This window comes from Metabacillus indicus (assembly GCF_046603695.1).
In the GTDB taxonomy this organism is placed as follows: Bacteria; Bacillota; Bacilli; order Bacillales; family Bacillaceae; genus Bacillus_P; species Bacillus_P indicus.
Map to the genome: position 1 here is coordinate 1321018 of NZ_CP176757.1, position 56848 is coordinate 1377865.

The window sequence follows — 56848 nt, forward strand, 5'->3', positions numbered from 1 at the left end:
TGGTCCTCATCGTCAAAACCGGTACGAAAATCAGCTGCAGAATAAAGATAAGCAGCGCCTGCAGCAGCATACAAAAACTCCCTCTCCTGAAGATACGGCAAGCTTACCATAATTCTCTGCCCATTTCATGTCATATCAGACATTCTTGAAATTACCAATTTTACTGTCTCTGGTCATATCAGTTGGCAATTGTATAAAATAAAAAGAATCATACCCGTATCTTTTTACCCGTCTTCATCCGTTTATAAAGCAGAGAGGCAAAAAGGAGTGAGAGCATGCAAGGCAACAGGCTGTCAACTAATCTGGAAAAGAAGCAGGAGAATCCCGATATGAAGGAGCTGTACCTTAAGCTTCAGCAGTACTGCCGTTTTTTGACCCAGGATAAATACGACGGGGAGGATGCAGCCCAGGAAGTGATGCTGAAGGCGTACTTGACCTATGATCAGAGTGCCTTAAGCTCTGCATTGTTAAATAGGATGGCTTATCATCACTGGATAGATGTAGTCAGAAAGCGAAAGAGAGAGACTCCGTGCGAACTTCCTGAAAGGGGAGGTGCGGATCATGCGAATCAGATGATTGAACGGCAGAGCTTACTTGAGCATCTTCTGTCAAAGTGCACGCCAAAACAGGCGGTTCTCTTTTTGCTCAAAGAAGTCTTTCACTATCAGGCGAATGAACTGGCGGAGCTTCTTGGAACGACAGAAACGTCCGTCAAATCAGCTGTATTCAGAGCGAAAAAGCGTTTATCCAAGGAAAAGGGCGAAGCAGATTCGTATTGGGATGAGGTGGAGAGGGAGTGGCTGTCTGACCTGATGTACACGTCACTGCAGTTTCAGGATCCTGCACCGCTGCTGAAGGCATTGCCTGATATCCTCACCTTTGAAAGCACTGACAGCCCTGCCCTTGTGTACATTCCGTTCAGACAGCTTTCGTCTGCTTCTCTGAAAATGGCTGCATAGCCTTATGAAGGAGGAAAAAGGATGAGTACGATCCCTTACGTTATTGAAAGTTCAGGCCGCGGTGAGCGTTCCTATGATATTTATTCCCGTCTGCTGAAAGACAGAATTATTATGATTGGCGATGAAATTAATGATCACACGGCAAACGTGACAGTGGCTCAGCTGTTATTTTTGGCAGCAGAGGATCCTGAGAAGGATATATCCATTTACATTAACAGCCCAGGAGGATCGATTACTGCAGGCTTTTCCATTTTTGATACAATGCAGTATATCAAACCTGATGTCAGAACAATCTGTACAGGTATGGCCGCATCTTTCGGGGCCTTGCTGCTTTTGGCGGGGACAAAAGGAAAACGGTTTGCTCTTCCAAACAGTGAAATCATGATCCACCAGCCGCTTGGCGGGGCAAGAGGCCAGGCGGCAGAAATTGAAATTTCAGCTCGCCGCATATTAAAGCTTCGCGAGCACATCAATAAAATCATTGCTGAACGGACAGGACAGCCGATTGAAAAAGTAGCCCGCGATTCCGACCGTGATTACTATTTGAGTGCAGCGGAAGCGAAGGAATATGGCATTATTGATGAGATTATTGGGGGGAAGTAGATCAAAAACATGTCGGCTTTTAAGCTGACATGTTTTTTCTTCTTGTAATTGTCCTTCTGTTGCCTGAAAATAGAAAGTATTCTAATTTCCGGGGTGGAACATGACAATGAAACTAGTTAAAACAAATGGACGCAATTATGATTTTCTAAGCCTCGTTAAGCTGCTTGATCAGGATTTGCATGAACGGTACGGGGATCTGCAAAAGGAATACACTCCCCATAATCAGCTGGATGATATTCACGATGTGGTTTTGATTTATAAAGATGGCGTGGCAGCAGCCTGCGGAGCCTTTAAGGAATTCGACAGCAGCACGATTGAACTAAAACGGATTTTCGTTGAAAAAGCGTTTCGCGGACAGGGGCTGTCAAAGGAGATTGTGCGCCAGCTCGAACAGACGGGAGCAGAAAAAGGGTATGCTGCTGCTGTTCTTGAAACAGGCACAAAGCAGCACGAAGCTATTAATCTATATAAAAGGGCTGGATACAGCGCCATTCCAAACTATGGTCCCTATATCGGCAAATCCGCAAGTTTGTGCATGAAAAAGTCCCTGATAAATGAGGAGAATTAACATGAAATTTGTTTTGCTTTTTGGCCCGCAGGCTGTCGGAAAAATGACGGTGGGACAGCAGCTTGAAAAAATAACGGATTTGAAGCTTTTTCATAATCATATGACGATTGACCTTGTGAATCCTTATTTTGATTACGGGACAGAGAAGGGGAGAAAATTAGTAGGCGAATTCAGGAAGAGAATCTTCGAGGAAGTGGCAGGGAGTGATTTGCCCGGTTTAATTTTTACATATGTATGGGCGTTTGATCAACAGGGTGATTGGGACTATGTGGAAGAGGTCTGCGCTGTTTTTGAGTCAAAAGGTGCGGACATATACTTTGCAGAACTTGAAGCGGATACAGATGCAAGACTCCTCCGCAACAAAAGTGAACACCGCCTTGCACATAAACCAACTAAGCGCAATCTTGATTGGTCAGAAAATGATTTGCTGTCAAGCATGGAAATCTACAGACTGAACTCGGACGAGGGAGAAATAAAAAGAGCGAATTATACGAGGATTAATAATACGAATCTGGCGGCTGAAGAAACAGCTCTCCGAATTAAAAGCACGTTCAATCTATGATTTCTTAAATCTTCTTTAAAAAATCTTAAGAAAAAGTTTCCTTTAACGCCCCGTGCTGCTGGCTTATAATCAAACAGGAAGAGAGAAAACAGAATATGAGAAAGATGGGTGAGTGTCTGATGCCCCCAGCAGCACTGGTGTATGAAAAGCCTTCATTTAACGAAATCTACCAAACTTACTATACCGCGATTTACAGAATTGCTTTGAGAATGACAAGAGACCCGCACATGGCGGAGGATATTGTCCAGGAAACCTTTATTAAGGCATTCTTGAAGCTTGATACCATTTTTGAAAAAGACAAACTGAAAAACTGGCTGTCCTCGATTGCCAGAAGAACGGCGATCGATCTGTTTATCAGGAAAAAGAGAAATGAGACTTCCCTCGAAGACCTTGTTCTTGCGGATGGAAGAGAGTGCGTGGAGGATACCGCTGATTATGCGTTTTTGAAAGAAAAAGCAAAAGAAGCGCTGAATGAGCTGAAAGCAGAAGAACGAGAAATTATGATGATGAAGCTGTTTCTTGGCATGAAGGATCAGGAGATAGCCGAACAGCTTTCCCTGAAACTTCCGACTGTTAAAACGAAAATACATAGAGCGAGAAAGCAGCTGAAGACTGCTCTTGCGTCATGACAAAAGGGCTTCCTATTGGATAAGCCTTTTTTGTGTTGTATGTTGTTATTTATTTTTTTACAAAGCCTCAACATTTCTTTACAGAATCTTAACCGTAAACGACACCTGTTTTCCGCTACTCTTAAGGTAGGTTTTTAAATGGACAGGAGGAATAAAATTGAAACGTTCAAGTCTGTATTGTAAATTAGGTGCTTTGTCATTAGCAGGTGTGATGCTATCAGCGGGATTTTTGGGCAATGTTCCTGCAGAAGCCAAATGGAAAGGAGATTCTTCAGCTGACACTCGCTTTACGGACAGCCTTCAGCTTGAGAAGATTGGAAACTTCAGTACCGGAATGACAGATAAAGACGGTGGAGTCGCTGAGATTGTTAAGTACAATTCTGACAACAGAAAATTCTATGTGATTAACGGAAAGCAGCAGACGATAGATATAGTAAGCCTTGCAAAACTTGCTTCAGGGAAAAAGCAAGAGCTGATAAAAGAAAAATCTTTGGATGTGGCAGGTGCTGTAAACTCAACCACCTTTCAGTATGGAGATGTAACTAGCATTGACATCCATACGAAAAAGAACATCATTGCTGTTGCCATTCAGGAAGCGGACTACACAAAGCGGGGAAAAATTGCCGTATTGGACTATGAAGGGAATTTGCTTAAAACATTTGATGCCGGCGTTCAGCCTGATATGGTCAAAATCTCGGAAAACGGCCGCTACATCGTATCGGCTGATGAAGGCGAGCCGCGCGAAGGACTGGAAAAGGGGATTGATCCTGAGGGTTCTGTAACAATTGCAGATCTTAAATCTGGAAGTGTAAAACGGACACTATTTCATGACAAGAATGTTATTGAGGATACAGTTCATATCCGAAATCATGGAACAAAAGCAGATGCTGTATGGGATTTTGAACCTGAATACATCGCCCTTGATGAAAATGGAAGCACTGCTTATGTGACCCTGCAGGAAAACAATGCGATTGCAGCAGTTGATCTGAAGGAGGGGAAGGTCAAATCTGTTAAATCACTCGGTTATAAAGACCATTCCCTGCCTGGAAACGAGCTTGATGCAGCGCGGAATGACCAAATTGAGCTTGAACGGCTTCCGGTTCTCGGGGCGTATATGCCTGACAGCGTCGCTTATATGAAGATCAAGGGTAAGGAGTATCTTGTTACCGCAAACGAAGGAGATGCTACCGAGTGGGAAGAGTTTGAAAACATCTCTGATTTCAAGGATGTAAAAAACAGAATTTCCCTCGACTCATCGCTTTTTAAAGGAATGTCAGAAGCAAAAGCAGAAGAAACATTTCAGTATATGAAGAAATCAGGCAAGTTCGACAAGCTTGAGATACTGACAGACCGCGGGACGGATGCCGTCTATACTCTTGGAGGAAGATCTTTCTCTGTCTGGAAGGCTGACACGATGGAGCTCGTTTATGACAGCGGCAGCGACTTTGAGACCGTGACCTCAGAGCGCTATCCGGATGTCTTTAACTGGTCAAATGATGATACCGCCTTTGAAAAGCGCAGTGCGAAAAAAGGACCTGAACCTGAGGATGTAAAAATCGGAAAAATCGGGAAAGACGTGTATGCTTTTATCGGACTTGAGCGGATTGGGGGCGTTATGGCTTATAACGTCTCGAATCCTGCCTCTCCGGAGTTTGCCAATTACTTTAACACACGGGATTTTTCAGCAGCTATCGCGGGGGATGTTTCACCGGAAGGACTTGAATTCATTTCGGCAAAGAACAGCCCGACAGGCAAAGCGATGGTCTTAATTGGGAATGAAGTCAGCGGGACAGTTTCAGTGAATGAGATATGGAAAGTGAAAAATAAAAAGAATGAATAAAAACAAAAGGCTCAGGAGCGGATGCTCCTGAGCCTTTTGCCTATTTATTTTTATGCAGGAGTCTCAACTTTCTTCTTCTGCTTTTTAACAGGAACTTGTGTCATTCCCAGTTCTTTTGCTTCTTTTGATAACGATTTGATTAAGCTTATGGTCATCAGCGTCATAATGACTGAGAACGGAAGAGCAGCAATAATCATCGTGTTCTGCAGGGCCTGCAGTCCGCCGGAATAAAGAAGGACAAGGGCAATGGCAGCAAGGAAAATTCCCCAGACCACTTTGACACTGTTGCTCGGGTTTTGCGAGCCGTTTGTTGTCATCATGCCGAGCACGAATGTTCCGGAGTCAGCAGATGTGATAAAGAATGTTCCAACAAGCAGCATGGCGATGATGGAAAGAACAGTTCCCATCGGATAGTTTTCAAAGACACCGAAAAGAGATTCTTCTGTGGCAAGTGCAGAAATTTTTGCAATTCCTTCATGCTCAAGCAAAATAGCCGAACCGCCAAACGTTGAAAACCAGAGGAATCCGATTAGTGATGGAATGAGCAAGACGAACACAACGAATTCCCTGATGGTTCTTCCTTTTGAGACGCGGGCGATAAAGATGCCGACAAAAGGTGACCAAGCGATCCACCATGCCCAATAGAAAATAGTCCAGCCGTTGATCCAGCTGCGGTTTTCTTCGTCAAGGGGCGAGATGCGGAAGCTCATGTTCAGCAGGTTCTGAAGATAGGTTCCGATTGTATCTGTAAATAAATTAAGTGTAAAGAGCGTAGGGCCAAAAACAAACATTAGAATAAAAAGGGCAAATGCCAGCACCATATTGGCGTTGCTCAGAATCTTGATTCCTTTTCCAAGTCCGCTCAAGGCAGAAAGGATGAAAAGGATGGTGAAAACAGCGACAATAGCGAATTGCACCCAAATAGTAGTAGGAACACCGTATAAGAATGAAAGTCCGCCGTTTATTTGAACGGCACCAAAGCCAAGGGTAGTTGCTACTCCGATGACAGTGGCGATAACGGCAATCACATCAACGGCCTTCCCGATAGGACCATCTGCATGGCGGCCGATTAAAGGCCTCAATGTTGCGCTTATGAGTCCGCGCTCACCTTTGCGGAAGGTGAAATAAGCAAGTACGAGTGCAACGATTCCGTAAATAGCCCAGGCGTGAACGCCCCAATGGAAAAATGTAAACCGCATCGAATTGCGGATTGCCTGATCTGTGCCTGTCTCTCCTGTAGGCGAGCTGATTGCATAATGGCTGATAGGTTCAGCTGCTCCCCAGAAAACAAGGCCTATTCCCATTCCTGCACTGAACAGCATGGCAAGCCAGGTTGGACGTGAAAACTCAGGCTTATCCTCCTGTTTCCCAAGTTTAATCCGGCCAATCGGACTTACGAGCAAATATAAACATACAAACACAAACGCGGTCACGACAATCAAATAATACCATCCAAATTTATCTGTAATCATTCCTTGCAGACTTCCAGTCACGCTCTCAAGTGTTTTAGGTGCAGCGACACCCGCAAGCACAAGAAGAGAGAGAATGGCAGTCGATACGTAAAATACTGCTGAAACTTTTTTCATATTCAATTAAAAACTCCCATCTTTGATAGATTCGCAGAGGGTTTACTTCAATTGGAAAACACAAAAACATGCAAAACCAACAATTCTCTTTTTTCATTTCTATGAAGCAATAGTAACTAACCCTTAAAGATTGCGTTAAAAAAATGCATTAACCAAATCATTTTCACTTAGCTATTATTTGCTCATGAACACTAAGCTGCCTGCATTTGCAGGCAAAAATACTGGATGGATGATTGCGCCGTGCGCGCCTGTAAACATGATGTCCGCTGCAGGAAGGGGCAAAAAAGGCACTCCAACAGTATAACGCATCTTTCCGGACTTGTCTCATTGTGACTGAAAAGTGATAGAAAGCGAGATAGATTTTTTGCATGTTTTTGTGTTTTTGAAGCAGACCTCTGAGTACAATTCCCTATGTCGGAGGGCTCTAAACCTGTTTCTTTTGAAAGACTGCCCGAAAAACCTAGATGATTCTTCCAGTGAAGATAGCTATAATAAATACTAGAATTTCTTTTGAAAGGAGAGCGGGTATGAAAAAAAGCAGTGACTGGCGATTTAAAATTGCCCACAGGGAAGCGAAAATCGGACTTGTTCTTGTTATTTTTAATTTTATCTGGTGGTTTGGCTTTGCGTACGGCCTCGGTTCGGGCGATCCTGAATCCTACAAATACGTGCTCGGTTTGCCGGAGTGGTTTTTCTACAGCTGTGTGCTTGGATTTATTGTGATGCTTGTCCTTGTTGTGCTTGTTGTTCGCTTCTTTTTTAAAGAAGTGCCGTTTGATGATGCAGAAGAGGGGGATTCGAATTGAACTGGTCTGTTATTTTTCCTCTTTTGCTGTTTTTGGTTCTGATTTTTTTCATTGGATTCTGGGCAAACCGTCATGTGAAGTCCGCTGATTCGTTCCTGCAGGAATATTTTCTTGGAGGGAGACAGCTCGGGGGATTTGTTCTTGCGATGACCATGATTGCTACATACGGAAGTGCAAGCTCCTTCATTGGCGGTCCGGGTGTTGCTTACACGAAAGGCCTCGGATGGGTGCTTTTGTCAATGGCACAGCTTGCGACAGGTTATTTTGTTCTGATGGTGCTCGGCAAAAAATTCGCCATCATGGCAAGAAAATATAAAGCGATCACGCTGATCGATTTTCTGAAAGAACGGTATAAGAGTCATGCTGTTGTCATGCTTTCTGCGGTAAGCATCATCGTCTTTTTATTTTCAGCGATGGCGGCCCAATGGGTTGGAGGGGCGCGATTGATCGAATCTCTCACGGGATTGTCTTATACGTCAGCCTTATTTATTTTCGCGGTGGCCGTGCTTGTTTACGTCATCATCGGCGGTTTCAGGGCAGTTGCGCTCACAGATGCTGTCCAGGGAGTCATCATGTTTATCGGAACGCTTGTGCTTTTGATTGCCGTGATCATAGCCGGTGGAGGTATTCCTGCTATCATGGCAGATCTAGTGGCTGAAAATCCTGATTTTGTGTCCCCGTTCGGTGCTGAGCGGGACTTGACGCCGCTTTATGTGTCCTCCTTCTGGATTCTTGTCGGGGTTGGAGTAGTGGGCCTCCCGCAAATTACGGTCCGTGCGATGTCTTACAGGGATTCAAGGTCGATGCACAAGGCCATCATTATTGGGACGGGCGTCATCGGCTTCATTATGCTCGGCATGCATCTGATTGGCGTTTTTGCACGTTCCGTTCTTCCCGGAATTGAAGTAGGAGATCAGGTAATGCCGATGCTGACGCTCGAAGTGCTTCCACCGCTGCTTGCAGGTCTTGTACTGGCAGCGCCGATGGCAGCCATCATGTCAACGGTTGACTCCCTGCTGATTCTTGTGAGCTCGGCTGTTGTGAAAGATATTTACCTGAATTACATCAAGCCTGATGCGAGTGAAAAACAAGTGAAAACAGCGAGCTTCTGGGTGACGACTATTATAGGAGTATCTGTTGTGCTGTTTGCCCTGAGTCCTCCGGATTTGCTGATCTGGCTGAACCTGTTTTCTTTTGGAGGTCTGCAGTCTGTCTTTATCTGGCCTGTGATTTTCGGGTTGTACTGGACCCTTGGAAACAAATACGGAGCGCTTGCATCGATGATTTTCGGAATGGGGTCCTACATTCTGTTTGACAGGCTGTATCCGAATGCGCTCGGCATGCACACAGTCGTTCTGCCTATCCTCATTTCACTCTGTGCTTATGTCCTTGCGAGCTTGTTTACACAGCGGGCATCTGAGAATTAATCATATGGAAATTTGAAACCAATCAGCCCCATCATTCGTACCTATATGGAGGTTCAAGTACTTTCTGGGAATACATAAAGAATGGAACGGCAGTCAGAGTACCTGAACGGAATGATTTTTTCAGGGGGAAGTACATATGTCATTAGATGCAAAAGCGTATTCGTGCAACGGGAGAAGTGCATGGGAAGAAAATGCCCGTACAGAAAATGAAGGTTATCAGTGGATCATCAGCAAGTCGGATAAAGGCTTTGTCCGGTCCGGCGGTATCATCTGCGGAGTCGTCCTCAGCAATACCGTGATTGATTTCAGCCATGCGTATCTTGCCAAGAACGGTTATTCGGGCAACAAGTCCGCCTATGTCGCCGCCATTCAGAGGACGCTCTCCTGTCTCGGCTATTCGCCGGGTGCTGCTGACGGAATTTTCGGAAGTATGACTGAACGTGCCGTAAAGGCATTTCAGGCTGGAAAAGGCCTGTCATCTGACGGAATTGTCGGGAAAGATACGTATTACTGTCTGTCTATTGCGAGGTATTAAGTTTCGTCCAGCTTTGCTGTTTACATGCAGAGCTGGATTTTTTTTATATTTTTAAAAAAACATAGTTGACTTATCGGATTAATAAGTTATAAAATACAGACAATTACAAAAAAATATGATATGCTAATCGGAAAACCGAAGGCTCCATTCTCTGCTTTTTTAAACAGATATTGGGGCCTTTGTACTTATTGGAAAGGATGATGGTAGTGAGTTATCTTGTATCAATTTCCGGGAGCCCGTCTGAAGCATCAAGGTCATCAGTTGTATCTGCCTATATTAAAAGGAAAGCAGAGGAAAGAGGATTATCTGTAAGAGAGATTTCAGTGCTTGATTTTGATCCGGATGTTTTAATCCGGGGGAAATATGATGATCCGTCCATCACAGAAGCAATTTCGGTTCTTCACGGAGCCAGCGGAGTTGTCATTGTCTCGCCTGTATACAAAGCGGCCTATACAGGCGCATTAAAAACTCTATTGGATTTGCTTCCTCAGGACATCTTCAAGAATAAACCCTTATTTCCTTTAATGGTCGGCGGAAGTGCTGCGCACTTACTTGCCATTGATTACGCACTTAAACCGCTGCTAGCTGCTTTAAGTGCACAGACCATTCTTAAAGGAGTCTATGTACTTGATAAGTATGTAGATAAATCAGATGCCAATGAGCCAATAAAGGATGAAGAGGTTCAGGAGAAGGTTGACGTTCAATTTGAACAATTTGCAGAAATTGCCCAAAATCTGAGCATTCAAAAAGAATTGAAGTAAGGGGGAACACGGATGGCCAATGTAAAAGAATCACATCTTCAGCAAATTTTAACCGCCGTTAAGAAAATCGATTATGGATCTGTGCTGATTACCATTCACGGAGGGGAAATCACCCAGCTCGACAGCACCGAAAAGAATAGGTTTACGAAGCCGAAGCCTGTTAAAAGCTAAGCTGAAGTCATTCGACCGGTCATCCGGAGAAGACACGAATTCTACTTGTAGAACGTGTCTTTTTTTAATGGGAAAAATGAGAGAGGATGATGAGGTATGAGTATAACAGGACACCAGATTGAGTTTGGCTGGTTTATTCCAACGACGGGGGACGGAGCCTACATAGGAGTAAAACCGGAAAGGGAGTCAACAGCAGAATATATGATCAGTGTAGCAAAAAAAGCTGAAGAAGCAGGATTTACATTTGCTTTAATTCCTACAGGCGGCTCTTGCCTAGACGCATGGATAACGGGGTCCATGATTGCTTCGCATACAAGTATCCTAAAGCCTCTAGTAGCCATGAGACCTGGTCTGATTGAGCCTGTTCTTGCAGCGAGAATGGCAGCAACTCTTGATGTCTTATCGAAAGGACGTGCCCTGGTGAACATAGTGACAGGCGGTTCTCCTGATGATTTGCGGGCAACCGGAGATCCTCTAGCTGACCATCATGACAAAAGATATGACAGAACGCTTGAATTTTTGCAAATCGTAAAAGGACTGTGGGACCAGCAGGCTCCAGCAGAAGGAAATGAGTTTTTAGCGGCTCATGCCGCCGGCAGCGGAAAGGGACTTTTTTATAAAGGCGACTATTATGCGATAGAGCGGGGTGCAAGCCAGCCCGCACCCGTCCAAAAACCACATCCTCCCATTTACTTTGGAGGCAGTTCAGCTGCAGGTAAAAAGACGGCAGCTAAAACGGCAGACGTATATCTAATGTGGGCTGAGCCGCTTGAGTGGATTAAAGAGCAGATGGAAGAGATGAGAGACTTGCTAAAAAAAGAAAAGGAAGAAACTGGGGTTGAGCGCAGTCTGAAATTCGGTTTGCGGGCACAGGTGCTTGTAAGGGAGACTGAAGAAGAGGCATACCGTGCTGCATGGAACATTATCAGTAAAGTTGATCAACGTGCAGTTGAACAGTCTTCTGTGCGGTTCAGCCGCAGCGATGCCGTTAACCAAAAAAGACAGAATAAGCTTCGGGCTCAGTCGGCAGATCAAGATTATTTTGCAGGTCCCAATCTTTGGACCGGCTTGTCATCAGTCAGGGGAGGCGGTTCCCTGCTGCTTGTAGGCACACCGGATCAAGTATCAGACCGAATATTGGAGTACGCTGATTTAGGCATCTCATCCTTTATTTTATCTGGGTATCCAAATCTTGAAGAATCTGAAATAACAGGGAAACTGCTGCTCCCGCTTATAAAAGAAAAACGAAAGACTTCCGCACTGGGAGGTGGGCATGTATGACGCTGCTTGAGATCAGTCAGTTAAACAAACGGTTTCGTTCTGAAAAAGGTGTAACTCATGCTTTGAAAGATATTCAGCTTTCTGTTCATAACGGAGAATTTATCACAATTATCGGTCCGAGCGGGTGCGGAAAAAGCACCTTGCTCAAGATTATTGCGGGACTCGACACGGACTTAACAGGAAGTGTGCAAATTGCGGGGGAAGAGGTGCAGGGTCCAAGCATTGACAAAGGGTTCATCTTCCAGGAGCCAAGGCTGTTTCCGTGGCTGAACGTAGAAAAAAATATAGCCGCCAATCACTCCCTTTTTGAAAGGGAAACGTGGAAAAAAGTGAAAGAGCTGATTGAACTTGTCAAGCTTGCCGGTTTTGAAAAAGCTTTTCCAAAAGAACTGTCAGGGGGAATGGCTCAGAGGGCAGCTATAGCAAGAGCCCTCCTTAGAAACCCTAAAGTATTGCTCCTTGATGAACCTTTTGGTGCCCTTGATGCTTTTACACGTTCACATATGCAGGAAGTTCTTCTTGATATTTGGCAAAAAAACAGAACAACAATGCTGTTTGTCACTCACGATATAGATGAGGCTATTTATCTAGGGGGCCGCGTTGTCATTATGAATGCCAGACCCGGTTCCATTCGTAACATCGTCAGCATTGACCTTCCTCATCCAAGAAAAAAAACGAGCCGATCCTTCCAGGAATACCGGCAGCTGATCCTGAACGAATTTGAAAAAACAGATGAACTTGAGCTTGTAGACAGTGCGGGAATATAAGGAGGAGGTCAATTTGAGCCAAAAAGCATTATGGATTTTTGCACCCGGTCATAAATCACAGCAAGGGGAATCCGCCATAGATGAATTGAGAAAAAACGGGAAATCATCAGCGATCGCAAGAGGTATGCTGCTTCCCGCAGCTGTACTGGCATTGTGGGAGCTCGCGGGGTATCTTGGACTGATTTCCCCGACTCTTCTGCCGAGGCCGACCGATATTTTCCTTTCGTTTCTTGATCTTCTGACAGGAGGGAATCTTCTTTATCATTTTCAAGTGAGTCTGCTCCGTGCTATTGGAGGGTTTGTGATTGGAGGATTGCTTGGACTTCTCTTTGGACTGGTAGTTGGCTTTTCCAGTAAGGCAGAAGAAACGATTGATCCCACCATGCAGATGCTGAGGACCATTCCTACTCTTGCTGTCATTCCGCTATTCATTCTCTGGTTCGGTTTTGGTGAGGCATCAAAGCTCTTGTTAATCGCTAAAGGAGCGTTTTTCCCGCTTTACGTTAACACATTTTTAGGAATACGGAGTGTAGATGTAAAGCTGTTTGAAGTTGCTAAAGTCCTTGAATTCAGTAAATGGAAGCAAATCAAAAACCTGATCCTGCCTTCGGCCCTCCCGAATATACTCCTTGGAATAAGGCTCTCGCTTGGCGCAGCATGGCTTGCACTTGTGGCTGCAGAATTAATGGGATCAAGCGAGGGGATCGGGTATTTAATTACAGATGCAAGGCAGTTCTCGCAGACCACGGTTGTATTTGTCGGAATCATTATCTTTGCTGTATTTGGTAAAGCATCTGATTCTTTCGTGCGTCTTTTTGAAAGAAGGCTGCTGAAATGGCGAGACAGCTACAAAGGTTGAGGAGGAGACGTATGGAGAAAAAAAAGCAGATGCATCTGAATTTGTTTCTTTCGGGCATGGGACATCATGAAGCGGCATGGAGACATCCTTCAGCAGAAATTGAACGTATTCATGATATCTCCTATTACAAAGAGATTGTTCAAAAGGCTGAAGCAGCAAAGCTTGATTCTATTTTTCTCGCAGACAGATATTCTGTTTCCAAAATAGGAGCAGCCTTCGGCGAGTTTGGAGGGGGAGGCCTCGAACCTCTTACTCTCTTATCCGCCCTTTCAGCAGTTACATCAAAGATAGGCTTAATAGCCACTGTATCAACGTCTTTTAACGAACCTTATAATGTTGCGCGCAGATTTTCATCACTCGATCATATCAGCAAAGGCAGAGCCGGGTGGAATGTGATTACGTCAGGTACTGATGAAGAAGCACAAAATTTCAGCCTGCAGCAGATTCCTCCACACAGTGAAAGGTATTTAAAAGCTGAAGAATTTATGGATATTGCTCTCAAGCTGTGGGACAGCTGGGAGGAAGATGCGTTTATCGGGGATAAAGAAAACGGCAGGTACGCAGACTCATCGAAAGTACATGAAATTCATCACAAGGGAACGTATTTTTCTGTTAAAGGTCCTCTTAACAGCTCCAGGTCCCCTCAGGGACGCCCGGTCATTGTGCAGGCAGGCTCCTCCAAAACAGGAATCGGTTTTGCTGCAAAATATGCTGATGCCATTTTTACGGCGCAATCGTCTATTGAAGATGCACAAATGTTTTACAAGGCATTAAAAGCCAAAGCTCTGGAGTTTAGGCGCACAAAAGAAGAAACCATTGTTCTTCCGGGTATTTGCCCTGTGATAGGGAGAACAGAGGAAGAAGCGAAAGAAAAGCAAGCGCAGCTTCATGAACTTGCTGATCCGGAGTACGGACTGATTCAGCTGTCAAAGCGTGTGGGAGCAGATTTGACAGGGTATCCGCTTGACGGTCCGCTTCCCGAGCTTCCGGCTGTTGTTCAGGGGCATAAAAGCAGAACACAGCTCATCAGTAATTTGGCTGGAAAAGAACAGCTGACAATCAGACAGCTTCTGCAGAGGCTTGCCGGCGGAAGAGGGCATTTTACACTGGCGGGAACTGCCGTTCAGATTGCTGATGAGCTTGAAAACTGGTTTGTTTCTGAAGCAGCGGACGGATTTAACATCATGCCGCAGATAATGAGCGAAGGATTTGATGCCTTTGTCCATCAAGTCATTCCGGAACTGCAGCGCAGAGGCTTGTTCAGACACGAATATGAAAGCGGCACCTTGCGCGGACATTTAGGACTTTCAGCAGTGAAAAAAATGAAAAGACAGGGAATCAGGTAAACTCGTAACCAGGAGGGAGTTTGTATATGGAAAGAAGAAAATGGTTTAAATGGGGCACAATTGTCAGTTTACTGGTCATGATCCAGCTAATTCTGACGGGGTGCGGCAACGGCGGAAGTTCTGAAAAGGATGCAGCTGCATCAAGCGGTAATACAGTCGTCCATATAGGGGTGCAGGGAAGCACGGGAATACTTCCATACGCCCGTGAGAAAAAAACGTTTGAAAAAGCATTTAAGAAAGCAGGAGCAAAAGTTGAATGGCATGAATTTGCAAGCGGCCCCCCGCATTTTGAAGCACTCGCATCGGGAAAGCTTGATTTTGGTGCAACAGGAGGCACGCCTCTTATTGCAGGACAATCGGGCGGAATTGATTTTAAGGCTATTGCTGTCACAACAGACGGAAAAAAAGGAAACTCGATTGTCGTTCCAAAGGGAAGCACAATTAAAGAACTTAAGGATTTAAAAGGAAAGAAAATTGCTGTTGCAAAAGGAAGCAGCGCCTACAATTTTTTATATCTTGCGCTCGATCGTGCAGGATTAAAAGACACCGATATAAAAGTCGTTCAGCTGCAGCCTGATGAAGCAAGACCGGCACTCGACAACGGATCCATTGACGCGTGGTCCACATGGGAGCCGTATGTGACAACAGCAGTATTTCAAACTGGAGCTGAGATATTGGCCAGTGGAGAAGATTTAAACATTAATGCCCCGGGATTTCTGATAGCACGCTCTGGTTTTACAGAAGAACACCCGGAACTGACCGTTCTTTTCCTGAAAACATATGAAGAAGTCAGAAAGCATTTCACAGAAAATCTTGATCAAACAGCAAAAGAAATAGCTGATGCAGAAAAGGTGGATGTTGAGATCATCTCTGCTGTATTAAAAAATACAACTCAAATCTTATCACCCGCCACAGATGAATTTAAAAAAGCCCATCAGGATCAGGCAGACTTTTTATACAAGGCAGGCGGAATCAACAAAAAACTGGATACATCAGAGGTCATTGATAATCAATATGTGGAGAAGGCTTTGAAATAAGAATTGTAAGTTCTCTCCACCGCAATGTTAATCGAACTCGTTTATTTTAGGAGGAAACCGTGATGAAGAACGTATTAATTGCAGGAGGGGACAGAATAGAACCCATTATTTCAAAGCTTGGGCAGCAGGGAGTGAAAGTCATTTCTCATATGGACGGCAGAAAACCCAAAATTAAGTTGAAGGCAATTCCAAGCAATGTAGACATCGTTTTAATTCTCACAGATTATATTAACCATAATTTGTCTTCTGTCATAAAAAAGAAAGCACAGGAACAAGCGATACCTATCCTATTTTCCAAGCGGTCCTGGACATCGATTTCCACCGAAATGAAAAAAACAGGTAATGCCTAGTAAAGTCAGGTATTAAATCCGACTTAACACATAGTAATAATAAAGTATGGTGGTTATTTCCGCTGATCGGACAGCCGAAAGCTCATGCATATTATGCATGGGCTTTGTTGATGAAAGAATTCATCATCAGCAGCAAACCGCATTAACCATTTTCAGGCATCAGCCAGTAATTGACCAATCCATTAGTAACGGTGAAAGGGGTGCAAAGATGGGGCACATGATCCGCCGGGCAATTGAAAAGCGGAAGAATCATCTGATAAAAAAGCTATTAAGCTCCGGAATCTACAAAAGAAATGATTTGCATTTATTTCAATTAACTTTGTCAGAACTTGAAGAAGAGTGCAAACGTGCTGTGAAATAACTTAAACCCCTGATCGACAGTGATCAGGGGTTTATAAATGTGCCAGTTAATCTTCCAGCTTCAAAATCCTCATAGGATCAAACTCAATTTCTTTTGCTCCCTCTGGCGGAACGGCATCGAAAAGCTTATGATTCTTCTCTGCTTCAATCACCTTGAATTCAACAAGCTGAGGCAAGTCATCGTTCGATATCTTTACTCCGTCTTCATATCTGAACTCATTGATCACCCAATCCGTTTCCTGGTCAAACCAGTATTCAACCTTCGAACCGTCATTAAACGTAATTTCGTACATGTCTGCCTTTCTTCCGACATACGTGGTCTCTCCCAGTTTATTAATTTGATCAGGGCCCAGTCCTTCAAAAATATCCTGTGTCATTTGGGAGATGGAGTTATCAAGTTTTTCTGATGTGTAGACATGGTCATTTTTATAATAAGTAAGTCGTGTTGTTCCATCTGAGACTTCGTAATTTCCGTTTTCGTACTCCTGCCTGTTTTTTCGGCCTGACATATAGGAAATTGTCTTTTTTCCTTGTGGTGATACTTTGACGGTATAGATGACAGGCACAGTCTCTTTTTCTTTCTCTTTGTCACTCTCTTTGTGCTCAAGAGGTTTGTCCATCTCAAGGAATTTGTCCCCAATCAGCTCGTTCAGCGCTTTTTCGATGGCTGCTTTTACCTGAGGGGTATTCCAGGCTGCAAGGCAAAGGATGAAAAGGGATGCGCATATGAGAGCTGCACGTTTGAAATAGGTGTATGGCTTCTTTTTCTTCCTGGCTGAAATCATGACAGCTTCATCTTCCAATACGAAATCAAGAGCTTCTTCAAGCTGCAAATATTCCTCAAAAGCCTGAGAGCATCCGTCGCACTCTCCAATATGTTCAAGCAAGGCATCCTGTTCTGCTTCAGAAAGCTGGTCGAATAGGAGAATCCTGTCCCGGCACGTTTCGCAGTTCATTTAGAGCACCCCCTTACTTTTAAGTGCTTCCAATAGTTTCTTGCGTCCTCTGAATACTCTTGTTTTGACTTTTGCAAGGGTAATATTGAGCAGAGAGGCGATTTCATCATACGAGTGGCCCTGGTTTCGCAGAATCAGAATGTTTTTCGTTTCTTGATCAAGTGATTGAAAAACTTCTTTTACTTCGAGCATCATTTCTTTTGAGAGAAAAGCACGTTCAGGAGTTTCGCTGTCCATGGAGCCATGGCGTTTCAATTCTTCGCTTGCGTGCGAAACAGCATCCTGAGTGCGTTTAAGTTTCCGCAAGTGATCATAGGCTGTATTTTTAGAGAGGATGGTAATCCAGGCTTCCATGTTTTCAGGGAGTGTTCTCGTTGAATCCGAGAAATACCGGAAAATCTTGATGGAAGCATCCTGGATAATATCATCGGCCAGAGAGGGATTTTTTATGATTTTTCTGATCGTTCTCTCCATTCTGGGCCGGTGCGTTTCTATCAGCTTTTCAACATTCACGTTCTTCTTCCCACCCTTTTGCCTTACTGACATGACGTATTTCGTTTCATATTGTTTCGGTTATATGTAAAGAATGCAGGAAATTTATCAAACATCTGTCATTATAGCAGAGGAAAACGCCTTTATTGGTTCTTTTTTCTATAAAAAATTCAATTTTTAGGTTTAAGGTGATAGAAAACAGGGAAATTAAAATATTGCCCAATTTATTGGAGTTATTTGGCATGCCTTACAAAATCATTCATTTGGCGCTTTTTTCAAGATTGAAGTAAAATAAGAGAAGGAAATGAGCTAGAAGCAGGAGGAGAAACATCGTGCACAGAAACCAGAAATTCTACACCTATTTGCAGCAGCGTGCTCCGCAGTTAACAGAGGAATGGTATGAATCCATTGACCGGTCAGATACTGGAGGGGTTTATACATCCAATGATCCGGAAGTCATTAAAGCGCTTAAAGCGCAAAATCAGGAATTTCACCAGCGGTTTATTCAAGTCTTCTCAGAAGAAGATGTGGACTTTATGGAATTGTTCGAGGAGTGGATTGTACGCATTGCAAAGGACGGCGAGCATTTAAGCACACCGATTCAATTTGTGATCAAAGAGTTTATGCGTACACGAAGCCAGTATTTAAAAGAGGTCGCAGCATTTATTCGAATGTATCCAAATGAGTATACAAGCGAGAAAATAGAGGCAATAAAAGATCTGATCGTAAGAGCTCATGACAGAGTGATTTATCATTTTGTCGTTGAAACACAAAGAACGTCAGAACTGCAGCTTAAAGCCCAGCAGGAAATGATTTATGAACTGAGTTCACCCGTGATTAAATTGAAAGGTGAAACGGCACTTCTTCCTCTAGTAGGAGATATAGATACAGCACGTGCAAAAATGATACTCGAAAATACACTGAAGCAGTGCACAGAAAAAGGTGTCGCTCATTTATTCATCGATCTGTCAGGGGTAGTGATGATCGATACAATGGTTGCACACCAAATCTTCCAGCTGATTGATGCTCTGAATTTAATCGGCATTAAATCCACGCTCTCAGGCATCCGTCCGGAAATTGCCCTTACGTCGATGCAGCTTGGACTTACGTTTGAAAACGTTTCGATCAAATCAACCTTGTCAAAAGCGCTTGAAGAAGAAAATAAATAAAATGAGAGCGGACACGTCGTCCGCTCTCATTTTATTTTCTCAAGAACTGCAGCTTCAATTTTATGCAAAACCGTCGTCATTTTCCCGTCTATATCCTTTTCCGTTACACCGACTACTTTCCAGCCCTGTTTCCGTAGATAATTCCTTTTGCCGAGATCTTCTATTTTTTCTGCATCCATCAGGCAGCGGAGAGCAACTCTGTAATAGGGAAGAACCAAATCAAGCGTGTAAGGCCCGCACTTTTCTTTGACCCTGACATAGTAGCCATTGTTCCGGAGAGCTGTGTAGAGGCGCTTTTGCACCCTGTTTTCAAAGGTGATTGCCTCTTTGTTTAAATGGGGATCAGGGTTTTTGTGAAAACGGAACAGGACAATAAATAACGGCATCCATATTAAAATAAGAAAGATAAGGGTAATCTGTGTCAAACCTGTCACCTCTGTCTATACGTTCTTTTAACAGGATGTGCCCTGTATTCCGCTGTTATTCGTGGTAAAATAATGAAGATCATGCCGTTCATCATTTTAGTCTGTCAGTGTGTTTAAGCAACTCAACTCACATTAGAAAGAAGTGGAAGGATTGAAACTAAGTATACTCGATCAGTCCCCGATTTCATCCGGATCCTCAGCGGGAACAGCTCTGAGGGAATCAGCCCGTCTTGCCAGGGCAGCTGAAAAAATGGGCTATCACCGCTACTGGATAGCAGAGCATCATGACATGCCCGGTCTTGCCTGTCCTGCTCCTGAAATTATGCTGAGTTATATCGGAGCAGAAACAGAAAAAATCCGCATAGGTGCCGGTGCTGTTTTGCTCCCGCATTATAAGCCCTATAAAGTCGCAGAAACCTTTCATATGCTCTCTGTGCTTTTTCCGGGAAGGATAGATCTTGGCATCGGCAGGGCACCAGGGGGATCGGCAGAAGCAACAATGGCGTTATCAGACAATTTCCTGGAAAATGTCCGGACAATGCCGCACAAATTTAAAGAGCTGCTTCATTTTATTCACGGTGATTTTCCTGAAGAAAATTTCTATTCCAGTCTGAAAGCAGCACCGGTGCCTGCGGTCCCGCCTGAAGTGTGGCTTCTTGGGACAAGCATAAAGAGCGGAAGGCTTGCTGCGCAGACGGGAACAGCCTATGCATTTGGAGAGTTTATGAGTGACAAAGACGGGGTTGACATGCTAAAAGAATACAAAACCCGCTTTCAGCCAAAATATGAGCTGAAACAGCCGAAATCACTGCTTACTGTGAGTGCTGTATGCGCTGATTCCACTGAAAAAGCAAAAGAGCTGGCCGGGAGTCTCAGACTTTGGCGAATTCAGCAGCTGAAGGGCATCACCGGTGGCATTCCGTCGGTTGAAGAAGCAAAATCCTATACATACAGCCGGGAAGAACGTGAGATGCTGCAGAGCTCAGAAGGCAAATTAATCGCAGGCAATCCCGCAGAAGTGAAAAGGAAGCTGATTGGCATGGCGGGAAAATACGGCGTGAACGAAATCATGATTGTTACGATTACACACAGCTATGAGGACAGGCTGAGATCGTATGAACTGATTGCAAATGAAATGGGAGAGATGATGACATGAAAAAGACGGCAGTACTCATCATGGCCATGCTTTTGCTCATCCTGACAGCATGCGGAAACAAAGATCAGGAGCAAAGCGCTGACAAGCCAGTTAAAAAAGTAGATAAAAATCCAATTGTCACCATTACAATGGAAAATGACAAGCAAATCAAAGTAGAGCTGTATCCGGAAGTCGCGCCAAATACGGTTGCAAACTTTATTTCACTGATTAACGATAAGTTTTATGACGGACTGATTTTTCACCGTGTGATTCCTGAGTTTATGATTCAGGGAGGAGACCCTGACGGAAATGGAACAGGCGGTCCAGGCTATTCGATTAAAGGAGAGTTCAGTTCAAATGGCTTTGAAAACAGCCTGAAACACGAACGTGGCGTTATCTCAATGGCGCGCTCACAGCAGCCTGACAGCGGAGGTTCGCAGTTTTTTATTATGGTGGCTGACTATCCAAGCCTTGACGGCGAGTACGCCTCTTTCGGGAAAGTAACGGAAGGTATGGATGTGGTCGATGAAATTGTTTCAGTTGAAACGGAGAACGATAAGCCGCTTGAAGACCAGAAAATGAAATCTGTTACTGTTGAAACATTCGGCGAGAAATACAGCGAGCCAGAAAAAGCAAAATAAAAAGTTTACCCCCTGCCATGATGGCAGGGGGTTTTATGGCCGTATGATAAAGCTCGTGCTGCCGCACAGTCTGTTTTTTAAGATATCTACTCCCTCAGGACTGAGGACAACTTTTCCGTCGCAGCAAACAAAATTGTCCGGATCGATTTTCCCTGTAATGAAGCATTTTTTCTGGGGCTCAAATTTTCTGATCGTGATGGAATGGTGATCTGCGAATATTTCAACATGATCATAGCGTTTAATGCCTAAGTACTTTCTCCATTTTTGAGGCAACGTGACTCTGCCTTCTGAATCCATTTTTCTTAGCACGGTCTGTGTTCTCATTGTTTTCCATCCTAATATGTATTTGTACATGCCTTAAGCGCTTTCTTTCTGTTTTCTGCATGTACGGCTCTATTGAAAAGTTTATTTCATGACCATTAAACCGTGCTGAATGAAACCTTAAAATTTGCTTAAATATGTGACAAATTGCCCGGAATTCATATGAAATAAAGGGAATCGGGGCTTTCCGGCCTGAAAGGGTGATGAACATGCGTGAAAAAACTGATTTACCACCAGGTGAAATCAGTTTCAGATGGAACTATTTTCGTGATAAATGCAAGATCTTCTTCTGAAAGTCCGTAAACGGCAAGTTCAGTTCCCCAGTGACCGGAATGCAGAACTGTCTCACCGCTGCTGATCAAATTTACCGTAAACCATTTAAGGCGGCCGTTCGTTACGTGGTTCTTTATGAGAAAATCAGAAAGAGCATGTGTTTTCTTTTCGGTGAAAATACAGAGGTCCCCGTCATCGGTCATAACAGTTATTCCTTCAAATTCCTTGAGTTCATTGATTGCAGCTTTCTCATCTTTCCAGCAATGAATCTCAACCGTATCTGCCTTTGTGAGGAAATAAGATATGATTTTTTCCCAATAGGTATATGTTTCTCCGACGGGACTCTGAAAGCCTGAATCATCAGGCGAATAGGAAGGAATTGCAAGCAGTACATTTCGGTTCAAATTACATATGCTCCTTTTCAATGTTTTTACACAGAAATAAGGAAGGAATTTCTTATTTTCTCTCCTCGTATTCTTCATATCTTGCTTCATGTTTGCTTTCATTTAAGGGAATTTCATTCTGATAGTTTCGAACGAGGCCGTTGTCAATATCATTCATGGGTGTGTACTCATTGTTAGGCAGCCTGCGGTTTTTTCTAAGGAGATTAAAAAGGAAAAACCCGACGGCAGCAACGACGCAAATCAGATAAACAGTTTCCAAGCACAGCACCTCCAAATGTTTGTGAGTTAATAGTTCTTGTTAAATGTACGTGAATCCTGCATGATTTGTAACCGACTTCAAAAATAAAGAAATAATACCAATATTTTCTTGATTATCAGTTACACCTGTCATAAAATTATTACATATGAAAAAACAAATGAATGGAGACAGTTTACTTAAGGTTCTGGATGCTCTCTCCAATCCTTACCGGCTGAAAATTATAGCCGTCCTTCATAAGGACCGGCAATACGTCAGCCAGATGGCAAGGGAGCTTGGCATCAGCCGCCCGCTATTATATTTGCATCTCAAGAAGCTTGAAGAAGCGGGACTGATACAGGGAGAGCATGAAATTTCAAACGATGGGAAAGCAATGAAGTATTTTGAGCTTCTGCCCTTCAGTGTTCCGCTCGATGCCGGAATCATTGCAGAAGCATCAGAAAGCATATCTGATAAAAAGAAAGAATAATTGTGCAGAACGAAAAGGAGATATTTTATGGGGGATATTATTACTTTAGTAGGGCCATTGTTATTCTTGATCATCTTCATCATTCTTCCCTTAATTTTTATTATCCGCTATTTCAAACGGATGGAAAAAAGAGCCGAAGAGAGACTGAAACTGGAGAGAGATCATGCGGCTTTTCAGCAGGAACAAGTAAAAGTAAACGAAGAGATAAACCAAAGACTGACTTCCATTGAAAAAATGCTGAAGGAAGTGGAATGAAAAGGAGAGGAGCGCAATGGCTGAAAATAGCAGCATCTGGCAGGGGGAGCTTGTCAGACTCAGGCCTGTTCAGCCGTCTGACTGGGTGAAGTTTCACAAGGACGGGATGGATTCAGAGATAGCTAGACTCAATGATGCTGTCTATGGCCCAAGATCTGAAGCGGGAACAAGACGATGGACAGAAGCTGAGGCGGAAAAGGGCTGGAACGGGGATTCGGTTAGACTTTCAATTGAGAATACAGCGGGGGAATTTGCAGGCAGCATCAGCACGGATAAGTGCGATCCCCGAAACGGCACATTCAGCTATGGCATCAGTATATTCAGAGAGCACTGGAGAAAGGGATATGCGGGAGATGCCATCAGGATTGTGCTTCGGTATTTCTTTGAAGAACTGCGCTATCAAAAAGCAAATGCCCATGTATACAGTTATAATGAGGCTTCGATCAGCCTTCACAGAAATCTTGGCTTTCAAGAGGAAGGCAGAATGCGTAATATGATTTATACGCAAGGGAGCTATCATGACTTGCTGCTCTTTGGAATGACTGGAGAAGAATATAAAAAAAATCTCAGAGCCGCCGGGGCTCTGAGATTTTTTATTGATTTAAGAATTTTACGCATACCGGATAAGGCACATGAACATCTGACTGCAGAAGAGACAGTTTGCCTGTTTCACGGTTTCTTTCAAACAGGATCAGGCTGCTGGTTTCCTGGTTGGATGCAATCAGGAAGTTTTCAGTTGGATCCAGTGCAAAGTCACGCGGCCAGTTTCCTTCAGTGGACGTGCGTTCAACGAATGTCAGTTTACCCGTGTCGCTGTCAGTTTTGAAAACGGCGATGCTGTCATGCCCGCGGTTGCCGGCATACACGAATTGTCCGTCAGATGAAATGTGAATCGCAGAACCCTGGCTGTTTTCTGTGAAATCCTCCGGAAGAGTCGAGATATACTCAATCTCTGTGAAGCTGCCGTCTTCGTTATAGTCAAGAACAACCACTTCATTGCTGAGCTCTGTCAGCAGATAAGCAATCTTCCCGTTCGGATGGAAAGTCAGATGTCTCGGGCCGCTTCCTCTCTTTAAGTGAAGGCTGTGAACTTCATAAAGTTCACCGTCATTTAATTCATACGTATAAAGTTTGTCAGTGCCAAGATCAATGGCAGCGACGTATTTTTCGTCCGGCGTGAAGCCGGCATAGTGGGCGTGGGGAGCGTCCTGTCTTTCTTCATTAGGCCCTGAACCTTCATGCTTGCGGATGGAAAGGGCGGATGAAAGGGTTCCGCTGATCACATCCATCTCATGTGATTCAATCGTTCCGTTATGGTAATTGGCTGATACGACAAACCGGTTGCTTGAATCGACACTTACGTGGCAAGGTGATGCTCCTTCGCGAAGCTGTCTGTTAAGCTCCGTCAGTTCCCCTGTTTTCTCATTTCTTGAGTAGGCAACCAAGCCTCCTGCTTCGCCGTCTTTTCCAATCGCATAAACGAAACGGTTATCTTTGCTTAAATTCAAGTATGTAGGACTACCGATCTCAGCTGCAACGACCGGTTCACTCAATTTCTTTGCATCTGTATCCAGTGTAAAGGAATAAATCCCTTTGCTGTCTCCCTTTGTATATGTACCAATATACCCGCTGTATTTCATCTTTTATCCTCCTCTAATTGGTATGTCCTTATTTTAGCATAAATCCCGCCAAATCAAGCTATTAACCGTATACCCATATCCTTGTCTGCTGAAAACGTCTGTTTTTGTCGAAAGGGGCGGGGGCTAACGAATCAAATAGTGTAACCTCTGAGACAAACTCTTACTAAGATATAAAGTACTGCACTGCTTTTAGAAAGGAGCAATGAATTTGGATCTATTCAGCTTGAAAAATAAAACGGCAATAGTTACCGGCGGAGGAAAGGGGCTCGGCGCACAAATGGCAAGAGTGCTTGCACTTGCGGGAGCTAATGTTGTCGTATGTTCAAGGGATTTGGAGGCATGCGAAAAGGTCAGTGGCGAACTGGTTTCTCTCGGCGCCCAGTCCCTTGCGATTGCCTGTGATGTAACAAGCCAAAAGGATATCCAGAATGTCATCGACCAGACGGTAGCTCACTTTGGAACAATTGATATCTTAATCAACAACAGCGGTACGTCATGGATGGCGCCTGCGCTTGAACTCCCCGCCGATAAATGGGACAAAGTCATGAATATCAATGTCAGGGGGGTCTTCTTATTCAGCCAGGCTGCTGCAAAAGTAATGAAACGCCAGGGCTCGGGCAAGATCATTAATATCGCCTCAGTGACTGGAATGGGGGGGACTCCCGCAGAGCTTATGGATACGATTGCCTACAGCACAAGCAAAGGCGCTGTCATCAGCTTCACGAAGGACCTTGCAGTAAAACTGGCTCCTGACAATATTCAGGTTAATGCAATTGCACCCGGATTTTTCCCGACGAAAATGACAAAAACGATTTTAGAAAAAGAAAATGCGTCCATTTTAAAAGGGGTGCCTGCCCGCCGCTTTGGTGCAGAGGGCGACCTTGACGGTGTTATTCTGCTGCTCTCGGGAAAAGCATCTGATTATATTGTGGGCCAGGTTTTAGTTGTGGACGGCGGAATAACGGCACTGGTTTAACCAAGGAGCAAGGCGCGTGCTTGAGTATTCAGGTGTATCTGACCTTAGACTGCCCGGCTTTCCACTCGGTCTAATCCAGTAAAATGAAGGGAGGAACTGTATGCTTTTTGATTTTGAACTTGTCCTGCAAAGAACAGCTCCGGTTATAGAGTATTTGGGGTTTGGAGGAATTGTTTTTCAATCCGTTTTTATTGAATGCTGATCTAGGATGCCGCATGTTCATCTCTGGTGAGTGGTGCCACAAATTAGGATTCATCGCGGAGAAAAGTGGCAGTACTCTGGTGAGTGGTGCCACAAATAAGGGTTCATCGCAGAGAAAAGTGGCACCACTCCGGGTTATAACACAAAACAGAAAAAATCCGAACTGATGAAATCTCAGTTCGGATTTTAATGTATATAAGCTTCTTTTATTGTCGTCTAAATCCAAGGTCATACAAAGCTTTTCGCATGTTAAACTTTGTTTCGATATGATTAAAATCAAGGCCGAGACTCATGATGGTCTGTGCGATTTCAGGACGAAGGCCTGTGAGCACAGTATGGATGCCGCTGATCTTGAGTGCACTGACGATTTTGAAAATCTGGTCTGCCACCATAGTATCGATAATGGGAACTCCGGATACATCCAGGATGACTTCTTCAAGATTCAGGCGTGCGCCTTCTCTAAGGGAAACTTCCATGATCAGTGCGGCCCTTCTTGTGTCAACCGCTCCAACAAGAGGAATGACGGCGATTCCTTCTGCCACAGGCACCACAGGAACAGAAAGCTCTTCCAATGCTGAATAAGCCACTTCCATTAACTCATTGCTATGGTTTTCATACACACTGCCGGTCACACTGCACGCTCTGTCAATCAGCGGATCAATCATTTTGGAAACATCCAGCATGGTAATTGCATAAAAATTGTTTTTATGAAGCTCTTCTGTCAAAGTGTCCCAAACAGCCGTCCTGTATGCCCCGATCGCACGGAGGCACTGGGCCAGCGGGACGTCATAATGGATGGCTCTCTTTGCTATTTTCATGCTCCACTGGTCTACTTTTCCCTCAACTTTCACATCACACAGAGCCTGTCCCAAATAACTGATCAGTTCTTCCCGGTAGGCAATTCGCTCTTCTAATGGGAATCCCGAATTCTCCAGCTGCTTAGTATGCTTGGCATCCTGGACGTTCGGAATATTCAAAGTAATTTCACGTGCGTTTTCCTGAATCTTAAAGCCTATATAATGCAGCTCGTCTTTCATGAAAGTTCCCCTTTTAACCGATTGAATAGATTAAGTATATAGGATTGAAAGGGGAAAATACAGATGAGGGGATGGAAAAATTTAATGGAAGAATAAGGGGAGGGGTCTTTCGGGACTTTTATCCCTCCCCTTTCCTTGAAATTCTCTCAATAATTGCTCCCAGCTCGTCAGGACGGTGAAATTCAATAGGAGATACCCCTTTTTCAAATTGAATGCTGTCCGCTTCTACGAGGAGGACATATCTACCGTTGATTTTTCCTAAATGAATGTTTTCCCCGTAGTCTGCAAGGAGTCCTTTAATAGAAGTTTCCCCAAGCTTCATCTTCAGCTCGGCTTCGGGGGTATGCTCCACAATTTGCGCAGCCGCTTCAATGACCTGATGGGTATCCAGACGCTCCTGAATCTCCCGCTTCTCGCTTGCTTCCCAGATTTCCATGTCCTGTTCGAACTGCTGGCGTTCCTGGCTGTTCTCTTCATAGGTCTCAAGGACATGCTCCTGAACCATGCTCATGACTTGAGTTTTCATGATCTCAGGCATGGATTCCCCGTATTCGACAAACTTCAGAAAATCTTCAAAGTAGCGTGCATGTGACGCCTGATGAATTTTAAGCTCGCCGGGCTCTGTCATTCCTTCTTCAGGCATGTGGGGATATTGGATGGATTTCATATTTTTCGTCGTAATTGCCATCTGCACATTGCGGATCAGAGTTGATTCATCCGAAATGGAAGCCACTTTAGGTTCAAAATCACATTTTAAAATAAACACAAATGAATCCTCAAAATACTTCTCAGGTGTTGCCGACAAAACAAGGAATGCTCCGCCACGGACGGCGCTTGCATCGAGATAGGCAGAAACGAACTTTTCGCCGGCTTCTTTAAAAGCTTCCTTTGTTTCCGCTGTCAGTGCGCGGTGAAAGAGATTATAGTTCGGGTTTGAATCGAGTTCATAACCGGGTTCGACTACGAAGTGTCCGAGTTTTGTAGGGACCTGTTCGCTCCGGGGATGTTTTTCGACCTTCCGTTTTACTATTTTCTTCAGCTCGCCGTCCAGAAAGTCCTTCAGGGCGTTCTGCTCGTACTCTTCCGTCGTTAATGTTTGAAAGTGCTTGTACTGTTTATTGGCATTCTCGTCTTTTCCGTCCACCTGGATCAGATAGAATGAGAGATAATTAATCTTGAATTCCACTGGAATCACCTGCTTCTTTTTTCAGTTCTTCAAGTGTAAAAGATTGGCCATAGGGAGTCAATCGGCAGGATGGAAAATGGAGAAGCGGAAGTCTGATAGAATCTAAATGTATAGAATTTTCAAAAAAAGGTTGCCTGTTTTCAGATTACTGGATATACTTCTAGTAACTAAACGCATTTCACGCCTATGGAATTAGCCTTCCTGTGATCCGTGATGACGGTTAGCACCAGTGAACATATGACTGTCTTTTATTGCTGTTTTGTCTATGGAAGAGATTTCTTAACGTTGACAAAAGCCGGCTGCCTTTTTGCGCAGCCGGCTTTTTTATATCTACTAAAAGGGGATGAAGCAAATGATGAATTTTAACTTGTCTGAAGAACAGAACGCTGTAAGAAAAATGGTCCGTGATTTCGTTGATAAAGAGATTAACCCGTACATTGCCGAGTGGGATGCGGAAGGTCATTTTGAACCGTCTATTTTGAAAAAACTTGCAGATCTCGGACTGATGGGAATCTGCGTGCCGGAGCAATATGGAGGCAGTGCTATGGATTATAATACTCTAGCGATTGTGTGCGAGGAACTTGAACGCGGGGATACAGCTTACCGTACTGCCGTTTCCGTTCACACCGGCTTAAACAGCCTGACGCTGCTGCAATGGGGAAATGAAGAGCAGAAGCAGAAATATCTTACACCGCAGGCGAAAGGTGAAAAAGTAGGAGCGTTCGGCTTAACAGAACCGAATGCAGGGTCGGACGTTGCCGCTTTGCAGACTTCAGCTGTTTTGGAAGACGATCATTACATACTGAATGGTCAGAAGACGTGGATTTCACTGTGCGACTATGCCGATCACTTTCTTGTATTCGCTTACACAGATAAAAGCAAAAAGCACCACGGCATTTCGGCGTTTATCGTGGAGCGCACGATGCCTGGATTTTCGTCCAAAGCCATTAAAGGGAAGCTTGGCATTCGAGCAGGAAACACAGGTGAAATCTTTTTTGACAACATCCGGGTGCCGAAAGAAAACCTTCTTGGCCAGGAGGGGGACGGCTTTAAGATTGCCATGTCCGCTCTTGATAATGGACGGTTCACCGTTGCGGCCGGCGCCTGCGGACTCATTCAGGCATGTATCGAACAGAGCGTCAACTACTGCCATGAGCGGAAAACATTCGGCAAAGAGATCGGCAAACACCAGCTTGTTCAGCAGATGATCGCAAAAATGGAAGCCGGGTATCACATGTCCCGCCTGCTTGTCTTCAGGGCAGGTTGTCTTAAGAACGAGGGAAAACGAAACACAAGGGAAACTTCCCTCGCCAAGTGGCAATCCTGTGATTTCGCAAACGAAGCGGCGAACGACGCGGTACAGATCCACGGTGCGTATGGTTATTCCAATGAATACCCAGTTGAACGATTCCTGAGAAACTCTAAAGCACCTGTTATTTACGAGGGAACAAGAGAAATCCATACCGTGATGCAGGCGGAGTATGTGTTAGGGTACAGAGAAGATAAAACGCTGAGCCATATGCTGCCGAGCTGGCCGTTTGAGGAGGAAAGGGAGAAGGTTAAGAACTGAAGAAATTTCAAGTGGATGAAGCAGGCTGAAACTTTCAGCCTGCTTCTTGTTCGATTATGTGTAAATTAAACCGTTTTCTCTATAAGTATCTGAACCTCTGTTAAAATGTTCTCTACAATTTGATCGGGCTGAAGGCTGATCATGTCAGTGTGCAGCAAATCAATCAGCGGACCTGCAGCTCTGTAGTTGTTTTCAATCAGCCATTTCTGAATACGCGAATAAATGTCAATGAACGTATCTTTTCCTGCCATTCCTTTTGTAATCATCGATAAGTACATTCCTTCAGGTATTTCACTTAAAAAGGGAGAATCCTGGAGCTGTCCTGCCGGCATACCGACCTCAATATCTTTCATCAAACTCTGAAATTCCTTCTGTTTGAACAGTTGATTCACATTAATATGATGATGAATTAACAGAAGGTTTCCTGATGGAATCATCTTTTCTTTTTTCGCCAGTTCAATCAGTTCATTAAAATAATGTACATACACACTTAAATTGGCACGCTCCGTCTGCTTTCTTAAAGAAAGAATCTTCCTTGCAGGCTGCCATGCAGTCGTAATAATGGAATCAGAGGGAGAATCAGAATGGATGATTGTTAATTCCTTTTCCATATTTTCAATTCGTTGATTGATGGATGCAGCTGTTTTCTTTAATTCGTATATTTCATCCTCGATTTCATCACGCTTCTTTTTCATGACAGACAGCTGATTTGATAGGCTGTCTTCCTCAAGCATTTTGCTTATGTCCCCAATGGAAAAATTCAGCTCTCTCAAATTTTGGATGATTCTGATCTTGGCAATATCCTTAAAGGTATAGTAGCGGTAGTTTGTGATCTTGTTCAGCCCTGCTGGTTTTAACAGGCTGATTTGATCGTAATAGCGTAATGTTGAAGCAGCTGTGCCGCATAGCTTGGCAGCCTCACCGATTGTGTAGTAGTTTTTTTCATCCATTTTGACACCTCTTGTCTTCTTTTGCGCCTGAGAAAAGTATAACAAATCATCCTATTTTTAAAAAAGAGGTTGACCTTAAAGCTGCTTTAAGGCTGATAATCATGCTTATCAATCAACAAGGAGAAGATTTTAAAGTGAAGAGAACAACAGTAGTACTCGCAGCAATCCTTTTGTTCATCGCAGCAGGAGCTGCGGGATATTTATCCATTCCTTTTACAAGTTCAAAGACCAATCAATTTTATAAAGAGCTGGATCAGTCTGAGTATGTCAGCCAGAAAACATTAAACAGGTTAGCCGAAATGATGGACAAGAATGAGGCGGACTCATTGTTTATTATGGAAGGCCAGAACGTGCTTGCCGAATACGGAGAGAGTGATCAAATTTCAAATGTTGCCTCCGTCAGAAAAAGCCTCATTAGTGCTCTTTTTGGAATTGCCGAGTCAAAAGGATTAATCAATGTAGATCAAACACTGGAGGAGCTGGGGATTGATGACTCGAAAAATCCGCTTTCTGAAAAGGAGAAACAAGCGACAGTAGAAGATTTGCTGAAAGCACGTTCCGGCATTTACATTACATCCTTGGGCGAATCAAAAGATATGAAAGAAAAAAGACCTGAAAGAGGCACCTACAGCCATAACGAGCACTACTACTATAACAACTGGGATTTTAATACGCTCGGCGTCATTTTTGAACAGGAGACAGGTACATCCCTAGGGGAAGCTTTCTACGAATGGATTGCCAAACCAACAGAGATGAAGAAATTTCAGCCGTCAAATGTGGTTTATGAAGAGTCAGAAGAAACTTCCATGCCAATGTACAGATTCTACATGTGCGCAGAAGACCTTGCGAGGTTCGGATCGCTTTATGCCAATAACGGGAAGTGGAAAGATAAGCAGGTCATTCCGGAAAAATGGATTGATGCCAGTTTTGAAGCGTACTCTGAAATAACCGATGTCGACAGATTTACGGGGTACGGCTATTTATGGTGGCTGGAAAAGCAAAAGGATCAAATGCTGCAATGGGCGGTTGGCGCAGGGGGACAGTATGTGGTTGTAGATAGAGAAAGCAAGATCTCTCTTGCGATGATGAACAACACGGGGACGTCTCCATTGGGAGTGTTCTGGTACCGTACATTTGATGGAGGGGAAGAACCTTATTCAGATGTCAGGGACGTTTTTGAGCTCGCTAAAAACAGTATAATGAAAAGACAAAAGTAAACTGCTGCCCCATATGCTTATGCTGAGGGGCATTTTTTATGAGATGCTGTTTTTTCAGAAGTTGACGACTGTACGTTTTTGATACAAAAGGAAGGAGATTCGCGGATTGTAAAGAAGTAAGGTTAGAGAAGCGAAATCATTTACTGAAAGAGAGGGACCTCACCATGCATTCACAGACGATGTTTATTGCGGGACATGCGCGCCTGCCTGCAGGAATGGCGGCGAAGAACGTATACGATATGCTGACCATTACGGTTGAAATTGATAAAAGATATGCGGTGATTCTTGAAGCCTCCTGCACACTTGCAACGGAGCACGGAAGAGATTTTGTCGGACGCCTTCTCCGGGGCTACAGCCTTCAGAACGGGGTGGATGAAGTCACTGAGCATGTCAGGGAACATTACTGCGGAAAAGCCATCCATGCCATCATCGCTGCGCTGTCTGATCTGCATTTTCAATATCAGCAGCTGAAGATTGAACGGTGAGGACATGAAAACAGAAACGCTGATGAATATCCCTTTTCCGTGCATGATGACTACGGACGAGCAGGTGATTGTACAGGCCAATGCCTCTTTAAAGAAGCTGAGTGGCGGTATGGAAACTGATGGACGCCATATCAATCAAGTATTTGACGTGTGGGATGAGCTTGGCGGCGGGAAGCTGATTCAGGCTGCATGCGGCAACACCAGCTGTATTTTCATAAAAACGTCCATACAGGATTCAGCGGACTGCCTTTATATTGGCACGATCTCGACTGAGCTTGTTTCATTGATTGATGAACTGAAGGAATCAAAGCGGATTAACCGGGAACTGGATGCGATTATTGATAATTCCTATGACGGCATTTACATAACAGATAAAGATGGGGTCACTCTCAGGACGAACCGTGCCATCGAGCGGATTACAGGCATACCAAAGGAATATTACACAGGGAAAAATGTAAACGCTCTTATTGAGCGCGGGATTCTTGAAAATTCAGTGACCCATAAAGTGATGGAAAAAAGAAGAAGCGTGTCAGTGGTGCAGCTCAACCGGACAGGAAAAGAAACGCTGCTGACAGGAAACCCTGTCTTTAACGACAAAGGGGAAATTGAGAGCATTGTTACGAATATCAGAGATCTGTCTGAGCTGAACGATTTGCAGAATGCTCTCAGAAAAGCAACGAAACTTAATGACAGCTATAAAAGGGAAATTGAACGGCTGAAGAGTAAAAACAGCAGCATCAGTGACGTTATCATTGAGAGCGAAGAGCTTGCGGCCATTTATGAAACAGCCGACAGAATTGTCAACGTGGAAGCGACCGTCCTCATTCTTGGTGAGACAGGTGTCGGGAAGGATGTGCTTGCCCGCTACATTTACAGCAGGAGCGGGCGGTCTGATAAAGGGCGGTTTATTAAAGTGAACTGCGGGGCCATCCCGGCGGATCTTCTGGAATCCGAACTGTTTGGCTATGAAGGCGGAGCCTTTACTGGCGCAAATAAACATGGAAAGCCCGGGATGTTTGAACTTGCAGACGGAGGCGTCCTGTTTTTGGATGAGGTGGGCGAGCTTCCGCTTAATCTTCAGGTTAAGTTGCTCCGCGTGATTCAGGAGAAAGAAATTCAGCGGGTCGGTGCAACGGTTTCTAAAAAAGCAGATGTCCGAATTCTTGCTGCGACAAATAAGGACTTGAAAGAAATGGTTCAAAACGGAGAGTTCCGCGAAGATTTATTTTACCGTCTCAATGTTGTTCCAATTTTCATTCCTCCTCTCAGGAACCGGAAAAACGACATACTGCCGATTGTTACTTTCTTTTTGGAAAAAGCCAATCTGAAGTACGGCAAGAGCAAACGGATGGATGCAGCGCTGAAAGATTTCTTTTACACCTACAGCTGGCCGGGAAATGTCCGGGAGCTTGCCAATTTGGTTGAGAGGCTTGTGCTGATCAGTGAAGAGGATGTGCTGACACATGAGAATCTGCCGGCCGAGTACAAAGGGGAAGGGCCGATTAAGCTATCTGAAATTGTCACGTTAAAAGAAGCTGCTGAACTCGCGGAAGAAAAAATCCTGACTCTTGCTGTCCAAAAATACCGGACAACCTATGAAATGGCAGAAGCTCTGGACAGCAGCCAGCCGACGATTGTCCGAAAACTGAAGAAGTACGGACTTGCTGTCAGGCAGCCTGTCCACTAATTTGCCTGAGGAACGGCCTGTCGCCGGCACATCCTTCATACAATTGTCGAATATTCTGCGCTCTCCCCGTGGTACAATAAAGCATATTGAAACACAAGGAGAGAATTTTATGGAACAGACACATCGCTCAGGCAAGAATTACACGGCGATTATCGTAACCCTTTCCCTTGTCGTCAATGCCATCATCCTAGGCTTGTTCTTTTTGCCGATCGGATACGGCGGCGAGGTTACATTCGATATTCATATTTTTCCGCGGATCAATGCCGTACTGAACAGCTTCACCTTTGTCTTTTTAGTCATTGCGCTCGTATCGATTATTAAGAAAAACGTCAAGCTTCATAAAGGCTTCATACTGGCAGCCTTTACGACAACTCTGCTTTTCTGCGTGTCGTATTTGACCTATCATTACCTTTCAGTTGAAACGACCCGGTTCGGCGGAGAAGGAATCATCCGCAGCGTGTACTTCTTTATTTTAATTACACACAGCTTCCTCGCAGCCATCATTGTGCCGCTTGCGCTTTTCTCACTCGTGTGGGGATGGACTGGCCAGCTTGACAAGCACCGCAAAATTGTCCGCTGGAGCATGCCGATCTGGCTTTATGTAAGCTTTACAGGTGTTGTTGTGTATTTGATGATTTCCCCGTACTATTAAGGAGCTCAGCTTTTGCTGGGCTTTTTTTGTGTTTTCAAAAGACGGAACTATTTTTAAAAGTATAATGATTTTAATAGAACTTTTTTGAAACTTTTCCAGCATGTGTTTCCTCTAACAGCTGAAAGGAGAGGAAGAAGTGGACATACATACTGTAAAAAAAGCGATGAAAGGCAATGAAAAAGCCTTTGAAAAACTGATCAAACAGGAAAGTACAAAGCTGTATAAAACCGCGTTTATATATGTGAGAAACAAAGAAGACGCACTGGATGTTCTCCAGGACACAGTCTGCAAAGCGTTTATCTCGATCGGAACGTTAAAGCAGCCCGAATATTTCAGTACGTGGCTGATGAAGATTTTAATCAGAACAGCCTTTGAGCTGCTGAGAAAAAAGAAGAAAGCCGTTGCCATGGAAAGTGCGTTCCTTGAGAACGTTTCTTTTGTGCAAAAGGAAAATGACCTGGATCTTGTCCGTGCGATAAGCGGACTTAGTGAAAACTACCAGACCGTTATTCTCTTGTTTTATTATCACGATTTACCAATAAGGACGATTTCAGGCATGATGGAAAAACCGGAAAACACAGTGAAAACCTATTTGCGCAGAGCTAAAGCTGAGCTGAAAGCAGCCCTTGAAGGAGGAAAAGACCATGAACAAAAGCTGGTTTGACAGTCAGATCGATGATATTGCCGTACCGGAAGACGACATAATGGCCGCCGTGTCCCGCGGAATACATGAAGGCAAAAAACAGAAAAAGAAGAAAATGTTCGCTTCTGCCGGAGTTTTGTCAGGATCTGCAGCTGCCATCATCCTTGGAACAGGGTTTTTCTTTGCGCCAGTCAATGGGGTGCTCGCGAGTGTTCCACTGATTGGATCACTCTATGAACCGTTCTCTTCCTTTACGATAGGAAAAGAACTTGCTTCAGCAGGACTCGTCAAGGAACTGAACGAGAAGGCTGAAAGCGGCGGAATAAGTATTACGCTGACAAGTGCTTATTATGAAGGAAATGTTGTCGGAATCACGTTTAAAGCCGAAGGGGAAAACCTGCCGGAGAAATGGAAAGAAGGCCCGAATGATCCCGCTTCCGGCTACAGCCTGTCATTATTTGACGGCAAAGAATCCAGTCAGCTGGCGGGCAGTCATTCACTCGTTGAAACAGAAAATGGATACATTGGAACGGCTGAGTATTACTTGGATGAAAAGAAGCTTCCCTCGGACTTTACTCTTCCGTTGACATTCACTTCAATTGCCGGAGAAAAAGGTGACTGGAAATTTGAAGTACCTTTAAAGCGGATTGAACCTAAGGTACTTGCCGTAAACGGAGTGTCGAAATCAGGAAGCGAATCGGTAACTATTCAAACTGTCGCAAAAGGGAAAGCGACGACAGTGATTGAATACAAAACGATTCTTTCAAACGAATATGACCAACTCTCTTTTAAGATAAAGGATGCAGGAGGCAAAGAACAGTTTCCAGTGAGCAGCGAGGTGATCCGTTCTGAGAAAAAAGCTGGAATGATCGTCACAGACTGGCGCGTGTTATATACAGATGATTTTATAAAAAATACTGATGAGTTAACGCTTCTTCCTGTAATAGACCGTGATGAGCCTCCGGCAATAGCAAAACTGTCACCATCACTTGTCGTTGAAAGCAGCAGGTTTGGCTATCAGCTGCGAGTGGAACAGGTGAAAAGAGATGGAGATCAGCTCATTGTTGATTATCAACTTTCAAATGCTTCTGGTGAGGAATTCAAAATGGACGTACTTCAGAACTTTGCAGAAGGGGTTTCCATTAAAAACAAAGAGACTCTCATGAACGGCAAAATAAGTATAGCTGCTGATCAGAAGGAACTCCGCTTTCAGTCGGTCTATGCCATTCCCTCTGAAACCGATATGAAAGATTTAACACTGTCTGTGCCGTTTGGTGTACTTAGCATGAACCGGCCTTCTGAAAAAATGGAGCCGATTAAAATAGAGTTGGAATAGGACGGTTTGTACCTGATATAAAATGATGCTCCCAACCTATAGTTGGGGGCTTTTTTAGTGGTGAAAACAGCAATCAGCCGCAGCAAAAAAAGAGCGAAGATGCCTCTTTTCTAGAAACCTTGTGACCAGGATACCTGCTCCATTAAAAAAAGAGGTCATCTCAGAGTCTCTAAACGAGCTAACAGTCCGAATCCAGTGTCTAACAATCCGAATCGCACCTCTAACAAGCGTCATACCCGGTCTAACGATCCAACTAGGCTTCTAACCGTCCAACGCCAAATCCATGCCGCACCGAGTTTGTGCTGCTAACTCATTTATACAACACTTTCGGGCTGGCCCCGCACCAAGTTTGTGCTGCTAACTCAAGTTTAGAACACTATCGGCTGGGCCTCGCACCGAGTTTGTGCTGCTAACTCATTTATACAACACTTTCGGGCTGGCCCCGCACTGAGTTTGTGCTTCTAAATCATGTATAGAACACTTTCGGTGGGGCTCCGCACTGAGTTTGTGTTGCTAAATGATTTATAGAACACTTTCGGCGGGGCTCCGCACTGAGTTTGTGCTGGTAAATCATGTATAGAACACTTTCGGCCGAGCCCCGCACCGAGTTTGTGCTGCTAACTCAAGTTTAGAACACTATCGGCTGGGCTTCGCACTGAGTTTGTGCAGCTAACTCATGCATAGAGCACTTTCGGCTTGGCCCCGCACTGAGATTGTGCTGCTAATTCATAATAGCCTCAAGCCAGCACCAATCAGCCCTTGATGCTCCCGAAGAATTGGCACAGCACCCTCCATCATTCATTCCTGAATCCTCTGATTCAAAAATGAATCGCAAATACCCCGTAATCTCGACAAATTCAATTCAAAAATGAATCACCTCATTCTTTAAATCCTTTAAGATTCCCGTTTTACATCTTGGCACACTTCTTGCATCTATATAAGCAACAACAAAAAAGGGGGATTTAAGGATGCAGGCAACCGTCACACCGGAAATTGAACAAATGAGGAAAATGGTTAGGAGTTTTGTTGATCAGGAGGTTGAACCGTACGCTCAGCAGATTGAGGATGAGGACAGGATTCCGGATCATCTTGTGGAGCAGGCGAAGGATCTGGGACTGTTTGGGATCAGCATTCCTGAGGAGTACGGCGGTATTGGGCTGAATGCGGTCGGAAAGGCGGTCGTGCTTGAACAGCTCGGTCATACCCACAATGGGTTTGTCAGTCTGATCAGCGCTCACACTGGCATCGGAAGCACAGGACTGGTGAAGCTCGCATCAGAGCACTTAAAACAAAAATATTTGCCGGAAATGGCAGCGGGGAAAAAGATTGCTGCTTTTGCATTATCTGAGCCGGGTGCGGGATCTGATGCGACGAATCTTTCAACTCGTGCAGAAAAAAGAGGCAATCAGTGGATCTTGAACGGAACGAAGCATTTCATTACGAATGCGCCAGTTGCGGATGTGTTCACTGTTTTTGCTCTGACGGACAAGGATAAGGGAGCAAAAGGCGGAATCACCGCGTTTTTAATCGAAAAGGATTTTCCGGGATTTTCTCTTGGAAAAAAAGATAAAAAAATGGGTCTTCGCGGGTCTCATACGGCACAGCTGATTTTTGAGGACTGTATCGTTCCTGAGGAAAATGTGATTGGTGAGGTCGGGATGGGATACATGTCGGCACTGAAAATTCTCAGTGAAGGCAGGGTTGGCCTTGCTGCTAGGGCTGTCGGGTCATGCGACAAACTGATAGCGCTTTCAGCATCTTACGCAAAAGAAAGGGTACAATTCGGAAAACCGATTGCCGACAATCAGGCGATCCAATGGATGCTTGCGGATATGGCAACCGAAACAGAGGCAGCACGGACTTTGACTTACATGGCAGCATCTATGATTGACGAAGGGAAAAAAGTAATCAAAGAAGCATCGATGGCTAAGCTTTTTGCATCCGACGTTTTTAACCGCGTTGCGGACAAAGCGGTACAGATTCACGGCGGGATGGGCTATGTTTCCGACTATCCGGTTGAGCGCTTTTACCGTGATGCGCGAATTACTAAGATTTATGAAGGAACGAACGAAATTCAGCGTCTGATCATTGCTAGACGCGTGCTTGAAGAAAATTAGGCGGCTGGGGGGAATCAACATGCGCTGGACTGTTCTTGTACTGCTGTTTTTCGGAATGTTCATTAACTTTGCTGATAAATCCATAACAGGACTTGCGGCTGTGCCAATCATGAAGGAATTTAATCTTTCTTATGCCGACTGGGGTCTTGTGGGAAGCAGCTATTACTGGCTGTATCCGGTGACGGGAATTTTCGGGGCTGCCTGGGCAGACAGAGTCGGAGCGAAGAAGGTTCTCGGTTTTCTTATGCTTACATGGGCTGTGCTGCAGATCGGAGTACTGGCTATTGCCGGTCTTCCGCTTCTTTTGCTTTACCGGTTTTTGCTCGGAGCATTTGAAGGTCCGTTCAGTCCGATTGCCTATAATCACGCCAATACGTGGTTTCCGCCGAAGCTTCGCGGCCTGGCAAATTCCGTTGTCGTATCAGGTGCAACTCTTGGAGCCATGGTCGCCGCTCCGATTTTAGTCGCCCTGATACACATGTTCGGCTGGAGGGTTGCGTTCGCAGTTCTTGGTCTGGCAAGCATTGTGTGGTTTGTGGCGATTCAGTTTACTAGAGATGTTCCTCGTGCAGATGAGCTTGAAGAAGAGGAAAAGCCAAAAGTGAAAAAACTCGAAAAACTTGATTTGAAAGCATTTATGCTGATGCTGTCAAAACCTTCCGCCCTTTTTACGACGCTTGCTTATTTTTCAACCTATCTTCTTGTCGTCTGGTTTGCCGTCTGGCTGCCTGTTTACCTTGTGAAGGTTGTCAATATGAGCAGCATGGAGATGGGGTATGCCGTATCTGGCATCGGTCTGGTTTCAGTCGGTGTTTATATCGGAGTATCTGTTTTATCAGACAGAATGTTTAAGAAAAACAAAGATTGGAAGACCTCGCGCGTATATGTTGTCGGTTACGCCATGATTATCGGGGCAGTGCTTCTAGCTTCTACCGCTCTTGTCACAAACGCTGTCTGGGTCATCATCGCTATGTGCCTTGCTAAAGGTCTTACATACGCTATCCTGACGATAGGACCGACAATTATGATTCAGCTGCTGCCTGACAGAGGAAATCTTATGACGAGTATTCTGACGTCTTCAGGGAACCTTGCAGGAATTGTAGGTCCGCTTATTACAGGGTATATCGTTGCTGCCGGCGGAGAAAACAGTGCAGCAGGGTTTGACTGGTCCATCTTGTTTATGGCCGGACTGATCGTTTTGTTCGGAGTCTTATTTACTGCATTTGTAAGACCGCAGCAGAAAATCGATTTTGCGCCCGAGCAGCAGGCCGCAATTGGCAAGTAGGGGGTATGCATTGTGAAAAAAGGAATAGAACGGCCCTGGAACTCTTTTTACCAGCACAGGGATGTCCATCTGCCTGAGCAATCTCTCTACATGATGCTGCAGAATACAGCAGAGAGATACGGAAATCAGACGGCCATTTTGTTTGAAGGAGAAGAGACGTCCTATTTGGAGCTTAAGGACCGGGTTGACAGGCTGGCAGGAGCCTGGAGGGAACTGGGCCTTGTAAAAGGGAACCGTATTGGCCTGATGCTAGCCAATCACCCTGATTATGTTGTTTCGTACTATGCCGCACATGCACTTGGTCTTGTTGTGGTTCAGATTAATCCGATGTATACGGCCCGGGAGCTTCTTCAGATTGTGATGGACGCGGAAGTGACCGCTATCGTCGCAGATAAAGCGGGAAGAGAAACCATCAGGAAAATCAGTGATATCTTCACTTTCTCTTATACATTTGGTTCTCAGCCGGACGGGCAGGACGATTCATTTTCCAGTCTTGATCACTTGATTGAATCCGGGAAGCCTCTCCATCAGCCGGAAGAAATTGATGCAGCGGAAGATGTGGCGGTGATTCAGTACACAGGCGGGACAACCGGAAAAATGAAAGGCGCCATGCTCACTCACTACAACCTGACCGCAAATGTCTATCAAAGCTACCTGATGTATGGCGACTCTATGATTCAAGGAGAGGAAACCGTACTCATTGCAACGCCTCTCTACCATGTTTACGCGATGACAAGCGGGATGAATCTTGGCATTTTCATAGGCGGAAGGCTTCTGCTTTTCCGAAAATTTGAGATTGATGATGTTCTGGAAAAAATCAAAGTGTACAGACCGACTTTTTTTCCCGGTGTTCCAAAGATGTACATTGCGTTTGTCAATCATCCCCAAATTGAGGAAGCGAAGCTCCATTGCTTAAAGTTGTGTTCCTCAGGATCTGCACCGCTCCCGGTGGAAATCATTCAGCGCTTTGAAAAGCTGACAGGCACAAGAATCGGAGAAGGGTTCGGTCTTTCTGAAGCTTCCCCTTCCACCCACCGCAATCCGCCTTTTGGAAAGAGGAAAATAGGCAGCATCGGCATTCCTGTTCCCCTGACAGACTGCATGATTGTTGATGAAGACAACAGAGAGCTCGGTCCAAAAAGCGTAGGGGAGCTGCTGATTAAGGGACCCCAGATTATGAAGGGCTACTGGAAAAATGAAAGCGAAACACATGCAGCTCTTCAAAACGGCTGGCTGTATACGGGAGATCTTGCGACGATGGATGAAGAAGGCTACTTTTACATCGTCGGGAGGAAAAAGGAAATGATCATTCTTGGGGGATTTAATATTTATCCGCAGGAAATTGAGGGTGTCCTTTATGAGCATCCGGATGTAAAAGAAGCTGCAGTAGTAGGGCTGCCTGATGAAGAGCACGGGGAGAGAGTCAAAGCTTACGTTGTTCCTAAAGATGGAAGACTGATAGATGCAGAGGAATTAAAAGGATATTGCTATACAAAGCTGACGCCTTATAAAGTGCCGAAGCAGTTTGAAGTAAGGGAAAGCCTCCCGAGAAACACAGTGGGAAAACTGTTGAAGCGCCTGCTGATTAAAGAAGAGAGTAAGAAAGGGGAGAATAGAAATGAAGATTCATGAGATTGCTGTTATTGGTTCAGGAACAATGGGATCGCAGATTGCCATGGTGTGTGCACTTTCAGGCTATCCTGTAACGCTTCAGGATGTGAGCGGAGAAAGTTTGGCGAAAGCAAAAGATTTTCTTCAGCAGCAGATGGATAAGCGGGTGAAAAAGGGGAGGTATACAGCTGAAGAAACGGATGCTGCATTCAGCAGAATTTTATTTACCTCAAGCTTGGAAGATGTAAGGGATGCCGACCTTGTCATTGAGGCCATTGTTGAAAAGCTGGATGTGAAAAGAGAACTGTTCAGGCAGCTGGATGAGCTCACGCATCCTCATGCTATTTTGGCTACAAACAGCTCAACGATCGTAAGCTCGAAACTTGCTGATGCGACCAGCCACCCTGACAAAGTCTGCAACATTCACTTTTTTAACCCAGCCCTTGTCATGGAGCTTGTAGAAGTCGTAAAAGGGCCGCACACGTCAGAAGAAACAGCTAATACAGCCATGGAATTTGTTAAAACGATTAAAAAGACTCCTGTTTTGCTGAAAAAAGAGATTTCTGGTTTTATAGCCAACCGCATATTAGGCAAGCTCATGGATGAAGCTGTCTTTCTGCTTGAAAACGGTTATGCCTCTCACGAAGAAATTGATCTTGTGTGCACAAAAGCGCTGAATCATCCGATTGGTCCTTTTGCCCTGATGGACCTGACCGGTATTGACGTCAATTACTTTGTCCGCATGCAGCGCTATGAAGAGAGCGGGGACGAACGCGACATGCCTGCAAAGATAGTCCGTGAAAAAGTACAGAACGGAGAACTCGGCCGGAAGACCGGAAAAGGCTTCTATACGTATGAAAAGGCCGCTGTGGAGGGATAGGGTGAAAAAAATCAGTGTGATCGGTGCAGGTACAATGGGGCGGGGAATTGCTTATGCATGTGCTGCTGCAGGCTATGAAGTGACCATACAGGACATATCAGAACAATCTTTGGAAACAGCGCGCTCTTATATCAGCAAGCAAGCCGCAAAAGCCGGATTAAGCATAGAGAACGCAAACCTTGAATTTACAACTGACCTGAAATCAGCTGCTGCGGACGCCGACTTAATCATAGAAGCCGTTCTTGAAGTAATGGATCTTAAAATCAGCGTGTTTAAAGAGCTTGACCGATATGCAAAGCCTTCAGCCATTCTTGCGACGAATACATCAACCATGAGCCCGACTGAAATTGCCGCGCAGACAGGCAGACCGAAGCAGTGTATTGCCCTGCACTTTTTCAACCCTGTCCCTAAAATGAAGCTGATTGAAATCATATGCGGTCTCGAAACATCAGATGAAACGGTTGAAAGCTGCTTTCATTTCGGCGAAAAGCTTGGAAAAGAATGCGTGAGAATCAATGAATACCCGGGTTTTGCGGTCAGCCGGATGAATTGCCTGATCGGCAATGAGGCGATGACGATGCTTATGGAGGGTGTCGGATCTGCAGAAGACATCGATAAAGCCATGAAGCTCGGATTAAATCACCCTATGGGGCCTCTGGAATTAGCCGATTTGGTGGGACTTGATACAAGGCTTCGCAACATGGAATATCTGCATCGGACACTCGGTGAAAAATTCCGCCCCTGTCCGATTCTTGTGAAATACGTGAAAGCCGGATGGCTCGGAAAGAAAAGCGGACGCGGTTTTTATACTTACAGCTAGGAGGCCATGCATATGAACTTTCAATTGGATGAGGATATTCTGCTGTTAAAGCGGGGTGTCCGGGACTTTGTTCAAACAGAGGTTGAAGCTGCTGCAATGGAAATTGAAGAATCGAATGCAATCCCTGAACGGATTATTGCCATGTCAAAAGAGCTCGGACTATTTGGTTTAAGTATTCCCGAAGAATACGGCGGCCTTGGCATCGGAATGGTTGGAAAGTGTGCTCTGTACGAAGAAATCGGAGCTACACATAACGGGTACACTACGCTGATTGGCGCTCATACAGGAATCGGTACCGTTGGTATTGTGGAAATGGGAAATGAAGGGCAGAAACAAAAATATCTCCCGCAAATGGCTGCCGGAGAGCAAATCGGAGCATTTGCACTGACTGAGCCGAGCGCCGGATCAAACGCGACAAACCTGAAAACAACAGCTGTAAGAAGAGGCGATAAATACATCCTGAACGGGACGAAGCATTACATTACAAACGCGACGGAAGCAGGTGTTTTTACGGTTATGGCTGTTACGGATCCAGCCAAAGGTCCGAAGGGAATCACCTCCTTTATTGTGGAAAAAGATTTTCCCGGCTTCCAAGTAGGAGCTGTTGAAAAGAAAATGGGCCTTCGCGGGTCTCATTCGGCTGAAATTATCATGGAGGATTGTGAGGTTCCTGCCGAAAATGTTCTCGGTGAGGAAGGGCAGGGGTATGTGAATGCCCTGAAGATTCTGGCCAATGGAAGAGCGGGGCTTGCTGCGAGGAATCTTGGTTCATGTCAAAAACTGCTCGATCTTTCCATGCTTTATGCAAAGGACAGAGTGCAATTTGATGTTCCGATTTTTGAGCATCAGGCCGTTTCTCACATGATTGCGGAGATGGCCATGGAAATTGAGGCTTTGCGTTCTTTTACCTACAGGGTCGCCTGGATGGTCGATGAAGGCATGAAGGTCATAAAAGAAGCAGCCATGCTGAAGCTGTTTGGGTCAGAGGTTTACAACAGAATCGCAGACAAGGCGGTTCAAGTGCACGGAGGGATCGGGTACATTGCGGATTATCCGATTGAACGTTTTTTCCGTGACGCAAGAATCACAAGAATTTATGAAGGCACGTCCGAAATTCAGAAGAACATCATTGCAGGCCAACTGAAAAAGCAGTATCAGCAACATTAGAAAGGATGATGGGTATGGATTCAATTATTATTGCAAGTGCTGTCCGGACAGCGATTGGGCGCTACGGGGGAACGCTTAAAGACGTAGAGGCAAGCATGCTCGCGACCAGGGTCATTCAGGAATCCATTGTCCGCGCGGGGATTACGCCCGAACAGGTGGATGAAGTCATTTTAGGCGAAGTCAGGCAAACAACAATGGCTTCAAATGTTGCCAGGGTAGCAGCGCTCCGTGCGGGGATTCCTGAAACTTCACCCGCCTTTTCCATCAACCGCCTCTGCGCATCCGGCATGCAGGCCATCGCATCAGGAGTTCAGCAGATCATGTCAGGCCAAGCCGAGATTGTAATTGCCGGCGGAACCGAAAACATGAGCCAGGCTCCCATTTATTTACGGGGATCACGCTTTGGCGGGGATGCAGCTGTACTTGTTGATTCAAACAAAGAAAATGGCCAGCAGCCTAAAGAGATCTATGGCGAGCACCTCGGAATGGGAATAACAGCTGAAAATGTAGCCGAAAAGTATGGCGTTTCAAGGGAAGATCAGGATGCTTTTGCAATTGAAAGCCAGCAGAGAACAGCGAGAGCGGTTCATCAGCAGCTTTTTGAAGAGGAGATTGCACCTGTTGAAGTGCCGAATAAAAAAGGCCCGGTTACATTCAAGACAGATGAACACCCCCGTCCGGAATCAACCTATGAAAAGCTGTCACAGCTAAAGCCCGCTTTCCGCAAATCAGGCACGGTCACGGCAGGGAATGCGTGCGGCAGAAATGACGGGGCTGCAGCCGTTGTCCTGATGAGGGAGAGTAAAGCCAAAGAGCTTGGAATTACGCCAATGGCAAGAATCACAGATTGGGCAGCGGCAGGTGTTTCCCCGGAAATTATGGGAATCGGACCCGTCCCTGCCGTAAGAAAACTGCTCGAGAGGACGGGGAAATCCATAGAAGACATCGATTTATTCGAAGTGAATGAAGCCTTTGCTTCCCAGGCTCTGGCCGTCATAAGAGAGCTTGGACTCGATTCTTCGAAAGTGAATGTAAACGGGGGAGCGATAGCACTCGGTCATCCGCTTGGGGCTACTGGTGCAAGAATAACGGTCTCTCTGCTGCATGAAATGAAGCGTTCCGGCAAAAAGACAGGAATTTCAACACTGTGCATCGGCGGCGGACAGGGAATGGCCCTGATGCTGGAGCTCGTTTAAATGAAAGCTCCGGACATGGTGCATTCCTCGTTTTTCAGCCATTTATCAATGAAAAGAGAAGAGAATCAAGGAGACTCTGTTGTTATTTCGGTTGCGACGTGCAGGGAGCATCTGCTTGATGAGGATACGGTTGGGTCCGGTGTGTTTTACACACTGCTTGATATTGCCATGGGGACTGCAGCATCACTCGCAGGAGCAGCTCCCACTGCAACCATCGTTCTGAGTTCAACGATCATAGACCCGACACCTGCTCCATTTTTCACTTGTACAGCTAAGGTTATCTGCTCCAGGGACGGGATAGCATCTGCAGAAGGCTGGGTATACAAATCAAATCAGACATTGGCAGCTATTGGACACGGAGATTTTAAATTGCTGAAAACAAGGGGCTGAAATAAATGAATGCTTTTGCAAATATTGAAGTGAAAAAATCAGGGCAGCTTGCCTATTTGATCATTAACCGTCCTGAACGCAGAAATGCATTAAATAAAGAAACACTTGATGAAATGACCGAGGCTCTTCAGGAACTGGCAAAAGACGATGAAACAGGCTGCATCATCTTTTCAGGGAGCGGCGAGAAATCATTTGCCGCCGGAGCTGATATTGGCCAGCTAAAAACACGGACTGCTCTGGATGTCTTTAATCCTGGTGGGATGCAGCAGGTATACGACTACATAGAGACATATGAAAAGCCGACGATTGCCATGGTCAATGGATTTGCATTAGGAGGAGGCTGCGAGCTTGCTATGGCTTGTGACATCCGCATTGCCTCTGAACTTGCAAAGTTCGGATTGCCCGAACTGAATCTCTCCATTATCCCGAGTGCCGGCGGGACGCAGCGGCTTGCAAGACTGATTGGAAAAGGGCCCGCGATGAACATGATTCTGAGAGGGAAAATCATTGATGCAAACGAAGCCTATCGCATCGGCTTAGTGTCTGAGGTGGCAGAAAGCGGACAGCTGCAGGCTAGAACAGAAGAAACGGCAAAGGAAATTTTATCGAAAGGGCCGCTTGCTGTAAAGCTTGCCAAACTTGCTGTACATGCAGGATTTGATGCCGATCAGAGAACGGGTCTTCTTATTGAGAAGCTCGCACAGGCCGTCCTGTTTTCCACAGAGGACAAAAATGAGGGAACGGCAGCTTTCTTAGAAAAAAGAAAGCCGCAGTTTACGTCCAGATAGAAGGGGTGGCTTTTAATGGCAACGGCAATGGATGTGAAAGAAATAAGGCGGAGCTTTGAGGAAAGTCCTTTTTTTCAGCACATGGGAATCGACATCGTGCACTTTGAGGAAAATGAAGTGAAAATTAAGCTCCAGATGAAAGAGTATGTCCTGAATGCAAACGGCACACTGCACGGCGGCGTACATGCCACCATGCTTGATTATGTACAGGGGATGCTTCTCAGATCTGTGTCCAAAACAAGGTGTGCCACCATCAATTCCAGCATCCAGTACCTGGCACCGAGCACGGGAGGAGAAATCTATGCGGAAGGAAAGATTCTTCAGCTCGGATATAAGACTGCTTTTATGGAAGGTGAGATAAGAGATTCAGAGGGAAAGCTGCTTGCAAAAGGCTCTGGAACGTTCAAGCTGATCAGGGACGGGGAAGATCATTAGGCAGCCGAAATTTATGCAAAGAAAACAGCCGGGGAGTCTAAATGACTGTTTTTCGGCTGCCGAAACAATAAGCTGATAATCCAAAGTAAGCTGATGGGAAAAAGGGAAAGAGCCGTCTTGAAAACAAATGCCAATCCTGTGAAAAAGAGAAAGAGTTCCTTTATTATCAAGGATTCTTTCTCTTTTTTTGAACATTATTGTTTTTTGAAACAGCTCTTAAACTCATTCTTTTACTCTATCAAAGAGGAGAGGAAATAGGATGGTATTCATGTTTGAATCTAGTAAAACAGGAATAAATTAGGTCTTATTGACTATGGGAGAACAAGGAAGTTCATTCGTATTTATGCATGTTTATGTAAATGTTATTGTAAAGTAATGATTTTTAATTTATAATTTTAAGAAAATTAGAAATAAAAACAGGGGGAATACAGGTGAAGGTATATGTCTCAGTTGACATGGAAGGAATCACTGGACTCGCTGATGAGACACATGTGAATTCATCTAAGCTCAACTATGAAAGAGGCCGGAAAATCATGACAGAGGAAGCGAATGCTGTCATAGAAGCGGCGTTTGAAGCGGGGGCGAATGAAGTCGTTGTTAATGACAGCCACTCGAAAATGAACAACCTCCTGATTGAAAACCTGCATCCTGATACGCAGCTGATCACGGGTGATGTAAAGCCGTACAGCATGGTTCAGGGCCTCGACGGCAGTTTCAGCGGAGCTGTTTTCACAGGCTATCATGCACGTGCTTCAAAAAAAGGGGTCATGTCACATACAATGATTTTCGGTGTGAGAGAAATCTGGATCAATGATGTGGCCGTCGGTGAACTGGGATTTAACGCCTATGTTGCAGGCTATCACGGAGTTCCGGTCATTATGGTTGCAGGAGATGACCAGGCAGCTATGGAAGCGGAGGCTCTTATCCCGAACGTCACGACTGCCGTCGTAAAGGAGACGATTTCACGATCAGTCGTTAAATCTCTTACTCCTTCAAAAGCACAGCAGCTGATAAAAGAGAAGACGGCACTTGCCATTAAGAATAAAGAACATGTAAAACCGCTCACTCCTCCAGACCGACCGCTCATGGCCATTGAATTTGCCAACTATGGACAGGCTGAATGGGCAGCGCTCATGCCGGGAACAGAGCACAAAGAAAACACCACGATTGTCACGTTCCAGGCAAGGGACATTCTCGAAGCCTACCGCGCGATGCTTGTGATGACGGAACTGGCTATGAGAACGACATTCTGTTAGGAAGTGGGATAGCATGAATACATACTTTATAAAACGCCTGATTTCTATGATTTTGACAATCTGGCTGATTATTACTCTGACGTTTGTTCTGATGCATACAATCCCGGGTTCTCCTTTTAACGAAGAGAGAGGGACGAGCGAAGCTGTCCAGCGTAATCTTGAAGCTTTCTATCATCTTGATGAACCGCTTCCGGTTCAATATGCGATGTACATGAAGTCGCTTGTCACATTTGATTTTGGTCCTTCGATTAAAAAGTCGTCACAGACAGTTAACGAGCTTCTTGGGCGCGGTTTCCCGGTGTCGTTTGAGCTTGGAATCGTCACCTTGACAGTTGCCGTTATTTCGGGAATTGCTCTCGGCGTGATTGCGGCATTGCGGCATAACGGATTTATTGATTATCTTGCCATGACCGTAGCGGTGCTTGGAATTTCTGTTCCAAACTTCATTATGGCCACACTGCTTATTCAAAACTTTGCGGTCAACTGGAACATCCTTCCTGCTGCGACGTGGTCAAGCCCGCTGCATATGATTTTGCCGACCCTTGCGCTTGCAACTGGACCAATGGCGATTATTGCCCGTCTGACGCGCTCAAGCATGCTTGAAGTGCTCACTCAGGACTACATAAGAACAGCTCGGGCCAAAGGGCTTTCGCCAGTCAAAATCGTTTTCAAACATGCCTTAAGAAATGCGCTTTTGCCGGTTGTAACTGTCCTTGGAACGCTCGCAGCAAGCATTTTGACAGGAACATTCGTTATTGAAAAAATCTTTGCGATACCGGGTATGGGAAAATATTTCATTGAAAGCATCGGAACGAGAGACTATCCCGTTATTATGGGAACGACAGTCTTTTACAGCACCATCTTGATCGTGATGCTGTTTTTAGTAGACATTGCGTACGGAATTCTTGATCCGAGAATTCAAGTGTCAAAACGGGAGGGACGATAATGGAACTGAACAAACAGCACGATCCGCATCTGTCCCGGGATATTCCTGATGCGTGGTTTGCCCCTAAAGGCAAAGACAGCAAAGCAGCAGAAGCGGTTGTAAGACCGAGTCTCTCCTACTGGCACGATGCCTGGAGAAGGCTCCGGAAAAATAAACTGGCAATGACAGGCCTTATCTTTTTAATTTTTATCACATTAATGGCGATTTTCGGCCCATTGATTTCACCTCACTCCGTCAGAACCCAGGTGCTGACAGATCAAAACCTGCCTCCGTCTGCGAAATACTGGTTCGGTACAGACGAGCTTGGCCGCGATGTTTTTACAAGAACGTGGTACGGGGCAAGAATCTCCCTTTTTGTAGCGGCCATTGCTGCTCTGATTGATTTTGCAATCGGTGTTCTGTACGGCGGGATTGCAGGCTATAAAGGCGGAAAAACAGATCATTACATGATGCGCGTGGTCGAAGTTCTTTACGGGCTTCCGTACCTTCTTGTCGTCATTCTCCTGATGGTTGTGATGGGCCCGGGTCTTTTCACCATCATCGTGGCGCTTACAGTGACAGGATGGATCGGCATGGCACGGATCGTGCGCGGACAGGTCCTGCAAATCAAAAACTATGAGTTTGTCCATGCTTCAAAATCGTTCGGCACAAAAACAAGCAGGATCATCAGGAAAAACCTGCTTCCGAATACGATGGGTCCAATCATCGTTCAAATCACGCTTACTGTCCCGTCTGCCATTTTCGCAGAAGCATTTTTAAGCTTTCTCGGTCTCGGCATTCAGGCTCCGTTTGCGAGCTGGGGCGTTATGGCAAGTGATGCCCTCTCGACAATTTTAACTGGACATTGGTGGCGCCTCTTTTTTCCTGCCCTGTGCATCTCCCTGACTATGTTTGCGTTTAACGTGCTTGGAGACGGACTGCAGGATGCGCTTGATCCAAAGCTAAGGAGGTAGCAGCATGACGAAAGTATTTGAAGTAAATGATCTCCATGTTTCGTTCCAGACGTATGGAGGCACTGTAAAAGCTGTCCGCGGAGTAACATTTGACCTCCGAAAAGGAGAGACTCTTGCCATCGTCGGGGAATCTGGCTGCGGAAAAAGCGTGACATCCCAAAGCATTATGCGCCTGATTCCCGAACCTCCAGGCAGCATTGATTCAGGCTCCATTCTCTTTAAGGGGAAGGATCTGACAAAGCTGAAGGAAAAAGACCTCCGGAAAATCAGGGGCGCAGATATCTCCATGATTTTTCAGGATCCGATGACAGCACTGAATCCCACGCTGACAATCGGCGATCAGATTATGGAAGGAATCATGCAGCATGAGAGCATGTCTAAGAGCGAAGCAAAGAAAAAAGCGCTTGAGATGATGAACCTTGTCGGCATTCCAAGTCCTGAAAGCCGACTTAAGCAATATCCTCATCAGTTCAGCGGAGGGATGAGACAGCGGATCGTCATTGCGATGGCTCTTGTGTGCGAACCTGAGGTTCTGATCGCAGACGAGCCGACAACAGCCCTTGATGTCACCATCCAGGCCCAAATTCTTGATCTGTTCAGGGACATTCAGGAAAAAACGGGTGTCTCCATTATCCTGATCACGCACGACTTGGGAGTCGTTGCCCAAGTCGCTGACAGAGTGGCGGTCATGTATGCAGGTAAAGTGGTGGAAGCAGGCTCAAGAAGAGAAATCTTCTATCAGCCGCAGCACCCGTACACTAAAGGGCTTCTCCGCTCGATACCGAGACTTGATATCGAAGGGGAAGAGCTAATCCCGATTGCGGGTTCCCCTCCTGATCTGTTTTCGCCTCCGCAGGGATGCCCGTTTTCTGCAAGATGCGAGCATGCAATGGAGGTTTGCGACAGGGTTTATCCATATACTTCAGCCCTGAGCAAAGAGCACCACGTAGACTGCTGGCTGCAGGACAGCCGGGCTTTAGCCGCAGCATCAATGAAATAACATATATAAATCAAACAATAAGAGGGGGAAGATTATGAAAAAGTGGTTGGCAATGTTCCTGACGGCCATGCTTGTATTTGTGCTTGCAGCATGTACAGCTAATGAGAGTGCAGGAAAAGAAACAGGCAAAAAAGAAAAAGACGAAGAGAAGATTTTGCATTTAAACAATGGGGCTGAACCTACATCCTTTGATCCGGTAATCGGATTTGATGCGGTTTCCTGGAATGCGCTGAACAACCTTATGGAAGGTCTTACCCGTCTTGGCAAAGACCACGAGCCTGAAGCGGCAATCGCTGAAAAATGGGATGTGTCGGAAGATGGCAAAACATACACATTCCACATTCGCGAAGACGCTAAATGGTCAAATGGCGACGATTTGACAGCAAATGATTTCGTTTTTGCCTGGAAGCGTCTACTAAACCCTGAAACTGGATCTGGTGCAGCTTTCCTCGGTTACTTCATTGAAGGCGGAGAAGCTTATAACAGCGGAACTGGATCAGCAGACGATGTAAAAGTAAAAGCAGTGGACGAGAAAAAATTTGAAGTGACATTAATCAGCCCGCAGGCTTATTTCCTTAGCGTTATTGCAAATCCTGCCTTTTTCCCGGTAAATGAGAAAGTGGCAACAGAAAATCCTGAGTGGTTTGCAGAAGCCGATTCATTTGTAAGCAACGGACCTTTCACACTTGAGTCGTGGGAGCATGATAAAGAATTTGTCATGAAGAAAAACGATCAGTACTGGGATGCAAAAAACGTGAAGCTTGACGGCGTTCACTGGGCAATTGTAGAAGATACAAACACAGAATACCAGCTTTACCAAACTGGTGAGCTAGATACGTCTGACGTACCTGCTGACCTTGCGGATACTCTTTTTGAAGAAGGAAAAGCAAATGTTGAAGAACAGGCGGGAGATTACTTCTACCGCATGAACGTCACTCTTGAGCCGTTCCAAAACCAAAACATCCGCAAAGCTTTTGCTATGGCGGTTGACCAAAAACAAATCGTTGATTTTGTGACGAAAAACCAGGAAACAGCAGCTTACGGCTTTGTATCTCCAGGATTTAAAGATCCTTCAGGAAAAGATTTCCGTGAAGTCAGCGGCGACCTTGTCAAAACGGACGCAGCTGAGGCAAAAGCACTTTTAGAAAAAGGCATGAAGGAAGAAGGCTATGAAACACTTCCTGAAGTAACCCTAACGTACAGCACAGATGACACACACAAAAAGATCGCAGAAGCTCTGCAGCAAATGTTCAAAGAAAATCTCGGCGTGGACGTGAAGCTTGCAAATCTTGAAGCAAACGTATTTGCAACAGACCAAAAAGCACTTAAATTCCAATTGTCACGCAGCTCGTTCCTTGCTGACTATGCAGATCCTGTGAACTTCCTTGAGAACTTCCAGACTGGCCACAGCATGAACCGCACAGGCTGGACAAACGCTGAATACGATAAGCTTATCAAGGACTCAAAAAATGAGTCAGATGAAACAAAACGCTTTGAAATGCTTTACAAAGCTGAAAAGATCTTATTTGACGAGGCACCAATCATTCCAATTCATTTCTACAACCAAGTGTACCTTCAAAATGAAGATGTATCAGGCATCGTCCGTCACCCTGTCGGATACCTTGAACTGAAATGGGCAGATAAGAAGTAAGCTGTGCAGAAGGGGTGTTCATACGAACACCCCTTTTGTCTATAAAGGAGAATGAACGATGATTAAAGCTCAAGCGTTAAAAAAAGGAGACACGGTCGGAATTATTTCCCCGGCAAGTCCCCCGAATAAAGAAAACCTGAAACGCTCTCTCTCATTCCTTGAAAAAAACGGTCTGTCTTACCAGTTTGGAAAGCACGCTCAGGACGAGTACGGCTATCTTGCAGGAAGAGATGAAGACCGGGCAGCAGACGTGAACAGCATGTTTGCAGACGAGGGCATCCAAGCGATCATTTGTGCATGCGGCGGATTTGGAACGGCTAGAATGGCATCTCTTATAGACTATGAGCTTATAAAGAAGAATCCTAAAATCTTCTGGGGATACAGTGATATTACGTTTTTACATACAGCCATCAGGCAAAATACCGGCCTTGTCACCTTCCACGGACCGATGCTGAGTTCTGATTTCGGAGAAGAAAAAGGCGTTTTGCCGCTGACAGAATCCTATTTTCAGCAGCTGTTTGACGGCAGCGGCATCACATATGACGAATCGATTTCTCCTCTTGAGATCATGACAGAAGGAGAGGCCGACGGGGAGCTTGTTGGGGGAAATCTTTCCCTGCTTGCAAGCTCACTCGGAACGCCTTTTGAAATTGATGCTGCCGGAAAACTGCTTTTGATCGAGGATATTGATGAAGAGCCTTATGCGATTGACCGGATGATGAACCAGCTTTATTCAGCAGGCAAGCTGACAGAGGCAGCAGGCATTGTCGTGGCAGACTTTCATAATTGCGTTCCTCAAAAACGGAAACGCTCTATTCCGCTTGATGAAGTGCTGGCTCACTATGTTGCACTGTCAGGCAAACCTGCCATGAAAGGGTTCAAAATCGGACACTGCAGTCCCAATATTGCTGTGCCGCTCGGAACGAAAGCTGTCATGAATACAAAAACAAAAACCTTAACCATCCAAAGCGGAATCTCAGGAGTCTGATGATGATGAAAATTGAAAGAATCGAAACATTCAAAGCAGCGGTGCCTCTTATCAAGCCTTTTAAAACTGCGCTCAGAACGGTTGTGACTGCCGAAACTGTTCTTGTGAAAATGACTTGTTCAGAAGGTATAACCGGGTGGGGTGAAGCACCCCCTACCCACGTCATTACAGGTGACAGCACAAGCAGTATTGAAGGCGCCATCCATCACGTTCTCAAACCATTTTTAATCGGAAAAGATCTAGTAAACTATGAAGGTATTTTCCAGGGCATTCAAACGGTTCTTGCGGGTAATTCCAGTGCAAAAGCAGCAGTGGATATCGCTCTTTATGACTGTCTTGCAAAATACAGCAAGCTTCCTCTCTATCAATATCTCGGCGGATACAGGCAGGAGCTTGAAACCGATTTTACAGTGAGTGTAAATGATGTGCAGGAAATGGGCGAGGATGCTGTTTCGTACGTCCAAAAGGGCTTCAATGTTCTGAAAATTAAAGTGGGTCTCGGCGACAGCAGTCTCGACCTTGCAAGAGTGAAGGAAATTCGCAGCAGGGTTGGCCAGGATATTAAGATCCGCCTTGATGCCAACCAAGGATGGAAGCCGAAAGAAGCTGTGAAGGTTATTCAGAAAATGGAGGATATGGGGCTTGATGTCGAACTTGTGGAGCAGCCGGTTAAGGCACATGATATCGAAGGTCTTAAACAAGTGACAGATGCCGTGGAAACACCGATTATGGCGGATGAAAGCGTGTTTACTCCAAAACAGGCATTTGACGTGCTGAAAACGCGAAGTGCGGACATGATCAACATAAAGCTCATGAAAGCAGGCGGAATCTATCAGGCATCAATGATCAGCCGGTTTGCAGAAGTATGCGGGGTGGAATGCATGGCCGGCAGCATGATCGAAACGAAAGTCGGCATAACCGCTGCTGCCCATTTTGCCGCAGCAAAGAAAAACATTACCCGCTTTGATTTTGACGCTCCTCTGATGCTTGCTAAAGAAATCGTAGAAGGCGGAGTCAAATATGACGGCAGACATATGACTTTTTCAAAAGGAAATGGACTTGGCATTACAGATGTATGGATAAATGACGGGGAGGCCCTCTCGATATGACAGGAAAAAAAGGAAGAGTAACAGTTGCAGCAGCAACCATCTGGACAGATAAGAACTCACCGAGGGAACTGGATGAAAAAGCCGTGTCAAATCCGGCCGACCTTGATGGCTGGCTGAACGAGCTGACGCATGAAACAAGACTTGCGCTATGTGATGAAAACCGGATTCAGACGCAGGCACTTTTTGGAGAAGAGGTTCTGATCCTTGAAGAAGAAGATGGCTTCGCGCACGTCATCGTGCCGAGTCAGGCTTCTTCAAAAGATGACCGCGGATATCCGGGATGGATGCCGCTCGCCCAAATTGCCGCAGGGGAAGAGGAGAGCACCGGACCGATCGCCGTTGTGCAAAGCAAGAAGACGATGCTGTTCTCTAAAGAAAAATCCCCTTTATTTGAGCTGAGCTTCCAGACGATTCTGCCGGTTGAAAAGGAAGACACTGATTGGATCAGTGTCAATACGCCACTTGGCACCTGCCTGCTGAAAGCAGAAGATGTATCCATTTCCGGTTCGTTTGATGAGATCCCTAAAGGAAACGGTGCAGATATTGTAAAAGATGGCGAGCGATTTCTCGGCCTTCCATATCTTTGGGGGGGAATGAGCAGTTTTGGGTTTGACTGTTCAGGATTCAGCTATACGATGTGCAAAGCAAACGGGTATATCATTCCCCGCGATGCCCATGATCAGGCAGCATCAGGAGAGAAGGTTGAACTCCATCAGCTTGAGCCTGGGGATTTGCTGTTTTTTGCCTATGAAGAAGGAAAAGGCAGCCTGCATCATGTCGGGATCTATTATGGAGATGGAAAACTTCTGCACTCTCCTAACACAGGAAAAACAATAGAGATACTTGAAATGGCAGGAACGATTTACGAGAAAGAACTATGTGCAGCCAGACGCTACTTTCAGAAGACGGAGGGATAACAGTGGAGAATTTGCTTGAAGTGCGCAATCTGAAAAAACATTTTCATCTTGGCAAAGGGGCAACGCTGAAAGCGGTAGACGGAATTACCTTTTCAGTGAAAAAAGGAGAAACATTCGGGATCGTAGGTGAGTCAGGGTGCGGCAAATCAACAGCCGGAAGAACTATTCTCGGACTTTACGATCAAACAGATGGAGAAGTTATTTTTAACGGAAAAAACATCCATCAGCTCAAAGGAAAAGAGAAGTTTTCCTTTTACCGCCAAATGCAAATGATTTTTCAGGATCCGTATGCATCTCTGAATCCAAGGTCCACCGTTCTTGAGATTATTTCTGAACCGATGGAAGTTCACGGGATGTACGGCAGCAAAAAAGGGCGAACAGAAAAAGTGTATCAGCTCCTCGAGGATGTTGGCCTGAACCGGGATCATGCCAACCGCTATCCGCACGAATTCAGCGGAGGCCAACGACAGCGGATCGGAATCGCGAGAGCCCTCGCCCTTGATCCCCAGCTGATCA

The 56848-nt window shown here is 45.2% G+C and carries 62 protein-coding genes and 1 pseudogene (2 of these 63 running past the window's edge); 51 read left to right on the plus strand and 12 right to left on the minus strand.

Annotated features, from left to right (window positions below; translation table 11 throughout):
- Nucleotides 1–67: the start of a DUF2179 domain-containing protein gene (locus ACK1LH_RS06540; protein WP_282033518.1), read on the minus strand. 497 nt of this gene lie to the left of the window's left edge; only the first 67 of its 564 coding nucleotides appear in the window; it begins with the start codon at nt 65–67; its stop codon lies off the left edge, out of view.
- A gap of 262 nt (nt 68–329) precedes the next feature.
- Between ACK1LH_RS06540 and ACK1LH_RS06545 the strand changes: the two genes are divergently transcribed.
- The 6 genes from ACK1LH_RS06545 to ACK1LH_RS06570 all read left to right on the plus strand — a co-directional run bounded on the left by ACK1LH_RS06545 (nt 330) and on the right by ACK1LH_RS06570 (nt 5161).
- Complete coding sequence (locus ACK1LH_RS06545; RefSeq protein ID WP_411334825.1) at nt 330–959, plus strand: sigma factor-like helix-turn-helix DNA-binding protein; 630 nt, start codon at nt 330–332, stop codon at nt 957–959.
- Between the two features lie 21 nt (nt 960–980).
- Nucleotides 981–1562, plus strand: a complete 582-nt coding sequence (clpP, locus tag ACK1LH_RS06550) for an ATP-dependent Clp endopeptidase proteolytic subunit ClpP (RefSeq protein ID WP_029282119.1) — start codon at nt 981–983, stop codon at nt 1560–1562.
- A gap of 106 nt (nt 1563–1668) precedes the next feature.
- Complete coding sequence (locus tag ACK1LH_RS06555; RefSeq protein WP_411334826.1) at nt 1669–2130, plus strand: GNAT family N-acetyltransferase; 462 nt, start codon at nt 1669–1671, stop codon at nt 2128–2130.
- A 1-nt stretch (nt 2131) separates the two neighbouring features.
- Nucleotides 2132–2692 (plus strand): shikimate kinase, encoded by a 561-nt coding sequence (locus tag ACK1LH_RS06560; protein WP_411334827.1) that lies wholly within the window; start codon nt 2132–2134, stop codon nt 2690–2692.
- Between the two features lie 119 nt (nt 2693–2811).
- Entirely contained in the window at nt 2812–3321 is a 510-nt protein-coding gene (locus tag ACK1LH_RS06565) for an RNA polymerase sigma factor (RefSeq protein ID WP_051865090.1), read from the plus strand.
- A 157-nt stretch (nt 3322–3478) separates the two neighbouring features.
- Nucleotides 3479–5161, plus strand: coding sequence for a choice-of-anchor I family protein (locus ACK1LH_RS06570; protein WP_411334828.1), 1683 nt, complete (start codon nt 3479–3481; stop codon nt 5159–5161).
- A 50-nt stretch (nt 5162–5211) separates the two neighbouring features.
- Here the strand turns inward: ACK1LH_RS06570 and ACK1LH_RS06575 are convergent, their stop codons facing one another.
- Nucleotides 5212–6747: a BCCT family transporter gene (locus ACK1LH_RS06575; RefSeq protein ID WP_203290277.1), complete on the minus strand. Its 1536-nt coding sequence runs from the start codon at nt 6745–6747 to the stop codon at nt 5212–5214.
- 527 nt (nt 6748–7274) lie between these two features.
- Here ACK1LH_RS06575 and ACK1LH_RS06580 point away from each other — a divergent pair.
- From ACK1LH_RS06580 to ACK1LH_RS06635, 12 genes are all read left to right on the plus strand, one after another.
- On the plus strand, nt 7275–7553 hold the full coding sequence (locus ACK1LH_RS06580) for a YhdT family protein (protein ID WP_029282107.1): 279 nt from the start codon (nt 7275–7277) through the stop codon (nt 7551–7553).
- Nucleotides 7550–8980 carry a sodium/pantothenate symporter gene (gene panF, locus ACK1LH_RS06585; RefSeq protein WP_203289967.1) on the plus strand — a complete coding sequence of 477 codons (1431 nt, stop codon included), beginning with the start codon at nt 7550–7552 and terminating at the stop codon, nt 8978–8980. Before ACK1LH_RS06580 ends, panF begins: the two co-directional genes overlap by 4 nt.
- 136 nt (nt 8981–9116) lie before the next feature.
- A complete protein-coding gene (locus tag ACK1LH_RS06590; RefSeq protein ID WP_029282103.1) occupies nt 9117–9515 on the plus strand; it encodes a peptidoglycan-binding domain-containing protein in 399 nt (132 codons plus the stop codon).
- A 206-nt stretch (nt 9516–9721) separates the two neighbouring features.
- Nucleotides 9722–10276 (plus strand): NADPH-dependent FMN reductase, encoded by a 555-nt coding sequence (gene ssuE / locus ACK1LH_RS06595; RefSeq protein WP_029282101.1) that lies wholly within the window; start codon nt 9722–9724, stop codon nt 10274–10276.
- Nucleotides 10277–10288: 12 nt separating this feature from the next.
- On the plus strand, nt 10289–10447 hold the full coding sequence (locus ACK1LH_RS06600; RefSeq protein WP_081414043.1) for a YezD family protein: 159 nt from the start codon (nt 10289–10291) through the stop codon (nt 10445–10447).
- Between the two features lie 96 nt (nt 10448–10543).
- Nucleotides 10544–11728, plus strand: coding sequence for an LLM class flavin-dependent oxidoreductase (locus ACK1LH_RS06605; RefSeq protein WP_029565335.1), 1185 nt, complete (start codon nt 10544–10546; stop codon nt 11726–11728).
- The gene (locus ACK1LH_RS06610) at nt 11725–12495 is read left to right on the plus strand and encodes an ABC transporter ATP-binding protein (RefSeq protein WP_029565336.1); all 771 of its coding nucleotides are present in this window, start codon (nt 11725–11727) and stop codon (nt 12493–12495) included. The genes ACK1LH_RS06605 and ACK1LH_RS06610 overlap by 4 nt, the downstream gene beginning before the upstream one ends.
- Before the next feature lie 124 nt (nt 12496–12619).
- Entirely contained in the window at nt 12620–13354 is a 735-nt protein-coding gene (locus ACK1LH_RS06615) for an ABC transporter permease (protein WP_081414103.1), read from the plus strand.
- Nucleotides 13355–13365: 11 nt separating this feature from the next.
- Complete coding sequence (locus ACK1LH_RS06620; protein ID WP_411334829.1) at nt 13366–14700, plus strand: LLM class flavin-dependent oxidoreductase; 1335 nt, start codon at nt 13366–13368, stop codon at nt 14698–14700.
- A gap of 26 nt (nt 14701–14726) precedes the next feature.
- Nucleotides 14727–15737 (plus strand): aliphatic sulfonate ABC transporter substrate-binding protein, encoded by a 1011-nt coding sequence (locus ACK1LH_RS06625; RefSeq protein ID WP_282033246.1) that lies wholly within the window; start codon nt 14727–14729, stop codon nt 15735–15737.
- A gap of 62 nt (nt 15738–15799) precedes the next feature.
- Nucleotides 15800–16087, plus strand: coding sequence for a DUF2325 domain-containing protein (locus ACK1LH_RS06630; protein WP_029282089.1), 288 nt, complete (start codon nt 15800–15802; stop codon nt 16085–16087).
- A gap of 208 nt (nt 16088–16295) precedes the next feature.
- The gene (locus ACK1LH_RS06635; RefSeq protein ID WP_081414044.1) at nt 16296–16448 is read left to right on the plus strand and encodes a Fur-regulated basic protein FbpA; all 153 of its coding nucleotides are present in this window, start codon (nt 16296–16298) and stop codon (nt 16446–16448) included.
- A gap of 46 nt (nt 16449–16494) precedes the next feature.
- On the opposite strand, the gene ACK1LH_RS06640 is transcribed toward ACK1LH_RS06635, so the two are convergent.
- Entirely contained in the window at nt 16495–17403 is a 909-nt protein-coding gene (locus ACK1LH_RS06640) for an anti-sigma factor family protein (protein ID WP_282033247.1), read from the minus strand.
- On the minus strand, nt 17404–17916 hold the full coding sequence (locus tag ACK1LH_RS06645) for an RNA polymerase sigma factor (protein ID WP_029282085.1): 513 nt from the start codon (nt 17914–17916) through the stop codon (nt 17404–17406).
- Between the two features lie 311 nt (nt 17917–18227).
- Here ACK1LH_RS06645 and ACK1LH_RS06650 point away from each other — a divergent pair, with 311 nt between their 5' ends.
- Entirely contained in the window at nt 18228–19064 is an 837-nt protein-coding gene (locus tag ACK1LH_RS06650) for an STAS domain-containing protein (protein ID WP_029565342.1), read from the plus strand.
- Nucleotides 19065–19090: 26 nt separating this feature from the next.
- Here the strand turns inward: ACK1LH_RS06650 and ACK1LH_RS06655 are convergent, their stop codons facing one another.
- The gene (locus ACK1LH_RS06655) at nt 19091–19489 is read right to left on the minus strand and encodes a hypothetical protein (protein ID WP_029282081.1); all 399 of its coding nucleotides are present in this window, start codon (nt 19487–19489) and stop codon (nt 19091–19093) included.
- Nucleotides 19490–19640: 151 nt separating this feature from the next.
- Here ACK1LH_RS06655 and ACK1LH_RS06660 point away from each other — a divergent pair, with 151 nt between their 5' ends.
- Together ACK1LH_RS06660 and ACK1LH_RS06665 are read left to right on the plus strand one after the other, a co-directional pair.
- The gene (locus ACK1LH_RS06660; protein WP_029565343.1) at nt 19641–20645 is read left to right on the plus strand and encodes an LLM class flavin-dependent oxidoreductase; all 1005 of its coding nucleotides are present in this window, start codon (nt 19641–19643) and stop codon (nt 20643–20645) included.
- Nucleotides 20642–21265 carry a peptidylprolyl isomerase gene (locus tag ACK1LH_RS06665; RefSeq protein WP_029282078.1) on the plus strand — a complete coding sequence of 208 codons (624 nt, stop codon included), beginning with the start codon at nt 20642–20644 and terminating at the stop codon, nt 21263–21265. Before ACK1LH_RS06660 ends, ACK1LH_RS06665 begins: the two co-directional genes overlap by 4 nt.
- 33 nt (nt 21266–21298) lie before the next feature.
- Here the strand turns inward: ACK1LH_RS06665 and ACK1LH_RS06670 are convergent, their stop codons facing one another.
- From ACK1LH_RS06670 to ACK1LH_RS06680, 3 genes are all read right to left on the minus strand, one after another.
- Nucleotides 21299–21589, minus strand: a complete 291-nt coding sequence (locus ACK1LH_RS06670) for an AbrB/MazE/SpoVT family DNA-binding domain-containing protein (protein WP_411334830.1) — start codon at nt 21587–21589, stop codon at nt 21299–21301.
- Nucleotides 21590–21813: 224 nt separating this feature from the next.
- A complete protein-coding gene (locus ACK1LH_RS06675) occupies nt 21814–22263 on the minus strand; it encodes a hypothetical protein (protein ID WP_411334831.1) in 450 nt (149 codons plus the stop codon).
- A 52-nt stretch (nt 22264–22315) separates the two neighbouring features.
- Entirely contained in the window at nt 22316–22522 is a 207-nt protein-coding gene (locus tag ACK1LH_RS06680; protein ID WP_029282071.1) for a hypothetical protein, read from the minus strand.
- A gap of 145 nt (nt 22523–22667) precedes the next feature.
- On the opposite strand from ACK1LH_RS06680, the gene ACK1LH_RS06685 reads away from it, so the two are divergent.
- The 3 genes and pseudogenes from ACK1LH_RS06685 to ACK1LH_RS06695 form a co-directional block, all read left to right on the plus strand.
- Nucleotides 22668–22988, plus strand: a complete 321-nt coding sequence (locus tag ACK1LH_RS06685) for an ArsR/SmtB family transcription factor (protein WP_029282069.1) — start codon at nt 22668–22670, stop codon at nt 22986–22988.
- Between the two features lie 27 nt (nt 22989–23015).
- Nucleotides 23016–23243 (plus strand): hypothetical protein, encoded by a 228-nt coding sequence (locus tag ACK1LH_RS06690; RefSeq protein WP_029282067.1) that lies wholly within the window; start codon nt 23016–23018, stop codon nt 23241–23243.
- 16 nt (nt 23244–23259) lie between these two features.
- A pseudogene (locus tag ACK1LH_RS06695) lies at nt 23260–23757 on the plus strand (GNAT family N-acetyltransferase); the annotation flags it as partial.
- 79 nt (nt 23758–23836) lie between these two features.
- Here ACK1LH_RS06695 and ACK1LH_RS06700 read toward each other — a convergent pair.
- On the minus strand, nt 23837–24883 hold the full coding sequence (locus ACK1LH_RS06700) for a lactonase family protein (RefSeq protein ID WP_203289974.1): 1047 nt from the start codon (nt 24881–24883) through the stop codon (nt 23837–23839).
- A 202-nt stretch (nt 24884–25085) separates the two neighbouring features.
- Between ACK1LH_RS06700 and ACK1LH_RS06705 the strand changes: the two genes are divergently transcribed.
- Entirely contained in the window at nt 25086–25859 is a 774-nt protein-coding gene (locus tag ACK1LH_RS06705; protein WP_203289975.1) for an SDR family oxidoreductase, read from the plus strand.
- Nucleotides 25860–26266: 407 nt separating this feature from the next.
- On the opposite strand, the gene ACK1LH_RS06710 is transcribed toward ACK1LH_RS06705, so the two are convergent.
- On the minus strand, nt 26267–27097 hold the full coding sequence (locus ACK1LH_RS06710; protein WP_411334832.1) for an STAS domain-containing protein: 831 nt from the start codon (nt 27095–27097) through the stop codon (nt 26267–26269).
- Between the two features lie 118 nt (nt 27098–27215).
- The gene (locus tag ACK1LH_RS06715) at nt 27216–28283 is read right to left on the minus strand and encodes a DUF3900 domain-containing protein (RefSeq protein WP_411334833.1); all 1068 of its coding nucleotides are present in this window, start codon (nt 28281–28283) and stop codon (nt 27216–27218) included.
- A 355-nt stretch (nt 28284–28638) separates the two neighbouring features.
- Between ACK1LH_RS06715 and ACK1LH_RS06720 the strand changes: the two genes are divergently transcribed.
- Nucleotides 28639–29853, plus strand: coding sequence for an acyl-CoA dehydrogenase family protein (locus ACK1LH_RS06720; RefSeq protein WP_029565346.1), 1215 nt, complete (start codon nt 28639–28641; stop codon nt 29851–29853).
- Nucleotides 29854–29918: 65 nt separating this feature from the next.
- On the opposite strand, the gene ACK1LH_RS06725 is transcribed toward ACK1LH_RS06720, so the two are convergent.
- Nucleotides 29919–30803, minus strand: coding sequence for a MerR family transcriptional regulator (locus ACK1LH_RS06725; RefSeq protein WP_411334834.1), 885 nt, complete (start codon nt 30801–30803; stop codon nt 29919–29921).
- A gap of 134 nt (nt 30804–30937) precedes the next feature.
- On the opposite strand from ACK1LH_RS06725, the gene ACK1LH_RS06730 reads away from it, so the two are divergent.
- The 25 genes from ACK1LH_RS06730 to ACK1LH_RS06850 form a co-directional block, all read left to right on the plus strand.
- The gene (locus ACK1LH_RS06730) at nt 30938–32020 is read left to right on the plus strand and encodes a serine hydrolase domain-containing protein (protein ID WP_411334835.1); all 1083 of its coding nucleotides are present in this window, start codon (nt 30938–30940) and stop codon (nt 32018–32020) included.
- Between the two features lie 164 nt (nt 32021–32184).
- Nucleotides 32185–32505 carry a DUF3870 domain-containing protein gene (locus tag ACK1LH_RS06735; protein WP_029282048.1) on the plus strand — a complete coding sequence of 107 codons (321 nt, stop codon included), beginning with the start codon at nt 32185–32187 and terminating at the stop codon, nt 32503–32505.
- The gene (locus tag ACK1LH_RS06740) at nt 32495–34192 is read left to right on the plus strand and encodes a sigma-54 interaction domain-containing protein (protein WP_411334836.1); all 1698 of its coding nucleotides are present in this window, start codon (nt 32495–32497) and stop codon (nt 34190–34192) included. Before ACK1LH_RS06735 ends, ACK1LH_RS06740 begins: the two co-directional genes overlap by 11 nt.
- A 109-nt stretch (nt 34193–34301) precedes the next feature.
- On the plus strand, nt 34302–34844 hold the full coding sequence (locus ACK1LH_RS06745) for a DUF420 domain-containing protein (protein ID WP_029282044.1): 543 nt from the start codon (nt 34302–34304) through the stop codon (nt 34842–34844).
- Nucleotides 34845–35007: 163 nt separating this feature from the next.
- Nucleotides 35008–35508, plus strand: a complete 501-nt coding sequence (locus tag ACK1LH_RS06750; protein WP_029282043.1) for a sigma-70 family RNA polymerase sigma factor — start codon at nt 35008–35010, stop codon at nt 35506–35508.
- Nucleotides 35489–36823: a DUF4179 domain-containing protein gene (locus ACK1LH_RS06755; RefSeq protein ID WP_411334837.1), complete on the plus strand. Its 1335-nt coding sequence runs from the start codon at nt 35489–35491 to the stop codon at nt 36821–36823. Before ACK1LH_RS06750 ends, ACK1LH_RS06755 begins: the two co-directional genes overlap by 20 nt.
- A 968-nt stretch (nt 36824–37791) precedes the next feature.
- A complete protein-coding gene (locus ACK1LH_RS06760) occupies nt 37792–38940 on the plus strand; it encodes an acyl-CoA dehydrogenase family protein (protein ID WP_029282039.1) in 1149 nt (382 codons plus the stop codon).
- A 19-nt stretch (nt 38941–38959) separates the two neighbouring features.
- A complete protein-coding gene (locus ACK1LH_RS06765; RefSeq protein WP_051827020.1) occupies nt 38960–40225 on the plus strand; it encodes an MFS transporter in 1266 nt (421 codons plus the stop codon).
- A gap of 12 nt (nt 40226–40237) precedes the next feature.
- Nucleotides 40238–41857: a long-chain-fatty-acid--CoA ligase gene (locus ACK1LH_RS06770; RefSeq protein WP_411334838.1), complete on the plus strand. Its 1620-nt coding sequence runs from the start codon at nt 40238–40240 to the stop codon at nt 41855–41857.
- Nucleotides 41844–42716: a 3-hydroxyacyl-CoA dehydrogenase family protein gene (locus ACK1LH_RS06775; protein WP_411334839.1), complete on the plus strand. Its 873-nt coding sequence runs from the start codon at nt 41844–41846 to the stop codon at nt 42714–42716. Before ACK1LH_RS06770 ends, ACK1LH_RS06775 begins: the two co-directional genes overlap by 14 nt.
- Before the next feature lies 1 nt (nt 42717).
- Nucleotides 42718–43536: a 3-hydroxyacyl-CoA dehydrogenase family protein gene (locus ACK1LH_RS06780; RefSeq protein ID WP_029282031.1), complete on the plus strand. Its 819-nt coding sequence runs from the start codon at nt 42718–42720 to the stop codon at nt 43534–43536.
- A 12-nt stretch (nt 43537–43548) separates the two neighbouring features.
- On the plus strand, nt 43549–44703 hold the full coding sequence (locus ACK1LH_RS06785; protein ID WP_411334840.1) for an acyl-CoA dehydrogenase family protein: 1155 nt from the start codon (nt 43549–43551) through the stop codon (nt 44701–44703).
- 14 nt (nt 44704–44717) lie between these two features.
- Nucleotides 44718–45899, plus strand: a complete 1182-nt coding sequence (locus ACK1LH_RS06790; RefSeq protein ID WP_411334841.1) for a thiolase family protein — start codon at nt 44718–44720, stop codon at nt 45897–45899.
- Nucleotides 45900–46289: a PaaI family thioesterase gene (locus ACK1LH_RS06795; protein ID WP_029282025.1), complete on the plus strand. Its 390-nt coding sequence runs from the start codon at nt 45900–45902 to the stop codon at nt 46287–46289. It abuts the gene before it with no gap.
- 5 nt (nt 46290–46294) lie between these two features.
- Nucleotides 46295–47077, plus strand: a complete 783-nt coding sequence (locus tag ACK1LH_RS06800; protein ID WP_029282023.1) for an enoyl-CoA hydratase/isomerase family protein — start codon at nt 46295–46297, stop codon at nt 47075–47077.
- Between the two features lie 15 nt (nt 47078–47092).
- The gene (locus tag ACK1LH_RS06805; RefSeq protein WP_320156117.1) at nt 47093–47512 is read left to right on the plus strand and encodes a PaaI family thioesterase; all 420 of its coding nucleotides are present in this window, start codon (nt 47093–47095) and stop codon (nt 47510–47512) included.
- 431 nt (nt 47513–47943) lie between these two features.
- Nucleotides 47944–48768, plus strand: a complete 825-nt coding sequence (locus tag ACK1LH_RS06810) for a M55 family metallopeptidase (RefSeq protein ID WP_029565359.1) — start codon at nt 47944–47946, stop codon at nt 48766–48768.
- A 13-nt stretch (nt 48769–48781) separates the two neighbouring features.
- Nucleotides 48782–49714, plus strand: coding sequence for an ABC transporter permease (locus ACK1LH_RS06815; protein WP_029565360.1), 933 nt, complete (start codon nt 48782–48784; stop codon nt 49712–49714).
- Complete coding sequence (locus tag ACK1LH_RS06820; RefSeq protein WP_029282015.1) at nt 49714–50667, plus strand: ABC transporter permease; 954 nt, start codon at nt 49714–49716, stop codon at nt 50665–50667. The genes ACK1LH_RS06815 and ACK1LH_RS06820 overlap by 1 nt, the downstream gene beginning before the upstream one ends.
- Before the next feature lie 4 nt (nt 50668–50671).
- Nucleotides 50672–51667, plus strand: a complete 996-nt coding sequence (locus ACK1LH_RS06825; RefSeq protein ID WP_411334843.1) for an ABC transporter ATP-binding protein — start codon at nt 50672–50674, stop codon at nt 51665–51667.
- 34 nt (nt 51668–51701) lie between these two features.
- A complete protein-coding gene (locus ACK1LH_RS06830) occupies nt 51702–53318 on the plus strand; it encodes a peptide ABC transporter substrate-binding protein (RefSeq protein WP_029565362.1) in 1617 nt (538 codons plus the stop codon).
- Between the two features lie 58 nt (nt 53319–53376).
- Nucleotides 53377–54306, plus strand: a complete 930-nt coding sequence (locus tag ACK1LH_RS06835; protein WP_029565363.1) for an LD-carboxypeptidase — start codon at nt 53377–53379, stop codon at nt 54304–54306.
- Between the two features lie 5 nt (nt 54307–54311).
- Entirely contained in the window at nt 54312–55415 is a 1104-nt protein-coding gene (locus ACK1LH_RS06840; RefSeq protein WP_411335074.1) for a dipeptide epimerase, read from the plus strand.
- Nucleotides 55412–56332 carry a C40 family peptidase gene (locus tag ACK1LH_RS06845; RefSeq protein WP_029565365.1) on the plus strand — a complete coding sequence of 307 codons (921 nt, stop codon included), beginning with the start codon at nt 55412–55414 and terminating at the stop codon, nt 56330–56332. The genes ACK1LH_RS06840 and ACK1LH_RS06845 overlap by 4 nt, the downstream gene beginning before the upstream one ends.
- Nucleotides 56329–56848: the 5' portion of an ABC transporter ATP-binding protein gene (locus ACK1LH_RS06850; protein ID WP_029282003.1), read on the plus strand. Its footprint extends 494 nt past the window's final position; only the first 520 of its 1014 coding nucleotides appear in the window; it begins with the start codon at nt 56329–56331; its stop codon lies off the right edge, out of view. The genes ACK1LH_RS06845 and ACK1LH_RS06850 overlap by 4 nt, the downstream gene beginning before the upstream one ends.

Excerpts from the sequence above, each read along its gene's own strand:
- ACK1LH_RS06765 (WP_051827020.1), top strand. The coding sequence starts at position 38,960 with ATGCGCTGGACTGTTCTTGTACTGCTGTTTTTCGGAATGTTCATTAAC.
- ACK1LH_RS06750 (WP_029282043.1), top strand. The coding sequence starts at position 35,008 with ATGAAAGGCAATGAAAAAGCCTTTGAAAAACTGATCAAACAGGAAAGT.
- ACK1LH_RS06575 (WP_203290277.1), bottom strand. The coding sequence starts at position 6,747 with ATGAAAAAAGTTTCAGCAGTATTTTACGTATCGACTGCCATTCTCTCT.
- ACK1LH_RS06615 (WP_081414103.1), top strand. The coding sequence starts at position 12,620 with ATGCTGCTTCCCGCAGCTGTACTGGCATTGTGGGAGCTCGCGGGGTAT.
- ACK1LH_RS06795 (WP_029282025.1), top strand. The coding sequence starts at position 45,900 with ATGAAAGCTCCGGACATGGTGCATTCCTCGTTTTTCAGCCATTTATCA.
- ACK1LH_RS06625 (WP_282033246.1), top strand. The coding sequence starts at position 14,727 with ATGGAAAGAAGAAAATGGTTTAAATGGGGCACAATTGTCAGTTTACTG.
- ACK1LH_RS06600 (WP_081414043.1), top strand. The coding sequence starts at position 10,289 with ATGGCCAATGTAAAAGAATCACATCTTCAGCAAATTTTAACCGCCGTT.
- ACK1LH_RS06610 (WP_029565336.1), top strand. The coding sequence starts at position 11,725 with ATGACGCTGCTTGAGATCAGTCAGTTAAACAAACGGTTTCGTTCTGAA.
- ACK1LH_RS06690 (WP_029282067.1), top strand. The coding sequence starts at position 23,016 with ATGGGGGATATTATTACTTTAGTAGGGCCATTGTTATTCTTGATCATC.
- ACK1LH_RS06745 (WP_029282044.1), top strand. The coding sequence starts at position 34,302 with ATGGAACAGACACATCGCTCAGGCAAGAATTACACGGCGATTATCGTA.
- ACK1LH_RS06685 (WP_029282069.1), top strand. The coding sequence starts at position 22,668 with ATGAAAAAACAAATGAATGGAGACAGTTTACTTAAGGTTCTGGATGCT.
- ACK1LH_RS06720 (WP_029565346.1), top strand. The coding sequence starts at position 28,639 with ATGAATTTTAACTTGTCTGAAGAACAGAACGCTGTAAGAAAAATGGTC.
- ACK1LH_RS06580 (WP_029282107.1), top strand. The coding sequence starts at position 7,275 with ATGAAAAAAAGCAGTGACTGGCGATTTAAAATTGCCCACAGGGAAGCG.
- ACK1LH_RS06555 (WP_411334826.1), top strand. The coding sequence starts at position 1,669 with ATGAAACTAGTTAAAACAAATGGACGCAATTATGATTTTCTAAGCCTC.
- ACK1LH_RS06825 (WP_411334843.1), top strand. The coding sequence starts at position 50,672 with ATGACGAAAGTATTTGAAGTAAATGATCTCCATGTTTCGTTCCAGACG.
- ACK1LH_RS06725 (WP_411334834.1), bottom strand. The coding sequence starts at position 30,803 with ATGGATGAAAAAAACTACTACACAATCGGTGAGGCTGCCAAGCTATGC.
- ACK1LH_RS06760 (WP_029282039.1), top strand. The coding sequence starts at position 37,792 with ATGCAGGCAACCGTCACACCGGAAATTGAACAAATGAGGAAAATGGTT.
- clpP (WP_029282119.1), top strand. The coding sequence starts at position 981 with ATGAGTACGATCCCTTACGTTATTGAAAGTTCAGGCCGCGGTGAGCGT.
- ACK1LH_RS06830 (WP_029565362.1), top strand. The coding sequence starts at position 51,702 with ATGAAAAAGTGGTTGGCAATGTTCCTGACGGCCATGCTTGTATTTGTG.
- ACK1LH_RS06565 (WP_051865090.1), top strand. The coding sequence starts at position 2,812 with ATGCCCCCAGCAGCACTGGTGTATGAAAAGCCTTCATTTAACGAAATC.
- ACK1LH_RS06630 (WP_029282089.1), top strand. The coding sequence starts at position 15,800 with ATGAAGAACGTATTAATTGCAGGAGGGGACAGAATAGAACCCATTATT.
- ACK1LH_RS06700 (WP_203289974.1), bottom strand. The coding sequence starts at position 24,883 with ATGAAATACAGCGGGTATATTGGTACATATACAAAGGGAGACAGCAAA.
- ACK1LH_RS06735 (WP_029282048.1), top strand. The coding sequence starts at position 32,185 with ATGCATTCACAGACGATGTTTATTGCGGGACATGCGCGCCTGCCTGCA.
- ACK1LH_RS06635 (WP_081414044.1), top strand. The coding sequence starts at position 16,296 with ATGGGGCACATGATCCGCCGGGCAATTGAAAAGCGGAAGAATCATCTG.
- ACK1LH_RS06815 (WP_029565360.1), top strand. The coding sequence starts at position 48,782 with ATGAATACATACTTTATAAAACGCCTGATTTCTATGATTTTGACAATC.
- ACK1LH_RS06545 (WP_411334825.1), top strand. The coding sequence starts at position 330 with ATGAAGGAGCTGTACCTTAAGCTTCAGCAGTACTGCCGTTTTTTGACC.
- ACK1LH_RS06710 (WP_411334832.1), bottom strand. The coding sequence starts at position 27,097 with ATGAAAGACGAGCTGCATTATATAGGCTTTAAGATTCAGGAAAACGCA.
- ACK1LH_RS06590 (WP_029282103.1), top strand. The coding sequence starts at position 9,117 with ATGTCATTAGATGCAAAAGCGTATTCGTGCAACGGGAGAAGTGCATGG.
- ACK1LH_RS06755 (WP_411334837.1), top strand. The coding sequence starts at position 35,489 with ATGAACAAAAGCTGGTTTGACAGTCAGATCGATGATATTGCCGTACCG.
- ACK1LH_RS06835 (WP_029565363.1), top strand. The coding sequence starts at position 53,377 with ATGATTAAAGCTCAAGCGTTAAAAAAAGGAGACACGGTCGGAATTATT.
- ACK1LH_RS06805 (WP_320156117.1), top strand. The coding sequence starts at position 47,093 with ATGGCAACGGCAATGGATGTGAAAGAAATAAGGCGGAGCTTTGAGGAA.
- ACK1LH_RS06820 (WP_029282015.1), top strand. The coding sequence starts at position 49,714 with ATGGAACTGAACAAACAGCACGATCCGCATCTGTCCCGGGATATTCCT.
- ACK1LH_RS06705 (WP_203289975.1), top strand. The coding sequence starts at position 25,086 with ATGAATTTGGATCTATTCAGCTTGAAAAATAAAACGGCAATAGTTACC.
- ACK1LH_RS06665 (WP_029282078.1), top strand. The coding sequence starts at position 20,642 with ATGAAAAAGACGGCAGTACTCATCATGGCCATGCTTTTGCTCATCCTG.
- ACK1LH_RS06840 (WP_411335074.1), top strand. The coding sequence starts at position 54,312 with ATGAAAATTGAAAGAATCGAAACATTCAAAGCAGCGGTGCCTCTTATC.
- ACK1LH_RS06640 (WP_282033247.1), bottom strand. The coding sequence starts at position 17,403 with ATGAACTGCGAAACGTGCCGGGACAGGATTCTCCTATTCGACCAGCTT.
- ACK1LH_RS06845 (WP_029565365.1), top strand. The coding sequence starts at position 55,412 with ATGACAGGAAAAAAAGGAAGAGTAACAGTTGCAGCAGCAACCATCTGG.
- ACK1LH_RS06560 (WP_411334827.1), top strand. The coding sequence starts at position 2,132 with ATGAAATTTGTTTTGCTTTTTGGCCCGCAGGCTGTCGGAAAAATGACG.
- ACK1LH_RS06790 (WP_411334841.1), top strand. The coding sequence starts at position 44,718 with ATGGATTCAATTATTATTGCAAGTGCTGTCCGGACAGCGATTGGGCGC.
- ACK1LH_RS06605 (WP_029565335.1), top strand. The coding sequence starts at position 10,544 with ATGAGTATAACAGGACACCAGATTGAGTTTGGCTGGTTTATTCCAACG.
- ACK1LH_RS06785 (WP_411334840.1), top strand. The coding sequence starts at position 43,549 with ATGAACTTTCAATTGGATGAGGATATTCTGCTGTTAAAGCGGGGTGTC.
- ACK1LH_RS06800 (WP_029282023.1), top strand. The coding sequence starts at position 46,295 with ATGAATGCTTTTGCAAATATTGAAGTGAAAAAATCAGGGCAGCTTGCC.
- ACK1LH_RS06670 (WP_411334830.1), bottom strand. The coding sequence starts at position 21,589 with ATGAGAACACAGACCGTGCTAAGAAAAATGGATTCAGAAGGCAGAGTC.
- ACK1LH_RS06620 (WP_411334829.1), top strand. The coding sequence starts at position 13,366 with ATGGAGAAAAAAAAGCAGATGCATCTGAATTTGTTTCTTTCGGGCATG.
- ACK1LH_RS06775 (WP_411334839.1), top strand. The coding sequence starts at position 41,844 with ATGAAGATTCATGAGATTGCTGTTATTGGTTCAGGAACAATGGGATCG.